This window comes from Leclercia sp. UBA7405, from assembly GCF_037152215.1.
GTDB lineage: Bacteria > Pseudomonadota > Gammaproteobacteria > Enterobacterales > Enterobacteriaceae > Enterobacter > Enterobacter pneumoniae.
Window position 1 is genome coordinate 1,142,419 of the sequence record NZ_JBBCMR010000001.1, and the last position, 55,639, is coordinate 1,198,057.

Sequence of the window (55,639 nt, forward strand, 5' to 3'; positions counted from 1 at the left end):
ATCTCGACGCGGCGTTTCGCAGCCATAGCACTCTCCTTTTGACATACGCTGTGTATCTCACTTGACATACATCGCGTATGTGATATCTATTTAACATACATAGCGTATGTTAAACCAACTGCAGCTCTCTTGCTTATCGAATTCTACCCTGGAACAAAAAGAGGAATCCCTGTGATCCAACGCGAACCTGTTTTTCCCCCAAACCGCCATGCGCTTTATGATGCGCACGGTTATTCTGCGGCAATTCGTTCAGGCGATTTGCTTTTTGTTTCAGGCCAGGTCGGAAGTCGCGATGATGGCACACCCGAACCGGATTTTGCCGCCCAGGTACAGTTAGCCTTCGATAACCTGGAAGCGACGCTTTCGGCGGCAGGCTGCACTTTTGATGATCTTATTGATGTCACGACCTTTCATACCGATCCAGAAAACCAGTTTCCTGTCATTATGCAGGTTAAAAACGCAATATTTCAGCAGCCCCCTTATCCAAACTGGACCGCAGTTGGCGTAACCTGGCTTGCTGGGTTTGATTTTGAAATTAAGGTTATTGCCCGTATCCCTGGCGCTACGCAATAACGCTGACTCTTTATCCACGCTGGCGGGTCGGTTGTGAGACTCGCTAGCGAAGCAGGCCAAAACGTTTATTCTCTGAAATAAAGGTTAACGATCCGCTTTAGCGCTGCTCTGTGGGCGATTCCCTGGCGATAAAACACCTCTGGATAGCACAACCAGGATTAATGTCAGGCTTATCGGCGTAAGAGCCTTCTCTTCCCTGCCGTATAAAGATGCGCTACTCTGATAAATGCGTTTGCACTCAATGCGATATGGAATCTGTGTACTTGCTTAATTCATCAAAGCAGGTGGGCTGACATTTATAGGTAATTGTCATCAAAGGTTAGAGAATGAAAAAAATAACGCCTGGATATACGCCTGTCGATTTATCTCGTTGGCCCAGAAAAGAGCACTTTGAGGTATTTCAGTCCTTTGCGCAAAGTACAATCAACCAGACCGTAGAACTGGATATTACCGCGCTGCACAAACATATCAAAAACGTTGGCTGGAAGTTTTACCCGACGATAATTTTTCTTATTTCAAAAATCGTTAATAGCCATGCGGAGTTCCGCATGGCTATAAAAGATAACGAGCTTGTCATCTGGGATGAAATACATCCGCAATACACTATTTTCCATAATGAAACGGAGACCTTTTCATCATTATGGAGCCATTACGATGGCAATATTCACCATTTTCAGCAGGTCTATTCAGAAGATGTGGCACGCTATGGGGATAATTTAGCCTATTGGCCTAAAGAACAGTCGCTGGAAAATGTCTTTTTCGTCTCGGCTATTCCCTGGGTCACCTTTACCAGTTTCAATGTCAACGTTGCGAACATGAAGAACTTTTTTTCTCCGATGTTCACTCTTGGTAAATATCATCAAAAAGAGGAAAAAGTGGTCTTGCCGCTCGCCGTACAGGTGCACCATTCCGTGTGCGATGGCTTCCATCTGGCAAGGCTGTACAACGAGTTGCAAGCGCTGTGTAATAACATCGAGAGCCTGGCTGATGCCCAGCAAGCGTAAAAGGGCACTTGCCGATCAATAAACCTGCGCGCTGCGATTCGGTGACGTTGAAATTTCAGCGAGCACAGCAACACCTGAATAAAAACAGGGGCGCATTGCCCCTGCCGTTTACTGGACGGGAATAGGGTTATCTACGATGGACTGGTTGAACCGGTTCACCAGAGTATGTTCATTGGCGCCGGGGTTATCCCGTACCGGCAGGACGCGATCGACAATGGCTTCGATGGTCCCCGTTCCCAGCTTGTCGAACGTCTCCTGGATAAAGTCATTGAGCGGCATCGCGCGCGCATCGCCACTTTTGTAGATCAGGTCGGTATCTACCCAGGGAGGGGAGATCTCAATAACCTGAACGCCGGTATCGCGCAGCAAGAAACGTTGGGACAGGGTGTAAGAGTGGATAGCCGCTTTGGTGGCGAAGTAGAGCGCGTTGGTTGCCAGCGGCAGGAACGCCAATACCGAACTGTTATTGATCAGTACCGCATCCTTCAGATAATGGAAAGTTACGGGTCTTAACAGCTCAATGCGTCAGTGAAGAGAGATAGCGCTCTGCCGGTATGTCATTGCCCAGATGTGGCATCATCGCCTGACGCGCCTGCTCGTAGTGGTTCCACAGGGTGTCGTCATGAAGCGACGGGATAGTCACCCTTTCGCCGCGCGCAAAGCCGGTCAGATCGGCGGCCACCACCTCTACGCTGCGTCCGCTGTCGGTAGTAAAGTGCGTGGCCAGTTGATTAAGACGATTGTGGTCGCGGGCAACGATTATCAGGTCATAACCCATACCGGTTGACGCGCCGGTAATAACGGCCGTGCCGCGTTGGATTGTGTTGTGCTGCGTCATTCTGTTCACCTTTGTTTTATTGATTTGGTGAATTCAGAATACGCACTTTGCCGATGTCCTGAATGACACCGAAGGTTGTGATTCAGGACATTATCAAGGAGAGCCGTCGGGGAGGGGGATAAGCGTAATTAAGCCTTGCCGGTGCGCAGAGACTGAGGCGGAATACCGTAGCCGCGAATAAATACCTCTCGCATATGCCGTCGGTCGCGAAATCCTGACTCTCTGGCGATAACCTCCATCGACAGGCGACTCTGCTCAATAAGCAGTCTGGCATTTTCCAGCCGTAATCCTTCTATCGCTTTGGCCGGCGTTTTACCCGTCTCTGAGCGGAAGAGACGGCTCAATTGACGCGCGCTGATATGCACGGCATCGGCCATATCTTCGATAGTGAGAGGCTGCCGTAGATTTTTGCGTGCATACTCTAGCGCCGTTTGCAGCCTGTCGCTGCGCGGAGAGAGCATCAGCATTTCAGAGTGTTGCGTCTGGCCGCCGGAACGCCGATGGTGCATTACCAAAAGATGCGCAACAGATCGTGCCACCTCGGCACCCAAATCCTTTTCGACCATCCCCAACGCCATATCCAGACCCGCGGTCAAACCCGCTGATGTCCAGATAAAATCATCGATAATATAGATGCGATCCTCTTCCACGCGGGTGGTGGGATGCAGGGTTTGCAGATATTGCGCATGAGCCCAGTGGGTAGTTGCCCGGCGGCTGGATAAAAGCCCGGCCTGGCCGAGGACAAAGGCACCGGTACAGATCCCCGCAACCCGTCGGGCTTTTGCCGCATGAGTTTGTAGAAAAGTGACTATTCCGGGCGTTGCGGGGTGCTCTGCTGGCGTGAGGACCCCCGCCACCAGCCAGGTATCGATTTGCGCTTCGCCGTCAAGCGCTTTACTCTCCACGCCAAAGCCATAAGAGGATCTTACTGCGCCGCCGTGCTCAGAGTAGACCGTGCAGTGATAGAAAGGCTCTCCCGCTACCTGATTGGCAAACTCGAAAATACTCAGGGTGGACAGACCCATTACCTGAAAGTGATCTGAAATCAATAATCCGACCTGGTGCATCTTCTGCTCCTCGTAACCTGACGCAGAGTCATGCGGCGACAAAAGCCGCACGCGTTTTAAGCAATGTGGTAATGGCTTTAAGCTGCTCTTGTAACAGGGCATGCAGCTCGCGGATCGCTGGCGAAAACTGCTTAGGGTGGGGACAGACAAGGTTCAGCGGCACCGCTTCCCCTGGCTGATCCGCCGACAGCACCCCCAGTCGCCCGGCCAGTACATCGGCACTGACATCGATCCACGATTTATAAGCTATTCCTATACCCGCCCCAGCGTCACTACCTCCAGATCGGCTTTATCCTCAATGGCTCGGCTTAACGCCTGAAATGGCTCAGCCTGGGAGTGCTGCGCCAGCATGGCTTCGGATTGCCAACGCTCAATCATCACAAACTGATGGTCGTTATCGCGACTGACGTACAGCTGATACTGTTCGCAACCCGGTTCCTGCTGAACCTCACGCTCAACTTTTCTTAATGCCTGTTCCACTTCGGCGCGGTATCCGCTGCGGGCAGTGATTGTGGCGACAACGGTAATTTCAGTAGACATATTCAGCTTCCTTTTTAGCCTGATGTAGAGAAGATACGCGGAAAAAGTAGCTGCAAAAAAGCAGGTGGAGGCCTCACCCCGTACCTGCTATTTGCTGCAACATCCTCAGCTTACTTTTGGAAAATCGACAACCGTATCGTTTACGCGGTTGACCATGTTGGTAAAGAGAATCGCGCTCACGGCACCGAGGGTGTCGATCACCTGCTGGTCAGTGAATCCGGCACGGCGAAAAGCATCTACCTGTTCGGCGGGCAGGGTGCCACGAGAAGAGACCAGATATTGTACGAACTGTACCAGGGCGTTAATGCGTCCATCATCCGGGTAGTGCGCGTCCCGCAGTTCACGGGTCTGCGCTTCAGAATAGCCCGCTTTTTTTGCCATCAACGTATGCGCCGCCAGGCAGTAATCGCACCCTGACTCCTCGCTTACGGCCAGGTTAATGGCTTCCAGCTCCCGGTCGCTGAGGCTGCTTTTGTGCAGGGTGGCGTTCAGCTGTAACATCTGGCCAAGGATGTCCGGAGAATGGGTGCCGATCGTTAAGTATGCGTTCGGGACTTTACCCAGACTGTTTTTGATGGCGCTAAACAACTGCGCAGTTTTGCCGGTGGCTTCACTTTCACTGATTGTCGGTAAACGACTCATGGTTAGCTCCTGTTTTCTCGATGATTTCGACAACGCTGTGGCACTGTCGCGTTGAATTCAGGAACACGTTAAGACGAAGGCGGCGGAGGAAAAAGAGGGCTTTTCAGGTAGGTGTTTCTCTCTGAAAGAGAAAATGCCAGCCAAATGAGGGCGCGACCGCGTTGCCGGGATCGCGCCCATTCGTCAGGATTTAAACAGGTTTTTCAGCGTATGGGGCTGGCAACGCAGATACTGATCCGGGGCATGCACCTGGGCTCCCAGCGCAGCGGCGGCGTGCCATGGCCAGCGCGGGTTATACAGCGCGCCACGGGCAATGCCGATGAAATCGGCGTCGCCGCTGGCCACGATCGATTCTGCATGTTCAGGCTCGGTGATGAGTCCTACCGCCACCACCGGAATGTTAACGACCGCTTTCACCGCTCTGGCCAGTGGAACCTGATAGCCGGGATAGACCTCAATCTTTTGATCCGGATGCAGGCCGCCGCTGGAGACGTGAATCACATCCACCCCACGCGCTTCCAGCATTTTAGAAAAGGCGACGGCCTCTTCCAGGTCAAAGCCGCCTTCCACCCAGTCCGTTGCCGAAATGCGCACGCTGATCGCTCTCTCTGCCGGGAAGGCTTCGCGTACCACGTCGAAAATTTCCAGCGGGAATCGGGCACGGTTTTCCAGGGCACCGCCGTATTCATCCGTGCGCTGGTTAGAAAGTGGAGAGAGGAACTGATGCAGCAAATAGCCATGTGCGGCATGGATCTGGATCAGGTCAATTCCCAACCGGGCGGCGCGTTTCGCGGCGCTGGCGAACTGCTCGCGGATTTCGGCTAGACCCTCCCGGTCAAGGGCGGTGGGTACGGTATAGCCTTCGCTGTAGGGGAGTGGAGAGGGGGCCAGCGTCTGCCAGCCACCCTGCTGGTCGGGTGCGATTTGTCCCGGCTTCTCCCAGGGTCTGTGGGTGGAGGCTTTACGGCCTGCATGCGCCAGCTGAATGGCAACGGGGATAGGGGACCACTTGCGAATGGTTTCCAGCACCCGGCCCATTGCCGCTTCGGTTTTATCATCATAAAGCCCAACGTCCGCCCAGGTGATCCTCCCTTCCGGGGAGACGGACGCCGCCTCAATCGTCAGCAAGCCAGCACCGGAGAGGGCCAGCTGCCCCAGATGGAGCGTGTGCCAGTCAGTCATGCAGCCTTCTTCGGCGGAATACTGACACATCGGGGCGATGACGATACGGTTTTCAATTTCCAGATTACGAATACGTAACGGTGTAAACAATTTCGGTTTAGACATGCTTATCGCTCCAGCTTTAACGTAAAGATTCTCTACCTTACTGATACTTATTTCTAATCCGGTTACGCATTTGTGCCTTAAAGGCGCGGTGACTGGCAATGCAGGTCAGGGGGCTTGCTGCACGATTTTACAGTAGAGCGCTCCCAGTAGAGCCAGATCGACCAGCAGGGCGACCGCAGGGGTTACGCCCAGCAGCGCAGAGACGTTCAGGATCAGCAGGCTGCTCAGGATGACAAAGAGTACAATGACAAGGCGCAGTAAACGTCCGGGACGTTCGCCCTGCCACTGGCATTGCACTGCTCTGCTCGCTACTCCCTGCCCAGCCCCAACGCAGACCATGCCGGCAAGCTGCCCATATTCCTGAAGGTAATGATGCGTAGCAAAGCGTATCAGTATCAGTCCGCCAGCAGTGGCGACAAATCCATAGCATAGACGACGTAACGTCGGCAGGGGGGACATCATGCCTCTCTTTGTCAGCCGGTAGCTGCAAAAGAAGGCCATCAGCCAGACTGCGGCATCTATCAGGCTGAGACTGGTTTCAGCCGTGAAAAACAGCGTCAGCTCAGCGCCCAGCAGACTGAATAGCATACAGGAGGCGATGTTTCGCGCCTCTGCCGGGAGGCGACCTGCGTTGTGTAAAGTGGACAGTGACATAAAAACCTCAGGGTAAGCGAAAATAAAATTCATCCATTAAGAGATGTGTAATAAGCTTATTGCCTGCGTTATCAGTGAATCAAAGTCATTGTTTTCAGCCATAGATGAGATTAATTCATCATGAAATTATCCCGTTTACCGCCCCTCGGCGCGCTACGCGCTTTTCATGCCGTTGCCACCGCGCTGAGCTTTAAAGAGGCTGCAAAGCAGCTTAACGTGAGTGCGACCGCTGTCAGCCATCAGATCCGGCTCATCGAATCGACGCTGGCGTGCCGGGTATTCGAACGTAATGCCCAGGGGGTAAAGATGACCCAGGCCGGGGAGCTGCTTTATGCGGGAACCTCCAGCGCGTTTACCGCGTTAGCCTCGGCGGTTAAGCAGATAGAGCGGGCCAGACACCCGCCTGCGCTGACGATCACTACCACCTCCAATTTTTTAACGAACTGGCTGGTGCCGCGTCTGGCGGATTTCAAGGCGCAATTTCCGCAGATAGATTTGCACCTGCACACCAGCGTTGAAAAAGTGGATTTAACACAACGTACCGTTGATGTGGCGATCCGCTATCGTGAAACCCCTGAGGAGGGGCTGCACAACACGCTGCTGTATGAGGACAAGTTTGTCGTGGCGGCCAGCCCGTCGCTCAGGCTGCAAAACCGGGAGGATCTGCTTAACGCCACGCTTTTCCATGTGGAGAACCGGCACGTACCGGCTGAATCCCCGGACTGGCAGCACTGGAAAAGGCGCTACGGGCCGGAAACGCTCAATGCCAGTAAGGGGCTCTATTTTAGCGATGAAACACACGCGCTGCAGGCAGCCGTGGCGGGACAGGGGGTCGTCATTGCCAGCAGTCTGTTGGCGGAAGATCTGATTACGCGCAACATGCTGACGACGCCGTTTAATTGCTCGTTACCGGGTGCCAATTATTATCTGGTGACGATGAACGAGAGTGCCGTGCGGCCGGAGGTGGTGCTGCTTCGGGAGTGGATAATTCAGGAGATGCAACGCTCGACCGCCTCTTTACACGCGGACACGTAAAACGTAGCCATAAAAAAAGGGGCCCTCGGGCCCCTTGCTGTTGACTGGCGCTTTACTCAGGCAGCGCGTAAACCACTACCTGGTCGCCCACCTGATCCTTCAGGATGGTGTTCCCCCCGGCAACGAACGCCACGTACTGGCGGCCTTTGTACTCATACACGGAGGGGTTGGCCACCGCAGGCGCTTCAACCTGATCGGACCATAGCTCATCGCCACTCTCCACCGAGTAGGCGCGCACTTTGGCATCCATTGAGGCACCGATGAAGACCACGCCTCCCGCTGTTACAGCCGGCCCGCCAATGGTCGGTGAGCCCCAGCTTTCCGGCATAAAGAAGCCATACTGCTGCGATGCGCCAACCGGACGACGCCATTTGACATCCCCGGTGTGCATATCCAGCGCGACGATCTCGCCGAATGGCGGTTCCCAGCACGGCATGCCCAGCCAGTTATTGGCGACCATCAGACGCAGGCCGTAAGGTGCTCCTTCCTGTGGCGCAAAGCCGCTCTCATTGCCTGCACTTTTGTCCGCCTTATCGTAATCTTCGCGGCTATAAAGCTTCACGTACTGCACGATATGTGAGGTGTTAACGATAGCAATCTGCTTATGCGGATCAAAGGCCACGCCGCCCCACTGAACGCCACCGGCGCTGTCCGGATAGGTTAATGCACCTTCACCTTTCGTGGTGGGCGGGGTATACATCCCCTCGTAGGTCAAATTGTCCCACAGGCGGCTACACTGCCCGGCGCCGACAATATCCGCCAGTTTCCAGATAGCGGGCTTTTTCGACTGGTCGAGCAGCGGCGCGGGTTTGGTCGGGAACGGCTGCGTAGGCGAGAGGACTTCCCCCTGCACCGAGCCATCACCCTGTGGTACCGGACGCTCTTCGATAGGCCAGACATCTTCCCCGGTCAGGCGGTTAACCACAAACAGGAAGCCCTGTTTAGTGGCCTGAATCAGCGCCGGGATCTGCTTGCCGTCGACGGTGATATCCATCAGGGTTGGCGCAGAGTTGATATCGTAATCCCACACGTCATGGTGCACCCACTGACGGGACCAGACCACTTTACCGGTGTTGATATCCAGCGCGGTGGTGGAGGTGCCAAGAGGGATAGGCTTGGTGCGGTTACCGCCCCAGTAGTTAGGTGACGGGGAGGAGACCGGCAGATAGACCAGGCCATGAGCCTCGTCGGCAGACATATGCGTCCAGACGTTGGCCGTACCGGTGCGTTTGCGGATGTCGGCCGGTATTGCATCAAAGGTCCACTCGCGCTCGCCAGTACGTGCATTAATTGAGAACACGCTGCCCGGAGGCGCTTCCGCATAGGCCCAGTCCTTACCGGCCCAGCCTACGATCAGGTGATCACCCACCACGGTTGGCGGCTGCAGGATAGAGAGCGGGAATTTGGCATTCACCGTATTCCACTGGTTAACGTCCAGCATGCCGTTATCTGCAAAGTCGCTGCATGGCTTGCCGGAGTCAGCGTCTATCGCGTAGAGCTTGCCATCCACCGTGCCCATATAGACGATCTTCTGGCAGGCTTCGCCGGCAACCGGATTTTTGGCCTGCCAGTAAGAGACGCCGCGGTTCTTCAGCACCGGCTGGGTCAACGCCTTGCGCGGTGATTTGGTGTCATAGTGCCACTTCTCTTTGCCGGTACCCGGATCCAGCGCAATCAGGCGATCGAAGGGGGTACCAATATAAAGGGTGTCATTGGCAAAAATAGGCGTTGCTGACCAGACGGTAGCGGGTGTGTCGCCTTTACCATCCGACACGTCGCCCGTATGAAACTCCCATACCTTGGTTAACTTGCCCACGTTCTCTGCCGTGATCTGCTTCAGCGGACTGTATTTCTGCGCGTTTAGCTGCCCGTGGAAGCTGTCCCAGGTGGCCGTAGAGGGCACAAGCGGCGTGGCCGGCTGGTTGGCTGAGGCAACTTTTTGCCCCTCACTTTTGCCGGTGGAGGCTTCATTGGTAGTTTTAGTGGTGCCCGGCTGTTGTTGATCGGCCGCGTCCACGTTGAGCTCTTCCTGGGTCCCCTGGGAGGCCTCAGCGGCTTTATCCTGCGCCTGCAGCGAGAGCGGAGCAACCAGCAGCGCTATCGCCGTCAGGCTGACCTTCATGAAGGGATGGTGTTTATCGTTATGCACGGGTGGCTCCTCAGACGTTGACGTGGTGATTGTGACGAACGGAATTGCTGCTCAACGCAATCAGACCAATCAGGCCGACCACCATCGCTGCCGTGATGATGTACTGATGCAGCAGCGCGGCCGCAAAGCCAATACCCACCAGTACCACAAGAGTGATAATAATCAGGAAAATGCGGGAACCGCGACGGGAGGCGGCCCGTAACATCAGGGTAAGTACCGCCAGCACCACGCAGGCGATAGCCACGCCCAGCGCGCCGATAGTGCCGGTGACGCCGGTTAGCGGCGTCAGCCAGGCGTATAACGCCACGGCGAAGCCAATGACCGCGGCCAGCAGCAGCAACAGGCTGCCGACGCGCGAAGGTTGAGATTGCAACATACCAGGAACTCCCCCTATCAAAAAAAAGAACAAATCATCACTATGTTGTTATCGGAAACACTGCGGCCGGGACCCTGAAAGCAACCATAAATAAATCAAGGTGCTGGGAATAACGACCACAGAATTCTCTGAACGTAAATGAGTATAGAAGAGGATTTTTTTAAGGGGAGAGGAAACCTGGCGCAAAATGATGCTTTGCGTCCAGGTGATGGGTTTTACATCTCCCAGGCATGGGGTGCAAAGAGATAGCCTTTGTTGCGCACGGTTTTAATACGGAACGGCTCGGTGGCATTATCGAGCAGCTTCTTACGCAGGCGCGAAATAGCCACGTCAACGCTGCGATCCAGACCGTCATAACTGACGCCGCGCAGGTTTTTCAGTAACGCATCCCGATCCATTATCTGCCCCGCGTGGGTGGCCAGCTCCCATAACAGATCAAAATCGGCAGTTGAGAGCGCTACCTCGTCGCCCGAGAGCATCACCTGGCGATTAACCGGGTCGATGGAAAGCGTACCGAAGCGCAGCATTTTATGGGGCGTTAGAGCCGGGGCATCCGCCGGGGCACCCACGCGCTGGCGTAAATGCAGACGCAACCGCGCTAACAAGACGGCGGGCGGTGTCGTTTTCAGAATGTAGTCATTTGCCCCCATCTCCAGCGACAAAATGTGGTTCATGTCGCTATCAAGTGATGTGAGTAAAACGATGGGGCCGCTATATTGTGAACGCAGATCCCGGCACAAGGTCATGCCGTCTTTGCCGGGCAACATGATGTCCAGCAGCACCAGATCAGGTTTTTGCTGGGCCACCACCTCCTCGGCGCGATCGCCGCGAGGTTCAACGATGACCTCGATATCATGTTTTCCCAGGTAGGCTGCAATCAGCTGGCCCACTTCCGGTTCATCTTCTACATATACAATCTTATTCATACAACGTCTGAGATGGCGAAAAAAGCCAACATACACCGCACTCCCTTAACCTTCCATTAATCTTTCGCAAATTGCAGCCGTTCCGTTATGCTGCTCATTATTGTGAATAAATTGTTGCAGGGAAGAGCGATGGGATTGCTCATTAAAGCCGCGCTGGGTGCGTTGGTTGTCGTACTGATAGGGGTATTGGCCAAAACCAAAAATTACTATATCGCGGGACTCATTCCGCTCTTTCCGACCTTCGCCCTGATTGCCCACTATATCGTTGCGTCAGAACGGGGAATCGAAGCCTTACGGGCAACGATTGTCTTTGGCATGTGGTCGATCATTCCCTATTTTCTTTATCTGCTCTCGTTGTGGTACTTCACCGGTTTTCTGCGTTTGCCCCTGGCGCTGGGCGGGGCCGTGGTCTGCTGGAGCCTCAGCGCCTGGGTACTCATCTTCTTCTGGAGCCGTTTCCACTAACGCAGCGGGCGTCCGCCGTCGACGCCAAACGTGCGACCCGTAACGTAGCAGCTGGTAAAGATATAATCGATAAGATCGATCACCTCTTTCTCGCCCGGCGCGATCTTCATCAGCGATTTATTCAGCGCCTCACGACGGTAATCCGCGTCGTCGTGGTCGTTAAACAGAATGAGAGAGGGGGCGATGGCGTTCACTTTCACTTCCGGTGCCAGCTTGCGCGCAAATGAACGCGTCATATTATCCAGCGCCGCTTTACTGGCAGCATAAGCGATGTGCTTATCGCTGCCGCGCTCCACGACGTAATCGGTGAAATGAATAATATCGCTCGCTGCATGCCCGTGCCCGCGCAGCAGATCCTGTAAAGCATGGTTAAGAAGATAGGGGGCGTGAACGTGGATCTGCAGCATGCAGGAGAGCGTCTCGCTCAGCGAAGTGCCCGGCTTTTCAGCGCGCCAGTCGCTGGCATTATGAATAATTCCGCGCAGGCCGCGATTATCGGCTTTCACTTTGTCGGCAAAGGCCAGAATACCCTCGTCGGTGGAGAAGTCGGCCTGAACGCAGACCGCGCCAGCCTTGCGCAGGGTATCAATGGTGGGATATTCCGTACGATAACTGACGATTACGGGCTGGCGTAGATTTAAAAAATGGTGAGCCAGAGCGAGGCCGATACGACGGCCTCCACCGGTGATCAGAATCGGGAGCGGTTGCGCGTTTCCCATCGTTTTCTCCTTAACCGTAAGACGATGGGTAACGGCAAGTTAGCCCATCAGCATCCACGTTGCCGGCACAGCGGCAACCAGTAACAAACCTATTAACCATAGTTCTTTGCGCTGCAGCGAACTTTCAATCTCATGTGTTCTGCGGGCGTAGATAAACACCAGCAGGCCAGGGGCATAGAGCACCACAGAGAGCAGCAGGTGCATCGGACCGGAGGCATACAGCAGCCATAGCCCGTAAAGGCAGGCGCCGATCCCCACTGCCTGATGCAGGGGTCTGGTGGCTATTTTTAACAGATATGCGCCTACCAGGAAATACGGTACCAGAATCATCTCTGAGGCGATGGTTAACAAGGTGTTATAGTCAGAACCTGTGAGCCAGATCAGTACCAGACACGCTTGTACGCTGATATTGGTCAGCCACAGCGAGGCCGCCGGGGCATTATTTTTATTCTGGCGGGCAAACAGGCGGGGGAACGCTTTATGCGTTGCGGCCAGGAAGGGCACTTCCGCCGCCATAATTGTCCAGCTCAGGTAGGCTCCGCATACCGAGATAATCAGCCCTGCGGCAATCACCACTTCGCCCCAGCTGCCCATCATTTTGACCATCAGACCGGCCATCGACGGGTTACGCATACCAGCCAGCTCAGGACGGGCTACCACCCCCAGCGACAGCAGAGTGACCAGCAGGTAGACCCCCAGCGCCGCCAGCACGGCGAGCAACGTGGCGCGGCCGACGTCACGCTTGTTACGGGCACGGGCAGAAACCACCACTGCCCCCTCTACGCCAATAAACACCCACAAGGTGATGAGCATGGTGTTTTTGACCTGCTCCCAGACGGGCACGCCCAGCGCCAGGCCGGAAAAATCCATACTGAAGACATCGAGGCGAAAGCCAATAAAGGCCAGCACAATAAACAGACCCAGCGGCACCAGCTTCGCCAGCGTAGCGACCAGGTTGATGCTGGCCGCCGTCTGCACGCCACGCAGCACTAACCAGTGGACAAACCACAGCAGGACCGAGGATCCCACAATAGACTGCCAGGTGTTGCCGTCGCCAAAGAGTTTCAGCTCCGGCGTATCGGTGAAGAAACTGAGGGCAGAGAAGACGATGACCAGATAGGAGACATTGGCGATCACCGCACACAGCCAGTACCCCCACGCCGAGCAGAAGCCAATGAGCTCGCCAAAGCCTTCACGGGCGTAGGTGAAAATGCCGCCGTCAAGATCCGGGCGAAGCCGCGTGAGCAACAACATGGCGAAGGCCAGCAGCAGAATACCCGCACCGGTTATGCCCCAGCCAATCAGCAGGGCGGCAGGGCTGGCGACGGCGGCCATGTTTTGCGGCAGGCTGAATACGCCTGCCCCGAGCATGGAGCTTAATACGAGCGCAGTTAATGCACTCAGGCCAAGTTTCTTTTCCATTGGCTTCCTGTTAAAAAACGGACCGAATCCAGAATAATTATTTCGCTATGGCGCATAAAAATGGTGGATCACACTAAGGCGCGGGATTTTACGGAGTGTCAGGAAGTCATGCAATGCGCAACGCTCTAAAAGTGCATAAAAAGCATAAAAAAAGGCGGCTACGCGCCGCCTTAATCAACCTGGATAATTACTTATACAGGTCAGCACTGATGGTCATGTTATTACCACGCTCCTGCCACTGGCGGGTGATATGGTAATACTTAGCCCCTTTTTTGGCTGCACGCTTCGCGACCTGGTAGGAGATCTCGGTCATGTTCGGGTAGTTACCCGTGAACTTAATGCTGTCGAACGGAACCATCTGCGCTGCGGTGGCGTTGTTCAGCTCTTCTACTTTCGTCCCATCCGGCAGCGTGACGCTGTAACGGCCACCTTTGGTGGTCTGGGTTTCGAAGAAACGGCCAACGTCAGAACTTGGGGTCGCAGTCGTCGCGACGCCCGGAATTTCAACGTTTTTCGCCGCAGCGCCGCCTGCAGCGATCGCCGCACGGCCTGCGTCAGAATCTGCCGGAATCACGTCAGGACTCTGCAGTACGCGTTTCTTCGCATCTTTTTTGTAGATGAAAGCGGTAATACGCTGGTTACCACCCGAGTTGGCATCGATCTGACGCACAATGTAGAAAGAGTCCGCGCCTTTGTTTTTGGCCGCTTTGGTAATGGCGTCGTTCACGTCAGGCTGGCTACGGTAGAAGCCCTGAACGGTCACGGTGTCGTACGGCTCCAGTAAGATGGCCTGATCTTTTGGCAATTCCATTACGCCATTAATGACGCGATTGCCTTTGGTTTCAGCTTTTGGCGCATCTTCTTTATAGAGATCGGCAATAACGCGCTGGTTGCCGCTGTTGCCATAATCTGCGGAGTCCACTACATAAAATGATGCGGCACCTTCTTTATCCGCGCGGCGGGAAGCGGCGTCTACCCCATCGCCGATGGAATTAAAACGTCCTACGATAGTAATACGATCAAAGGGTTTTAACGCTGCCGCTTGCTCCGGCGTTAACTCTGTCGCGGCATTCGCGGACAGGGCGGTCGCAGAAAGGAGTGCGGACGCCAGGAGAGTGTTCTTAAGCTTCATAAAAATAATCCTTCGCCTTACGCAAACCAGGTACTGGTGTTGTTGTTAATTTGAAAACGTTGATGATTATTGCATTTAATCCCAGTCGCTGTCTGCGCCATTTTTCACAGCGGGTGCTACCCTGCAATCCAGTTTCTATAACATTTAGTGATATGTTGAAAAAACAGGCGTTAGACCAGCAAAACTGATGAAGCCTATAACTTTCACAAGTAAAATTAATGTTAATAAGTTGATCTACGCTGGGGCTATATCGTGTTTTTCCCGCTTCGCCTGAGTATTTATCGGCTCTCGAGAAGAATTTAAGGCAAATATCTCTGTCAGCGGCCCGGATCACCTATTTTTGACCGATATAAAAAGAAATACTCTTTTCTGACGGTGGATCGCAGGCGTTATTTTCAGTAGGTTATAGAAAGTTTGTTACTGTTTAATTTTCTGCGGGTAATTTGTGGTTACCGCTGAGCGCTCTCAGTGGCGATGGCGCCCGTAGAAGCGACCAACAAACCATCATCACAAACCGATGGAAGGGAAAACTATGCGTATTGGGGTACCAAAAGAACGGTCGGCCAATGAAACCCGCGTTGCAGCAACACCGAAAACGGTGGAACAACTGCTTAAACTGGGTTTTACCGTCGCGATTGAAAGCGGCGCCGGCAAGCTGGCTAGCTTCGACGATGAAGCGTTTATTCAGGCTGGTGCAGAAATTGTAGACGGCGCGGAAGTGTGGCAGTCACCCGTCATTCTGAAGGTTAACGCACCGGAAGAGAGTGAAATCGGCCTGCTGAACGCGGGTACGACGCTGGTGAGCTTTGTCTGGCCAGCGCAAAACCCGGAGCTGATGGAAAAACTCGCTGCGCGCGGCGTTACCGTGATGGCGATGGACTCCGTGCCGCGCATCTCGCGCGCCCAGTCTCTGGATGCGCTGAGCTCAATGGCGAACATCGCCGGTTACCGCGCCATTGTCGAAGCGGCCCACGAGTTTGGCCGTTTCTTCACCGGACAGATCACCGCAGCCGGTAAAGTGCCGCCTGCCAAGGTGATGGTCATTGGTGCAGGTGTCGCCGGTCTCGCTGCGATTGGTGCGGCTAACAGTCTGGGCGCTATTGTCCGTGCTTTTGATACCCGTCCGGAAGTGAAAGAGCAGGTGCAGAGTATGGGCGCCGAGTTCCTGGAGCTGGACTTCAAAGAAGAAGCGGGCAGCGGCGATGGCTATGCGAAGGTGATGTCAGAGGCCTTTATTAAAGCCGAGATGGCGCTGTTCGCGGCGCAGGCGAAAGAGGTGGACATTATCGTCACCACCGCGCTGATCCCAGGCAAACCTGCACCGAAGCTGATCACCCGCGAAATGGTCGACGCCATGAAACCCGGCAGCGTCATCGTTGACCTGGCGTCTCAAAACGGCGGCAACTGTGAATACACGGTGCCTGGCGTGGTGACCACCACCGATAACGGCGTCAAGGTCATCGGCTATACCGATCTGCCGGGTCGTCTGCCAACGCAGTCTTCTCAGTTGTATGGCACCAACCTCGTTAACCTGCTGAAACTGCTCTGCAAAGAGAAAGATGGCAACATCACCGTCGATTTTGAAGATGTTGTGGTGCGTGGCGTGACCGTCGTACGCGAGGGTGAAATCACCTGGCCGGCCCCGCCAATTCAGGTGTCCGCTCAGCCTCAGGCGGCGGCGAAAGCTGCACCGGAGCCGAAAGAGCCTGAAAAACCGGCATCGCCATGGCGCAAATACGCCTTTATGGCGCTGGGTATCATTCTGTTTGGCTGGCTGGCCGACGTGGCGCCAAAAGAGTTCCTCGGACATTTCACCGTCTTCGCGCTCTCCTGCGTGGTGGGCTACTACGTCGTCTGGAACGTTTCTCACGCGTTGCACACGCCGCTGATGTCGGTAACCAACGCCATCTCCGGGATCATCGTCGTCGGTGCACTGCTGCAGATTGGCCACGGCGGCTGGGTCAGCTTCCTGAGCTTTATCGCGGTGCTGATCGCCAGTATCAATATCTTCGGTGGTTTCACCGTGACTCAGCGCATGCTGAAAATGTTTCGTAAAGGCTAAGGGGTAGCATATGTCTGGAGGATTAGTGACAGCCGCATACATTGTTGCTGCGATCCTGTTTATTTTCAGCCTGGCGGGGCTCTCAAAGCACGAGACCTCCCAGCAGGGTAACAATTTTGGTATCGCCGGGATGGCGATTGCGCTGATTGCCACCATCTTTGGGCCGGATACCGGCAACGTGGCGTGGATTCTGGTGGCAATGATCATCGGTGGTGCAATCGGGATTCGTCTGGCGAAGCGCGTTGAGATGACCGAAATGCCGGAGCTGGTAGCGATTTTGCACAGCTTTGTCGGACTGGCGGCGGTGCTGGTAGGCTTCAATAGCTACCTGTATCACGAGCCTGGCATGGAGCCGATTCTGGTGAATATTCACCTGACGGAAGTGTTCCTGGGCATCTTTATCGGTGCGGTGACCTTCACCGGTTCAATCGTGGCCTTCGGCAAACTGCGCGGCAAAATTTCGTCAAAACCGCTGATGCTGCCTAATCGCCACAAGCTGAACCTGGCGGCGCTGGTGGTATCCTTTGTACTGCTGTTGATCTTCGTGCGTACCGAAAGCGTAGGGATGCAGGTACTGGCGCTGCTGGTGATGACCATGATCGCGCTGGCGTTTGGCTGGCATCTGGTGGCTTCCATCGGCGGGGCAGATATGCCGGTCGTGGTCTCAATGCTGAACTCCTACTCGGGCTGGGCAGCGGCGGCAGCGGGCTTTATGCTGAGCAACGACCTGCTGATCGTCACCGGTGCGCTGGTGGGCTCTTCCGGTGCGATCCTCTCCTACATCATGTGTAAAGCGATGAACCGCTCGTTTATCAGCGTCATCGCCGGCGGCTTCGGTACCGACGGTTCTTCTACGGGGTCTGAAGACGAAGTGGGCGAGCACCGCGAGATTTCCGCCGAGGAGACCGCAGAAATGCTGAAAAATGCCCATTCGGTGATCATCACTCCGGGCTACGGCATGGCGGTTGCGCAGGCGCAATATCCGGTGGCGGAAATTACCGAGAAGCTGCGGGCGCGTGGCATCAAGGTGCGCTTCGGTATTCACCCGGTTGCCGGGCGTCTTCCTGGGCACATGAACGTGCTGCTGGCAGAGGCGAAAGTCCCTTACGATATCGTGCTGGAGATGGATGAGATCAACGATGATTTCGCCGATACCGACACCGTGCTGGTTATCGGCGCGAACGATACCGTCAACCCGGCGGCGCAGGACGATCCAAAGAGTCCTATCGCCGGCATGCCGGTGCTTGAAGTATGGAAAGCGCAGAATGTTATCGTCTTCAAACGCTCTATGAATACGGGCTATGCAGGCGTTCAGAATCCATTGTTCTTCAAAGAGAACACCCACATGCTGTTTGGTGACGCCAAAGCCAGCGTGGACGCGATTCTGAAAGCGTTGTAACGCAACCATTGGCCGTAATGACAAACCGCTCTTCGGGGCGGTTTTCTTATTTCTGCGGTCAGCCTTTCTCGTCTGTCTATACTTTTAGCTTTGCGCAAGACGAGGAGGTGTAATGCAATTTCTGTCCCGCTTCGACATCATTGACCTGATGATGAGACCCACTTTCTGGATTGGCGTCGCCACCGTTATCATCGTGACGCTGTTGGTCTACTGGCTGCTCACGCGCCTGATAGGGTTCATCAAAAAAGGGATCACCACCTGGGGCGACAAGCATCCCACCACAAACCGGATGCGCTTTGTGCTGATGGAGATGCTGAACAGAACCAGCCGTTTCCTGCTGTTTGTGGTGGCGCTGCTGGTCAGTCTACGATTTGTTGATTTGCCGTCCCATCTCTCCGGGACGCTTAGCCATGCCTGGTTCCTGGTCTTTGCCATTCAGGTGGCCTTGTGGCTGGATCAGGGAGTGGTCTCCTGGCTGCGTCACATCATGCTGGCGCCGGGAAGCCACAAGAACCCTGTTACCCTGGTGATCACCGGGTTGATTCTGCGGGCGGTGGTCTGGTCGGTCATGCTGCTCTCTATTCTTGCCAATGCGGGCGTCAATATCACTGCGCTGGTGGCCAGCCTGGGGGTAGGGGGGATCGCCATTGCGCTGGCGGTGCAAACGATTCTTAGCGATGTCTTTGCGTCGCTCTCCATTGGTTTTGATAAACCCTTTGAAATCGGCGATTTCGTGGTGTTTAACGATGTCGCCGGGACGGTGGAACATATTGGCCTGAAAACGACCCGTATTCGTAGCCTGAGCGGCGAACAGATCGTTTGCGGGAACGCGATTCTGCTCCAGCAAACGCTGCATAACTATAAGCGCATGCAGACTCGCCGTATCGTCTTTACGTTTGGGGTGGCCAGCGACACGCCGCCGGAAAAATTACGCGTGATTGGCGATAACGTGAAAAACATCATCACCGATGTCGGTGAAACCCGGTTTGACCGTGCCCATCTGCTGGGATTTGATACTGACAGGCTCACCTTTGAGGTGGTGCATATCGTGAACACGGCGGATTACAACAAGTACATGGATATTCAGCAGGAGATCAATATCCGGATTCTTGAAAGCCTGAATGAAGCCGGCGTTAAGCTTGCTCTGCCCAGTATGGTGCTGCACGCCCCCTGGATGCAGAAAGGCGAGAACAGACAACAAACTGCGCCTCAGCAGAGGGCAGCAGAAAGCTAAAAAAAAGCCCGCCATTGCGGCGGGCTTTTTCATCTCTAGTCGTCCTCTTCGTCATCCAGCTCAACCGGCGTCTGATACTGATCCGGTTTAATGACCAACAGGTCGCAGCGCAGATGGTCAATTACCTGTTCCGCCGTGTTACCGAGGAAGGCTGCGGAGATACCGGTGCGACCCACGGTACCTAAGACCACAATCCCCGCCTGGAGATGTTCCGCCAGATCCGGTATCACCTCTTCCGGCAATCCTTTCTCTACATGGGTGAGCTTTTCATCAATACCAAATTTCTGCCGTAGGGCCTTCATGGCCAGCAAGTGCTGTCCACGAATGGCATCGTTATAAACGCTGGGATCAAATTCCGGTAATTCGATGGCGATATTGATAGGAGTAACGGGATAAGCACCGACCAGATGCACTTCGGTATGGTTAACCTGCTCGGCGAGTTGGATGGTCTCTTTAAGCAGTTTCTCGTTCAGAGAGTTGTGGTAGTCCTCTTCACTGGCGAGATTCACGGCGACTACGGCTTTGCCGCCTTCTGGCCACGGCTGATCTTTTACCATCCAGACCGGGCAAGGGCATTTACGCAACAAGTGCCAGTCGGTCGGGGTGAAGATCACGGCTTCAAGTTTGTCATGCTGGTGGGCCATTTTCAGCAGTAAATCATGCTCGCCCGCGATGACTTCCTGAATAATGGCCTCGAATGGACGGTTATGCCAGACCACTTTGATATCGATAGGCACGCCGGCTTCAAGATAATATTTTGCCTGCTCGCGGATCCACGCGGTTCGCTGACTGATCACTCCCTGACGCATAGCGGTGCGCTCGTCAGGCGACAGAAGGGTGGTCATTTCGTAAGAGAAGTCATAGATCGGCAAAAACGCTTTGATTTTGCCACCAATCCGTTGATGTAAATAGACAGCTCTTCGTAACGCTGGTTGATCGTCCTGATTAGGATCGATGGCCACCAGCATGTTTTGATACTTTGCCATACAGGTCTCCTTACAACTGTCACCACAGTCTGTAATTCAAAGAGTAACCCATATATGTGGAATGAAACAGGGGGGAAGTTTTCGTCAGATCAATAAATCAGGAAATTTTACTTCCACGCCGGTTTCCCTGTGATATCACGGGTTTTAATGGTTTTAGCCGTTCACCCAAAAGAGAAAAAGCCCACTGGATGGGGCTTTTTGCCGTTTTTATTTTCAGGCGTTTTTCCTGGGTTCCTAGATATCATCGCGGGTATACCCGACAACGATTTCAAGCGTATTACGAATGATATCGCAGGCTTCAGGATCCGTGGTCACATCAAGCGCATGTATCAGTTGCAAGATTAGCTCTTTATTAGACAGGCTCTCTCCACACACCATCATGCAGCGAATGGCGGCACCAAGAACCGCAGCTTCATCCTGCAGTGACCCCTCCGCCGTACTAAAATGTTGAGCCAGTCCGCGGTCATGCAGAGCATCAAAAAGGTAAGTGTGCTGAGTGCTGACATTATTCATGGAATTCTCTCTTAACGATCAAAAAACAGGGCGATGAGACTGTTGTAATGCGCGATTTCATCTTCATCAGTCGCCATCTCAATTTTGCCAAGCAGCTTCGAGCAAATAGTCATACGACTAAGTTGTACACGTTCTTTTAAAATCTCACTGACGATCGCACCCAGCGTCTCTTCCGGCGTTGGGAGCATTTTTTTATTGAAATAGACTACCAGAGCAGCTTCAGCTGCTGATCTTGCGCGATTGTGACGCATTTAATCCGCCAGTTAGTTATTAGCCCAGAGTTGGAATGACCTAAATCTAAACTAGTCGCACAAATCTGTACAGTGGTGTTGTACAACTTTTTTCGTCTTTAGCTGGTTTTGTGATGTCCATAGCTCGTTCGGGTATTCATATATGGCACATGAGAAGAGTGAAAAATAAAAAAAGTGTAAACGGTAATATGAGGGAATTATTGCAAAGGGAATGTTTATATATCTTTAAACGCTACAATTTCAATAAGATGGAATTAAGTGGCTGCCGATTCGCTCGAATATATAGTAAGCAGAACTTATACTTTCAATGCAGCACAAGCTGTAGACCCTACTGGAGTTTCAAATGAAATCCATACTCTCTAGCGTAAATAAAGAGCAGCCTAAACAGCCGCAAAAGATGCCTGATGATAAACAGGGCAACAAACAACAACCGAGCAAAAGTAAATAGCTCAAGCTATCCTGTCTGACGGAGGCGTAATGGCTGATCGTCCTGATTTAATTGATCCTTTACCAGAAGATGACACCGTTCCTGGTGATGATGTGCCTGATGTGCCAGATGTGAATGACCCGCTGGCGCCTGAAGATCCGGATGGTGTGAACAAACCACTCTGATCGGCTCGCATCTAAACCGCCTTCGGGCGGTTTTTTGCTGGGTAAAGAAAAGAGGAGGGGGGAGTACAAGGAGAACCCGACCGATAATATCGCATTACCGATCGGATATAACGTTTAAACAGGCGTTACGCGACGTTACGCGTATGGCCGGCCAGGACCGCCAGCGCTTCACCGTTTTCGATGGTGATATATTTACCTTTCACCGCCAGCATGCCGCTTTTCTGGAAACGACCCAGCAGACGGGAGATAGTCTCTACGGTGAGTCCCAGATAGTTACCGATATCGCCACGCGTCATGGTCAGACGGAACTCGCGTGGTGAGAATCCTCGCTCGGCAAAACGGCGAGAGAGGTTATAGATAAAGGCCGCCAGGCGCTCTTCGGCATTCTTCTTGGACAGCAGCAGGATCATATCCTGATCGCCTTTGATTTCGCCGCTCATCAAACGCATCATTTGCTGACGCAGGCTCGGCATTTTGCCTGACAGGTCATCCAGAGTCTCGAACGGGATTTCACACACCATTGAGGTTTCCAGCGCCTGCGCAAAGCTTGGGTGATGGCCCGTACCGATAGCATCAAATCCAACCAAATCGCCGGCCAAGTGGAAGCCAGTGATCTGCTCGTCGCCCTGTTCGGTAATGGTGTAGCTCTTGATAGTGCCAGAGCGGATAGCGTAGAGGGATTTGAGTTCGTCGCCGGCTTTGAACAGCGTCTGACCTTTCTGAATCGGCTTTTTACGCTCGATAATATTATCAAGCTGGTCGAGTTCATGCTCATTCAGCGTAAAAGGGATACAGAGCTGGCTGATGCTGCAATCCTGACAGTGAATAGCACAACCGCCAGACTGAATGCGTCGAATAATTCGCTTTTCCGGGATCATAGGTATGCTCAAGCCTTAATTGATATTGGTCAATTTTAACATCTTTTTGGGGCTGGCGTAAGCCTGGTAAACCATCAATAAAGGCAAGAAAAGGGCATGCAGAGGCATCTTCTTGAAATTCCACAGAATGATTGAGGAGATGCCCCCTAAGACGAGGAAATTTAAGCACTAAAAGCCTGGTATTTACAGCAGCAAGTAACCCTCGTGGCGCAATAACCACTCCTTACGTTGCACCCCGCCAGCATAGCCAGTCAGGGTGCCGTTACGCCCAATAACGCGATGACACGGCACCACAATACTGACCGGGTTTGAACCGTTGGCCGCGCCAACCGCACGGGCGGCGCCTGGGCGTCCAAGCAGCGCAGCAAGCTGACCATAATGCATTACCTGGCCACAGGGGATCTGCCGTAGCGCTTTCCAGACTTCGCGCTGGAACGGCGTACCCGCAGTGGCGGTAGGCAGGTCATCAATGATGCTGAGCTCACCCTCAAACCAGGCGGTGAGCTTATCGCTCAGGCCGCCCGGATTGCTGGCGCCGATACGCTCGTAGCCTTGCGAGCGATAGTGGATATTGAGCAGTTCGACCATGCGGTCGCTGTGTTCTTCCCACTCTACGGCGCGAAGACAACCCTGCTCGTCCGCCAGAATCCACAGAGGCCCCAGCGGGGTCGCAATTTTGTCTTCGAGTAATCTTAGCATCCTGTTTTCCTTAGTTCAGACGTGGGTAAACCCCCGGCCCAATGGGCAGGCCGACAAGATACCATGCCACCAGCATCAGCAACCATACCCCTAAAAAGATAAGCGGATAGGGTAATACCAGCGAATAGTAGGTACCCAATTTCGCCTCAGGTTTATACCGTTGCAGGAAGCCTAAAAACAGCGGCACGAAGGGTGAAACAGGCGCCAGCGGGATCACCGACGAATCTGCCACGCGGAAGAGAATCTGCGCAAACGCCGGATGGAAGCCCAGCAGCATAAACATCGGGACAAAAATCGGTGCCAGAATCGACCAGATTGCCGAACCGCTGGCGATAAACATGCAGAGCAGAGAGGATAAAAGCGCCAGCCCGACAAAGGCAGGGACGCCGCTCAGACCGGCGGATTCAAGAATATCGGTCAGGCCTACCGCCATAAATTTGCCCATGTTGCTCCAGTTGAACATGGCAACGAACTGGGCCAGCGGGAAGACCATCACGATAAAACCGGCCATCTCTTTCATGGGCTCGATCATCAACTGCGGCAGGTCGGCCTGACGGCGGATTTTGCCCACCGCAATGCCATACGCCAGCGAGACCACAAAGAAGAAGAGAATGATCAGCGGCACGATGCCCTTAATGAAGGGTGAGGGCAGGACGGTATGCTGTACCGGGTCACGCAGAATGCCGTTTTCGGGTACCACCATCAGGGCAATCAGGCCAATAAACAGCAGTGAGACTACGCCAGCCACCCGCAGACCAAAACGCTGCGCGGGCGATAAGGTATCGAGTTTCTCCTCGCTGCTGCCTTGCCACTCACCGAGGCGCGGCTCCACAATTTTATCGGTGATCAGCCCACCCACGAGGGTAAGGAGGATGACGGAGCTGGCCATAAAGTACCAGTTGTCGATCACGCTGACGTGGAGTGATGCGTCCAGGGTTTTGGCCGCTTCAGTACTGATGCCCGAGAGCAGGACGTCGGTGGTCACGATCAAGAGATTAGCCGTAAAGCCACAGCCCACGCCGGCGATAGCCGCCAGCAACCCCGCCACCGGATGACGGCCGACGGCCAGGAAGATCAGCGCCCCCATCGGCGGCATGATTACCAGCGCGGCATCCGAGGAAATATGGCTAAAGAAGGCGATAAACAACACCATATAGCTGGCGTAACGTGCACTGACGTGCGACGCCATTTTTACCATCAGCGCTGGCAGCAGCCCCGATCGCTCTGCCAGCCCGGCCCCCAGTACCAGCGCCAGAATCGCCCCCAGCGGGGCAAAGCCGCTGAAGTTTTTAATCACATTGGGCAAAAACCAGTGCAGACCCTCTACGCTCAGCAGGTTTTTTACGGCCACCATGCTGCCATCGGCCGGGTTGCGGGCACTGACGCCAAAGGCGGAGAGTGCGGCAGTGGCCACCATCAAAATCACAATCAAGTAGATGAACAGCAGGAAAGGGTGCGGCACTTTGTTGCCGACTCTTTCGACCCAACCATAGAGCTTACCGGATGGGGAATGCGAAGGTATGGAAGACATACTCATGGGCGTTCCTCGAACGTATTGGATGTTGTGTTGTGTTGTGTTTATTATTTTAAAGGTGACGGTGTCACGCCGTGTGGGATCGGGCAGACATACGGTGTGTCGGCCACCATTTTTTCGAACTCCTCACGGCACGCCTGCAGCAGGGAACGATCCTGCAACAGGGAGAGCGCGGTCGCACCCATGACTTTCGCAGCCAGCAGCATCCCCTTATGTGCAATAGAGGTGCGCCCCTGGGCCACCAGCTGCCAGGTGTGCAACGGGGTGCCTACGGTAAAGCAGGGGCTGAAGCACTGCGCCACCGGCATCTTCCAGCTCACGTCGCCCACATCGGTCGAGCCCGCCAGAACGTTGTCGGTGACGGCATAGGGGGCCACCTCGTCTACCAGCAGGGTCTGCTGCTGTCGACGGGCAAAGGTTTTACCGGCCTCACCCCCGGTGGCGGCTATATTTTTCAGACTGTTGTGCAGATCGTTATCGGTAAGGGTGGCGCGGATCTCCGCTGCGAAGGCCCGCTCTTCATCACTCCACTGGGGCGTACCGTAATGGGTGAGAGCAGAATACATCGCGGCCTCCAGCGTGCGATTAGGCAAGTAGCTGGAGCAGGCTTTGTCGAAGCGCTGCTCGACGGTGGTTTCGGTCATTAGCGCCGCGCCTTGCGCAATCTTCTCGATACGCTGGTAGATCTGCTGCGCATCGGCCATCTCCGGCGCGCGAATGAGATAGAGCACTTCGGCCTGCGCCTGTACCACGTTCGGCGAGATACCCCCGGTATCGGTAATAGCGTAATGGACGCGGGCTTTTTCGATAATGTGTTCATTAAGGAAGTTTGTGCCGGTGGTCATCAGCGTCACGGCATCAAGGGCGCTGCGACCCAGATGAGGCGAGTTGGCGGCATGCGCCGCTGTACCCTGGAAGCGCCAGGCGGCCTGGATATTTGCCAGGGTACTGACGTTGAACATGCCAGCAAAAGCCTCCGGATGCCAGGTGACGGCGGCATCCACATCATCGAACAGCCCTTCGCGTACCATAAAGGTTTTGCCGGAGCCACCCTCTTCGCCAGGGCAGCCGTAGAAGCGCACGGTACCGCTGCCGCCGTGTTGCTCGAGCCAGCTTTTCACCGCAACGGCACCCGCCAGGGCGGCAGTGCCGAGCAAATTATGGCCGCACCCGTGGCCGTTCGCGCCGGGGGTGTCACTCTGCTGAGTGGCACAACCCGCACGCTGGCTAAGGCCTGCCAGCGCATCATACTCCCCCAGCAGCGCGATAACCGGTTTACCGCTGCCGAAGCTGGCAATAAAGGCATTGGGAATATCGCCGGGGGTGCGGGTTACGCTAAACCCCGCCTCCTGCAGCGCCGTGGCCAGCCGTTCGGCCGACCAGAACTCTTCAAAACGCGTTTCCGGATGATCCCAGATATCGTCAGCCATGTCGGTAAATTGCTGAGCCCGTGTTTCGATCGCATCGTTGATAAAGCGGTAAATCGCCTCCATCACACACCTCGCGCCCACGGAAAATTGAGCGCAGTACGCGCCAGGGTTTCGACCGCGATCTGCATGATCTGCTCATCGAAATCGAATTTTTCGTTGTGATGTCCGGCGCTGAGGGAGGTGCCAAAGACCATATAAGATGCCAGACCGCCGTTCTGCTGCACCCGGGCCATCATCAGGGTGGCATCTTCTGAGCCCGCCGGCGCAGCCACCTTATCAAGCACCTGTTCAACGCCAGCTACCTGTGAGGTTTGCTCTCGCAGGTAGTCGACCCATGCGGGGGATGGCGAACTGGAGGTGGCGGCGCCCATCAGGCGCATCTCGCTCTGTACGCCATACATCGCCGTTGCGCCGTCGATAACTGACTTTGCCCGTTCAAAAACATACTGGTTAATGGCCTCGGTCTCGCCGCGGGTCTCCACCTTTAGCAGGGCGGTGGCGGGCACCACGTTGCGACCGGTACCTGTCTGCATCACGCCAACATTCACCCGGGAAGCCCCTTCGCTGTGCGGCGCGATAGCGTGCAGACCCAGGGCGGCCTGCGCGGCGGCGAGCAGGGCATTGCGACCCTCTTCCGGTTTGCCGCCGGCGTGCGCCGCCACACCGGTAAAGCGTACGTCGAATTTGGTGGTGGCCATAAAGTTATCGCTACCGCAAATCACCGTGCCCGCCGGCACGCCCGTGCCGATATGGATGGCGGTAAAGTAATCCACACCGTCCAGCGCGCCGGCGGCAACCATCGCCCGGGCCCCGCGTGTACCTTCTTCAGCAGGCTGGAAGATCAGCTTAATGGTGCCGTTAAGCTGCGCCTCGTTCTCTTTCAGGAGATGGGCCAGACCGAGACCGATAGTGGTGTGGCCGTCGTGTCCGCAGGCGTGCATCATGCCCGCGTTACAAGAGGCAAAACCTTCCCGGTAAGGGCGGTGTTCCTCATGCAGGGCTTCGTCGAGATCCAGCGCATCCATATCTACCCGGTAGGCAAGCGTCGGGCCAGGACGTCCGGTATGGAGGGTAGCCACGATTCCGGTAAAACCGCCTTCGAAAGCGCTCAGCCATTTTTCCGGCGCCCCCTGCGCACGGGCGCGCGCAAATTCACGGGCAAGGGTTGCTTCATCTGGTAGGCCCATCCGGCTGTCGGCGTCCACAACGTCACGGCCCAGGGCCAGTTCATATCCCAGCCGATCAAGAATTTCAGCCACTTTTGCGGCGGTACGAAACTCCACCCAGCCGGATTCGGCATAGTGGTGGAAATCGCGCCGCCATGCGGTAAGTTGCGGAGATAACGTCTCAAGGTAGTGCGCTAATGCCTGCATCGTGTTTCCTGTCATCATTAGATTATGTGAACTCCCTCACGGTGTGATAGTTTTTACTTATCACTCACCGCTATTTCACAGATTTAACCTTTCGGGAATTACCCTGACACAATCATTTCCATTAAAGTAGATGACAGTTTCTTTTCTCTGATAAACAACGGTTATCGGTGCAGCTATGACATTCCAGGTAAAATTTCATCAAATTCGGGCTTTTGTGGAAGTGGCGCGTCAGGGGAGCATTCGCGGTGCCAGCCGGGTATTGAATCTGTCGCAACCGGCGCTGACGAAATCAATCAAAGAGCTTGAAGAGGGGATTGCCGCCCAGCTTTTTATCCGCCGCAGTAAAGGGGTGGCGCTGACCGAATGTGGCGAGAGCTTTTATCACCATGCCAGTCTCATTCTGGAGGAGTTGCGTTCGGCGCAAGAGGACATTTTGCAACGTCAGGGGAAACTCGCGGGGCAGATTAACATCGGCATGGGGGCCAGCGTGGCACGTCTGCTGATGCCAGGGGTAATTAGTCGCTTTCATCAGCAACACCCGCAGGTGAAGGTGCGCATCATGGAAGGCCAACTGGTGTCGATGATCAATGAATTAAGGCAGGGTGAACTGGATTTTACTATCAATACCTATTACCGGGGGCCTTACGATCACGAATTTAGTTTTGAAAAACTTTTTGAGAAGCCTTTTGCAATATTCTGCCGGGCGGGGCATCCGGCGTTGGGCGCAACATCGATAAGCGAATTGTTAAAATACAGCTGGACGATGCCCACACCGCGGGGTAGTTATTATAAACAGTTAGAAGAAGTTTTTATTAATCGAGAACAATTCCCAAATATCGGCGTTGTATGCGAAACATTCTCATCCAGTATTAGTCTGGTGGCGCAAAGTGATTTTTTGAGCATATTACCGCAGGAGTTGGGGTGTGACCCGCTGCTGGCAAACCGGCTGGTGATGCTCCCGGTCAAAGAGACGCTGCCGAAGGCGACCTACTACCTCATCCAGCGCCGTGACACGCGCCAGACGCCGCTGACGACATCGTTGATCACGCAGTTCCGCCGGCATGCGAGGCAGATAAATAGTATGGCGGATGAAGGATAAAAAAATAGAGCCTGTCGACATCCAACAGACTCTACAGTACCCACAGCAATGCTCCACATGCATACACTGCTTAATCATTCCTTGTGCAGATGGATGCATTTATAACTGTTATCCTGGAATAAATAAAGGAAATAACGCATTCAGTGTCACAATTTTTATATTGGGGCTCGGTATTAACTATTATTAAATTTGACTTAAGTGGCGATTAAGGGGTCGGTTAATTTACTTATTTAACTTTTATTTTTATTTCACGGCAGCGTTATATTCGGCTTACCCCTGCCCATTGAGCCATCTATACTACCCAGGTATAGTAAGGGGTCAGTAGAAGCAGGAGGATTGCCATGAAACCCGATGATAGATCGCTTTTCCTTGATGCGATGCAGGATGTCCAGCCTCTGAAACGCTGCACTGATATCCACTGGCAGCCCGCCCCAAAAGCGCGTGACAAACAGTCGCTCGATCTGGAACAGCTCGATAACTTTTTGACCACCGGCTATCTCGATATTCTTCCGCTTGCAGAGCCGCTGGCCTATCAGCGCGAAGGTATCCAGCAGGGCGTAGTCGAGAAGCTACGTCTGGGGAAATATCCGCGCCAGGCCAGCCTTTCGCTGTTGCGCACCCCTGTAGAGCAGTGCCGTCAACGGCTGTTTAGCTTCATCTGTCAGGCCGAGCGGGAGGGGCTTCGTAACCTTATCATCGTGCACGGTAAAGGCCGTGAGGCGGATTCTCACGCCAACATCGTGCGCAGCTATCTGGCTCGCTGGCTGACGGAATTCGAGGCGGTTCAGGCTTTCTGCCCCGCGCAGCCTCATCATGGCGGCAGCGGAGCCTGCTATGTCGCATTGCGCAAGTCCAGCGAAGCCAAACTCGACACCCGCGAACGCCATGCCAAACGGAGCCGCTAAAGCACATTGAACGCGGCCTGACTGTTTAGCGCCAGGCCTGAAAGGGCCACGCCCGTTAAAAACAGCGCCGTCAGCCGATTCACCACCGGGAGGGAGCGGGCAGGTAAACAGCGGCGGACGCTCAGGATCCAGAGCGACAGAATCAGCAGATCCAGAATCATCCAGCCCAGCGTAAGCAGGGTTACACTCAGCGCAAAATCGGGTGTTACGCGAATAAACTGTGGGAAAAAGGCGGCAAAGAAGAGGATGTCTTTGGGATTGGCGATGGCGGTGAAAAACCCCACCCCCAATCCCCCGCGGCAAGGCTCGTCATGGGCCTCTGTACCACCTTGCCGCCACAGATCCGCCGCCAGCCAACCGAGATAGAGAGAACCCGCCACGCCCGCCAGCGGAAGCGAGAGGGGATGAATGCGCACCGCTCCGCTCAGCATCACTACCGCCCCGACAATCAACATGAGCGACGCAAGATTACTCCCCGCAACGGTGATAAAAGCCGGGCGGTACCCCTGACGAAGCGCCGTATGGGTGACAAGCGCCACGACCGGACCCGGCGTAATCAATAACAGCACCACCGAAAAGAGATACGTCGCAAACAAGCTGATAACCATCACTGCCTCCGGGTAAACAAAGTGAGTGGGGAGTGTCGGCAAAAGCTGGGGAATTGAAAAACGGAAAATCCTGCGATTAAATGTGAGTAAAACTCATCATGGAAGATCGCGATGTCCTCACCCCTTCCGCCCTTATATGCGCTGCGCGCCTTTGATATCGCCGCGCTGCATGGCTCTTACACCCGTGCCGCCGAGGCGTTGCACGTTACCCCTGGCGCCATCAGTCGCCACATCCGCACCCTGGAGGCGCATTTCCATTGCCAGCTATTCCTGCGTAAAGGGCCCCGCGTCGAGTTAACCGATGCGGGACGAACGCTGGCCAGCCAGTTGCGTACCGGATTTGTCGCGCTTGAAAGCGCTTGTGACGCCTTTCGTACTCCCCCTCAGTTCCTGCGCCTGAAGGCACCCACCACCCTGACGGTTAACTGGTTGCTTCAGGCGCTGAAAGGCTTTCATGAACGCCATAGCGTACCGGAGGTACAGGTCTCCAGCGTCTGGATGGATGTAGACCGGATCGATTTTCATCGTGAGGCTTTCGATTGCGCCATTCTGCTGGGGAACGGGCAGTTCGGCGAGCAGACCCACGCCCTGCGGCTGTTTGCGGAGCGTCTTGCCCCTGTCTGCGCACCCTCGCTGGTGGCGCAGGCGCAGCGCAATCTTCCGGGTTGCGATCTAATACATCCCTCGGCAGACCGCCGGGACTGGCGTCGTTGGCTGAAAGACACCCCGCTGGAACAGCAGGTGGATATCAGCCGCGGCCATCTCTTCGATACGCTGGAGCAGGGGAACCAGGCCGCCATCGCCGGGCATGGCGTGTCGGTGGCCGACCTGACCTTGAGTCGCCACGCGCTGGAGAAGGGGGTGCTGGCGCTGCCGTTTTCCCGCCAGGTGGTGACGGGCGATGGCTACTATCTGGTGTGGCCTGTAGACAGTCCGCGACAGAAAGAGATCGCGACGCTGCGTCACTATCTTCTGACCTGCGTACCGGAGTGCTGCGATGAACAATAACGCGTTAACCTATCAGCGTTTTGGCGAACCCGATGCCGTGCTCAGGCTGCAGAGCGAAAATAAAGGGGCGCGTGCGGCAGATGCACTTCGGTTAGAGATGCTCTACGCCCCGGTGAACGCATCCGATTTAATTCCCATTACGGGAGCCTATCGCCATCGAATCTCCCTGCCTGCCGTGGCGGGCTATGAAGGAGTGGGCAGGGTAATAGACGCGCCGGCTGCTTTTGGTCATCTGCTGGGGCGCCGCGTGCTGCCTCTGCGGGGAGAGGGCACCTGGCAGCAGCGAGTGGACTGCCCGGCTGCGCTGGCGATCCCGGTGCCGGATGAGGTCGGTGATACGCTGGCCGCACGAGCGTTTATCAATCCGCTGGCGGCACAATTGATGCTGAAACTTTATCCTGTAACGGGCAAACAGGTGCTGCTCACCGCCGCGGGATCAGATTGTGCCCTGTTACTGGGCCAGTGGGCGCTGGGTAGCGGCGCCCGGGCTGTCTATGGCATCCACCGTTCGCCAGCACATGCCGAACGACTCGCCGCACTGGGCATCATTCCTGTGGCGCAGGAGGATGCCGGGGCGGTTTGCCACGTCGCCGCCACTAGCGAGGGGGTATTCGATGCGACAGGAGGCGCACTGGCGCAAAGGTTGCTGGAACGAATGCCGAAAAAGGGAACCTTTGTGAGCTATGGCCTGCTCAGCGGACAGCCCTTTACCCTGAGACACCACTATCCGCAGGTGCACTGGTTTCATGTGCGCAATACCTTTGCCACCCTGACTACCGAGCAGTGGCAGGCCGAATTTCAGGCCCTGTGGCCACGGTTGATCTCCAGCCACTATAGCGACGCGGTGGTCTGGCCCTTTGCCGACTGGCATGATGCGCTGACGCATTATCGCCAGCCGGGGAGAGTGGGGAAACCGCTACTTAAGCTGACGGGCGCGTAAAGGTTAGCGCGATGGCTGCACATCGCTGAGCAGCACCGCAATGCTCTGCCCCCCTGCGGTCTGCTCAAGGGCGATCTTGACCATAATCGTCAACGGTACAGAGAGCAGCATGCCCACCGGCCCCAGCAGCCAGCCCCAGAAAATCAGTGATAAAAAGACCACCAGCGTAGAAAGTCCCAGCCCGCGTCCCATCATGCGCGGCTCAAGGATATTGCCAAACACGAGGTTAATCAGCAGATAGCTCGACAGCACAATCAGCGCATCGTAAAAACCGCTAAACGCCAGCACCTGAACAATGGGGGGAATAGCGGCCAATACCGAGCCGATATTAGGGATGTAGTTCAACGCAAAGGCCAACAATCCCCAGACGAACGCGAAGCGGACCTCCAGCAGGGTGAGCATGCCCCAGACCACCAGCCCGGTCACGACGCTGATCGCCGTTTTCAGCACCAGGTAGTGGGTCACGCTGTCGAGTGCACGCTGGATAGCGCCCATCCCTTCAGCGGGACGTGCCATGAGCGGCTGAAGTTTCGCCGGTAGTTGCGGCACTTCAATCAACATAAACACTACCGTCAGAAGCAGCAGGAAAATCGAGGTCATAGCATTCGAAAGCTGCGTCAGCAGGTTGGTCACCAGGGTCATGGCGGCGTTGGGATCGATAAATGTTTGTAATTGTTCGATCGACACATCGATACCCACGCGGTGGAGCCAGGGATCGAGCCGTTGTAACGGCGCCAGCAACGAATCGCGGTAAACGGGCAGGGTGCGCGCCAGCTCGTTCAGTGAACTGCCCAGATATGCCAGCAGCAGGACCATGCCAAGAATAATCACGCCAATCAGGAGCGAGATAGCCAGCACGCGCGGCACGCGCAGGCGCACCATCCGCTGCACCAGCGGATTGAGTACCACGGCAATAAACAGCGCCAGAATAAAGGGAACGATAATATCGGCAGCAAAACGGATCCCGGCCAGCACGATGACCAGCATGCCCAGCATGATGACTATTTTTAATCCGTTGAGCGTGATGATAGGTTTTGCCATACGAGCTCCTGCGTTTTTTGTTAATAATAATCGCGAGGCGCAGGGAAATAAATTAACCAATATCAAACGACAAGGGTAAAGAATTGAAAAGGTATTGAGTAAATATTTGCCCTGTGATAAAAATCAGTTGTGTTTAACTACCGGAGACAATTTTCATCTGCAATGACGAGAAGCAACACCGCAGATAATTGTAATTTTATGGACAATCTGTTCAGGACGTATTTCACAGCATTTACATTTGGTTTCTCCCCCTCTTTCTCTCCGCTTGCTGGTGAGCAACACTGGCGCAACGCGCTATAGATCCCTCTCTCTGCCTGAGCTGACGCTACGCGTTTAGCTTTCTATTGCTATTTCTTTTTTTAGGTTTGCTGTTCACAGCGAGCCGCGAAGGACTCTATTCTCAAGCAGGAGAAAACCATGTTTTACTGGATCTTATTAGCTCTGGCCATTATCGCTGAAATAACCGGCACACTGTCGATGAAATGGGCAGCAACCAGTGGTGGACATGCCGGATTTATTTTAATGCTGGCGATGATTACGCTCTCTTATATATTTCTCTCATTTGCGGTAAAAAAAATCGCGCTGGGTGTCGCATACGCACTCTGGGAAGGAATAGGTATTTTAATAATTACCCTTTTCAGCGTGATGCTGTTTGACGAAACCCTTTCAACGATGAAAATCGCCGGTCTGACGACCCTGGTCGCAGGCATTGTGTTGATTAAATCGGGCACCCGTAAAAGCAAAAAACAGAAAAACGAGGTGACCCATGCAGCAGTTTGAATGGATCCACGCCGCCTGGCTGGCGCTCGCCATTGTGCTGGAGATCGTCGCGAATATTTTCCTGAAATTCTCTGACGGTTTTCGCCGCAAACTTCAGGGCCTCCTCTCTATCGCCGCCGTGCTGGGGGCCTTTAGCGCCTTGTCTCAGGCGGTCAAGGGGATCGATCTGTCGGTGGCCTATGCTCTGTGGGGCGGTTTCGGCATCGCAGCGACCTTAGCCGCGGGCTGGATCCTATTTGGTCAGCGCCTCAATCCTAAAGGCTGGGTCGGATTAGTGTTACTGATTGCCGGAATGGTGATGATAAAACTGGCCTGACTGTTCTGCTGCCTGCGAGAGCGGGCAGCGAAATTTGCCACCTGTGTTTGCTGAAAATTAGGTGTTCAAGAGGGGCATTGAATGGCTAACTTAGCCAGCCGCGCTGGCCGATGCCTGTTGAAGACAACAGGCAGTAAAACATGTTGCAGCTGGGGTGCATTACTCTTGCGCCAGAGCCTGTAATTTGTCGCGAAAGCCGGTGACGGAGAGCGCGCGGTTATCTGCCCGCCAGCGATCTTTCGCCGCCGGCGCCGAGCTTTGTACCCCAATCAACTGCCAGCCGCTGGCGGTTTTCAACATCAGAGGTGAACCGCTGTCACCCGGCAGGGTGTCGCACTGGTGAGAAAGAACGCTGTTTTGCGCCCACCCGGTGACGACGCAGTCCTGGTGCGTAAAGAGCCTGTCAAGATGATCTTCCGGGTAACCTGCCTGCGTCACTTTGCGATCGGCTGCTTTCAACGCGGCGGTGAGCGCGTCCTTATCGCCGCTAAACAGTGGTAGGGGGGTGATCCCGGACGGCGGATAACGCAACACCACCAGCCCAAAGTCCCAAGAAGCCGCGGCAGGGGGAACAATCCAGCCGTCGCCATCGGCCTTCAGTCGTTTGCCTAGAGAGGCATCCACCCGCCCTTCGATACCGTGTATTTCATAACGCCATAACCCTTTTTGCGACACAAAGCGCAGGGCGAGCGCTTTATCTTCTTTCCCTTTTGGCGGGGTAAGCAGGCAGTGCCCGGCGGTCAGAGCCAGGCGTGGGGTAATGAGGGTGGCGGTGCAGAGGTTACCGCTGGCGGTTTCAAGCTGTCCGATCGCATCCCAGGGGGCCTGGGTGGGATCGCTGACGCGCGTACGGTCATCATGACCAAAGAACAGCGTCTGAATTTCATCGGCATTCGCCGCGTCATCGCTGCCGTCGTCGGCATAAGAAAAACCTGATAAGAGACTTAACGTTCCCAGTAAAATCGCTGCAGATCTATGCATAGCTCACTCTGAAAGGGGTAATTATGATTATTAAAGTAAACCCTGTTAAATAACTATAGACGGGACCGCAAGAAAGTGGGAGCAAAATCAGCGTGCTACATTCAGGAAAGGAAAAAACTACCGGAAATCAGCGCGCACAAAATTAGGGTGATAAGAATCAGCTCAAACCGATAGCGACGCAGCATAACGCCCTCCGGAAATAAAAACGGTGCCGGAACAGATTGCGCTCCGGCACCGGGATACTGATGTGCCCTCAGGCACGCATGACCTTATGCAGCGGGCTGAGCAGCCGGTTTAGCCGCGTCGTGTTTTACCGCTTTCTTGTGATGTTTTTTCGCAGCCTGGGCTTTCTGTGCAACCGGCGCAGCTTCCTGTTTTTTCACCGCTTTTTTATGGTGTTTTTTCGCAGCCTGCGCTTTCTGCACTGCGGCTTTCTTGTGTTTTTTATGGTGCACAGTTTTTGCCGCTGGCGCCGCGCTGGTGGTTGCAGTGGCGGCAGGTGCCGCGGTGGTGGCAGCATCTGCAGCGAACGCAGCAGAAGAGAGACCCATAGCAGCGGCAACAACCAGAGCTAATACTTTTTTCATCGTTCTGTCCTCGAATTGGTTTTTCATTTAACCCCACTGCGGGGCCGTTGAATAGACTATATCCCTGTAAATCCGAGGCTTCCGTGAGTGATTGGTATCGGCGTGTAACGATATGTACAACCTGTGCGAGTAGCGGTTTATTCAGCGACCAGCCACATATCGGCCTCATCAAACATCTCTTCCAGCATGCGGTTCAGTTTTTCACGATCGCTTTTGCTGGCATCGCTGTTGAGACTGTTGGCCTGCATCGGCTTTACCTTAACTACCGCTTCCGGGAAGATGCGGTTAACCCGGCGGGTTAATTCATTAAGAATGATCTCTTGTGCGCCAGGCAGACCCGCCACATTGCGCTTGTCGTAAATGAGTTCCACAAACATCGGTTAATCCTTGCACTGTTTTTATATCCAGTATTTAAACTGGCGCAGTCAAAAATAGCAAGCGGGAAATCGCCGGGCGGAGCGCCCGGCGCGAGAGGTCAGAGGTAACGTGAGGTGAGGTGCTGGCGGAAGTACGCACTATTCAGATCTTCGCCGGTGGCCTGCTGAATGAGCTGCGAGGTGCTGAAGCGACTCCCGTGCTGCCAAATATTTTGGCGTAGCCAGTCGAACAGGGCGCTGAAATCGCCTTCGGCGATGGCGCTGTCCAATCCCGGCAGCGCGTTTCTGGCCGCATGGAAGAGCTGTGCGGCATACATCGCGCCCAGCGTATAAGACGGGAAGTAGCCAAAACCACCGTCGGTCCAGTGAATATCCTGTATACAGCCGTTACGGTAGTTATCTTTCGTCGATAATCCGAGCCAGGCCTGCATTTTTTCATCCCACAGGGCTGGAATATCGTCCACTTCGATATCGCCGTTAATCAGCGCACGCTCGATTTCGTAGCGCAGAACCACGTGTGCCGGGTAGCTCACTTCGTCCGCATCTACGCGGATATACCCCGGCTTAACGCGCTGGTTCCAGGCGATAAAGTTCTCTTCAGAAAACGCCGCCTGGCTACCGAAACGTTGATGAACGGCAGGAAGCAGCTTTTTCAGAAAGGCGTTGCTGCGCCCGAGCTGCATCTCAAAAAACAGGCTTTGAGATTCATGAATGGCCGTCGAGCGCGCCAGCGCAACCGGCTGACCTTGCCAGGTGCGCGGCAGGTTCTGCTCGTAACGCGCGTGGCCGGTTTCATGCACCACGCCAAACAGGGCGCTGAGCAGATCTTCTTCGTCGTAACGGGTCGTGATTCGCACATCTTCCGGTACGCCGCCGCAGAAGGGGTGCGCGCTCACGTCCAGGCGTCCGCCGTTAAAATCAAAGCCGAGCATCGTCATCGTCTCAAGCCCCAGCTCACGCTGAGTGGCAATCGGGAACGGCCCCTGAGGCGGCACGAACGACTGCTGGGCCTGCTTTTCGACAACCTGCGCCAGCAGTTGCGGCAGCCAGGATTTCAAATCAGCAAAGAGTACATCCAGCCGGGCGCTGGTCATGTCCGGTTCGAAAATATCCAGCAGCGCATCGTACGGGGTGCAGCCTTTCGCCTCCGCACGCAGGCGGGCCTCTTCACGGCTGAGTTTGACCACCTCTTTCAGGTTGGCCGAAAAGCCTTGCCAGTCATTTGCAGGGCGCTGGGTACGCCAGGCATGTTCACATTTGCTGCCCGCCAGCGATTTCGCTTCGACCAGGGCTTCAGGCAGGAGAGACGCCTGTTGATAATGTCGCTGCATTTCTCGCAGGTTGGCCTGTTCGACGTCGTTCAAATTCTCACTCTGAGCCGCATCCAGCCATTCGCCCACTTTTTTATCGGTGAGGATCTGGTGTTGCAACACGCTCAGCTCTGCCAGGGCTTCGCCACGTGCCGCACTCCCGCCTGGCGGCATCATGGTAAACATGTCCCAGCTGGCGATGGAGGAGAGGTGAGAGAAGCGGGAGAGACGCTGGAAAGTGCGGGTGAGTTGTTGGTAGTTATTGTTTTCCATTAAGACCTCGTGTCTGAACAAGCCAATGCCCCACGTTAGCATCAGGCTGGCGTAAACACGAGGCCGGGTTTTGTTAATGCAGCCGTTTATGCAGGCTGGCCCCCACCAACAACGCGGCACAGAGCATCATCGCGATAAAAGCCCCCACGCCGTTCCAGCCGTAGTAGTGCCAGAACACGCCCCCCAGCGTCCCGGCAAGACTGGATCCGAGATAGTAGCTGAAAAGGTAGAGAGAAGAGGCCTGGCCTTTTGCGCGGCGCGCACGGGGGCCAATCCAGCTACTGGCCACCGAATGGGCAGCAAAGAAGCCCGCCGAGAAGAGCAGCATCCCGGCAAAAATCACCCATAGTGGAGAGAATAGTGTCAGCAGAAGTCCGCTCAACATTATTCCCGTCGAGGCCACCATGACCGGGCCGCGGCCATAGCGGGCCGTCATGGCGCCCGCTTTCGGCGAACTCCAGGTGCCGGTCAGGTAAGCCACCGACAGCAGGCCCACCAGCGCCTGGCTCAGATGCCAGGGGGAGAGCATCAACCGGTAACCGATGTAGTTAAAGAGGGTCACAAAGGCGCCCATCAGCAAAAAGCCCATCAGGAACAGGCGCGGGAGCCCTTTATCCCGCCAGTGGAGGCGAAAGTTGATAAACAGCGTTTTCGGACGCAGCGAAGTGGGGCGGAAATGGCGTGATGCCGGCAATATACGCCAGAACATCAGCGCTGCGGCCAGCGCAAAACAGCCAATGGCCGCCAGCGCGATCCGCCAGCTAAAGAAGTCGGTAAACACGCCGCTTAGCAGGCGTCCGCTCATGCCGCCAATCGAGTTTCCACTGATGTAGAGCCCCATCGAAAATGCAACAAAACTGGGGTGGATCTCCTCGCTAAGATAGGTCATTCCTACTGCCGCTACGCCGCTCAGCGATAAGCCTATCAGCGCGCGCATCAGCAAAATACCGTGCCAGCTGGTCATCAAAGTCGATAGCAGGGTACAGATCGAAGCCAACAGCAGGGCGGTAACCATCACCGGTTTACGTCCTATGGCATCGGAGAGCGGGCCGGTAAAGAGCAGTCCAATAGCCAGCATGCCGGTGGAAATCGAAAGGGAGATACTGCTGCTGGCTGGTGAAACGCCAAACTCGCTGGAGAGTACCGGCAATATCGGCTGTACGCAGTAGAGCAGGGCAAAGGTCGCCAGTCCGGCGGAAAAGAGCGCGAGGGTGACGCGCATAAATTGCGGCGTACCGCGCTTTATGAATTGTACCGGCAGCGGTCGGGCGGGTTTGTCGTCGATCTCGCTTGCTGGCGCGATATCGGCGGTAGTTGTACGGCTCACTCTGTTTCCTTGGTTTAGGTTTCCGTGACGATGGGTAATGGGTATGACCACAATGATCAGGGTAGGAAATTGTAAATATTCTGTCTAATATATTAATAATCTCAAATGATACTTTAAATATATGAATATTGAACTGCGACATTTGCGCTACTTTATTGCCGTAGCTGAAGAGCTGCACTTTGGCCGCGCGGCGGCCAGGCTCAACATCTCGCAACCCCCGCTGAGTCAACAAATTCAAATACTCGAGCAGCAGGTCGGGGCGCGTCTGCTGGCGCGAACCAACCGAAGCGTTGCGCTTACGGCGGCGGGTAAACAGTTTCTTGCCGACAGCCGCCAGATCCTCGGTACCGTAGACGAGGCCGCCGCCCGTGCGGCACGGCTTCACCTGGGTGAAACCGGAGAGTTGCGCATCGGTTTTACCTCTTCCGCTCCCTTTATCACGGCCGTCTCGACGACGTTGTCATCGTTTCGCCGTCACTATCCCGACGTGCATATTCAGACGCGAGAGATTAACACCCGTGAGCAGATCGTTCCCCTGAACGAAGGGTCGCTGGATCTGGGGTTAATGCGCAACACCCAACTCCCGGAAAGCCTGGACTGGCAACCTATTCTGCGAGAACCCCTGATGGCGATGATCCCCAAAGATCATCCGTTAGCGGCAAAGCCGACGGTGACGCTGGCCGAGCTGGCGCGAGAGCCGTTTGTCTTTTTTGATCCGCATGTGGGCACCGGGCTTTATGACGATATTCTCGGGATAATGCGCCGTTATGGGCTGGCGCCGGTGATGGCCCAGGAGGTGGGCGAGGCGATGACGATTATTGGTCTGGTAGCGGCCGGGCTGGGGGTATCTATTCTGCCCGCCTCGTTTAAGCGGGTGCAACTCAACGAAATGCGCTGGGTCCCCCTTGCCGAACCGGATGCCGTTTCCGAAATGTGGCTGGTCTGGCCCAGGCACCACGAACTGAGCGCAGCGGCACAGCGTTTCAAAACGCAACTGATTACTGCCGCGCCGGGGCGCTAAAATCGCCAAAACAGGGTTAAAAACGTGCGGTTAATCACAAGGCTACGTAAATATTTGACGACCGACAGTGAAGTGTTTCACCATAGCCGAAAGTTTATTTCGAAGCGCGAAAATAAGGGAGTACGTGGTGGTTGCTGATAGTCAGCCTGGGCATATTGATCAGATCAAACAGACCAATGCAGGAGCAGTATATCGCCTGATTGATCAGCTTGGTCCGGTTTCGCGTATTGACCTCTCCCGTCTTGCTCAACTGGCTCCCGCCAGTATTACAAAAATTGTCCGCGAAATGCTCGAAGCTCACCTGGTGCAAGAGACTGAGATTCAGGAGCCGGGCAGCCGTGGTCGTCCGGCAGTGGGGCTGGTGGTAGAAACCGAAGCCTGGCACTACCTGTCGCTGCGTATCAGCCGCGGTGAGATTATGCTCGCCCTGCGGGATCTCAGCAGCAAGTTAGTAGTAGAAGACCGCTTGCCGTTACCCCTCACGGCGGCGCAGCCGCTGCTGCAGCGCATTACTGCGCTTATCGATCAGTTCTTTATCAATCATCAGCAAAAACTGGAACGCCTGACCGCTATCGCTATCACGCTGCCAGGCATTATTGATACCGAAAACGGCGTGGTCCACCGCATGCCTTTTTACGAGGATGTGAAAGAGATGGCCCTGGGCGAAGTGCTGGAGAAGCATACCGGCGTGCCGGTGTACATCCAGCATGATATCAGCGCCTGGACCATGGCCGAAGCCCTGTTTGGTGCATCGCGCGGGGCGCGGGACGTTATTCAGGTGGTCATCGATCATAACGTCGGCGCCGGCGTCATTACCGATGGTCGTCTCCTGCATGCGGGCAGCAGCAGTCTGGTCGAGATTGGTCATACTCAGGTCGATCCCTATGGTAAACGCTGTTATTGCGGTAACCACGGCTGCCTGGAGACCATCGCCAGTATCGAAAGTATTATGGAGCTGGCCCAACTGCGCCTGAGCCAGTCAATGAGCTCAATGCTGCACGGCCAGCCACTCACCGTCGAGTCGCTCTGTGCCGCCGCGCAGCAGGGCGATTTGCTGGCGAAAGATATTATTACCGGGGTGGGTAATAACGTTGGGCGCATTCTCGCCATTATGGTTAACCTGTTCAACCCGCAAAAAATTCTGATTGGCTCCCCCCTGAGCCAGGCGCACGATGTCCTCTTCCCGGCTATTGCCGACTGCATCCGCCAGCAATCCTTGCCCGCCTACAGCAAACACATTGCCGTTGAAAGCACCCAGTTCACTAATCAGGGCACCATGGCCGGAGCGGCGCTGGTCAAAGATGCGATGTATAACGGCTCCTTACTGATTCGCTTACTCCAGGGTTAATTGATTTCCGATAGAGTTACCAAATATTGCGCTATCTCAAGCCGGTGATATCACGCATACCTTAGACTTCCTCCACTGAATTATTTCGTTGGTTTATATTTTCACGGCATAACGGTGGAGTAAGTGATGCTTAAGCGTTTCTTTGTTACGGGTACGGATACCTCTGTCGGCAAAACAGTGGTCTCCCGCGCCTTACTGCAGGCCCTGGCTGCGAGCGGTAAGTGCGTGGCAGGATACAAGCCAGTCGCAAAAGGCAGTAAAGAGACGCCAGAAGGATTGCGTAATAAAGACGCGCTGGTGCTGCAAAGCGTCTCTTCCCTGGCGCTGCCCTATGAGGCGATTAACCCTATTGCCCTCAGCGAAGATGAGAGCAGCGTAGCGCACAGCGGGCGTGTCGATTACACCTTGCTGTCGAACGGCCTGGCGAACTTAAGTGACAAGGTCGAGCACGTGGTGGTTGAAGGCACTGGCGGCTGGCGGAGTCTGATGAACGACCTGCGTCCGCTCTCTGAATGGGTGGTCCAGGAGCAACTGCCGGTACTGATGGTGGTGGGTATTCAGGAGGGTTGCATTAACCATGCCCTTCTTACCGCCCAGGCTATCGCCAACGACGGTCTGCCGCTGGTGGGCTGGGTGGCGAACCGCATCAATCCCGGGCTGGCCCACTACGCCGAAATCATCGAGGTGCTGAGCAAAAAACTGCCGGGCCCTCTGGTGGGCGAGTTGCCTTATCTGCCGCGGGCAGAGCAGCGAGAGCTGTCGCAGTATATCGATCTAACCATGTTCGGCCGCGCGCTGGCCGTAGATCGCGTTCTGGCGTAAGGTTCGCGACAGTACCGACGCCAGCACGCAGGCAATCAGTAAGCCGGGCAGCAGCGCATACTGCCCGGTCATTTCACAGACCATCAACGTCGCCATAATCGGCGCATGGGTGGTGGCCGCCAGCAGCGTGGCCATCCCCGTTAACCCCAACAATATCGCCATCTCCGGCTGGGGGATCGCTACGCCGGCTATCCGGGCGAAGACCATTCCCAGCGCCATACCGATAAACAGCGTCGGTGTAAATACTCCACCGGGGGCGCCTGAACCGCTACTGGCTAATACCGCCAGCAATTTGCAGATCAACACGCCGCCTACGACCGCAAGCAGCGGCGGGGCCAGCAGATCCGCCTGAACCACGCTATAGCCGTTGCCCCAGACCCGGGGCGTTAACAGCGACAGTAACCCGACAATCAATCCGCCCAGCGCCAGCTGCAGCGGGGGAGAGAGCTTTAGCCGCACGAAGAGGGCGTGGCTTTGGTCCATCAACCACATTAAGAGGGGGCCGCCAAGCCCTGCCAGCAGCCCCATGGCGATCATCAGCGCATAATCGACGCCGTTGGGTAAGCCGCTCAGGTGCACCTGATACAGCTGCGTCACGCCCGGGCTGAGAAGCTGAGTGGTCAGCAGCGCCACTACAGCGGCAACCACCACCGGGCCGAGCGAGGCGAGCATCAGGGTGCCAAACAGGATTTCGGCGATAAATAAACTGCCTGCCAGTGGAGCATGATAAGCGCTGGCCATACCGGCTGCCGCACCGCAGGCTATCCACAGTTTCCACTCGCGCTGTGGAGTAAAGCGCCTGGCAAACCACGAGGCCGCCAGCGCCGCCAGCAGGATCATTGCCCCTTCGCGGCCAATGGCGCTGCCGCTCGTCACCACCAGCAACGAGGCGAGGGATTTCACCAGACTGCCAGGATAATCGAACTGCCCGTCACCGGTTTCAATCGCCTCCATATAGTCGGTGGGGGCATGCGGGCGCTGGCACGTATAGCGTTGCCAGCCCCACAGCAGCAGACCCGCCGCCAGTCCCCCGAGCGCCGGGGTGATGGCGCGCAGCCAGGGGGCCAGACTGGCGGCCGCGTTCACCAGACTACCGCTGTCATTACTTAAAAATGCCACTTCGAGCAGGTACATCGCATGGCGGAAGACGGCCACGGCCAGTGCCGCCAGCACGCCCGTCAGGGTGGCAATCAGTAACCGACGAAACATCGCCCGGATATCGGGATAAGCATGAAGACGCTGCATAGCTCGGCAATAGAAGAGGAAGAGTGGAGTAATTGTGAGGGAAAATCGACGGTCAGGAAAGCCGTATTCGGCCCGACAGAAGCCGGGCCGGATGGGATTAAGTGTCGCTATGAATATTCAGCGCCCGGCGGGTACGACCGGAGCTGAGGTATTCGGCAATATAGTCCTGGGAAATTTCGCCGTTATAGCGTCCCTCTTCATCGACGATGGGCATCCAGCTGGTGTTGCTCTCGTAAAGGCGCGACAGCACAACGCGCAGGTTGTCCTCGGCTTTGCCGGTGATGCGGAACGGATGGATAATATCGCCGCAGGCCCCCGTAGCATTTCGGGCTTCCCGACGCTTAACAAATCCAAGCGGCTTGCCCTGACCATCGACCACGGTGACGGCGCGAATATCGTTATCGTCCATGAGCGCGAAGGCTTCCATTAAAGCCGTATCCGGGCGCACGGTAAGGGTCGGCTGCTGGTCGGTGACATCACCCGCTGATACCAGCAGCAGACGCTTCAGGGTGCGGTCCTGGCCGACAAAAGAGCCGACAAAGTCGTTCGCCGGTTTTGCCAACAGCTCGTCAGGGCTGGCGCACTGTACAATACGCCCCTGGCGGAAGACGGCAATACGATCCCCCAGCTTGAGCGCTTCGTCGATGTCGTGGCTCACCAGCATCACCGTCTTTTTCAGCTTACGCTGCATCTCCAGGAACTGATTCTGAATCACTTCGCGGTTGATGGGGTCGACGGCGCCGAAGGGCTCATCCATCAACAGTACCGGCGGATCCGCCGCCAGGGCGCGAATCACGCCGATACGCTGCTGCTGACCGCCGGACATTTCGCGCGGATAGCGGTTTAGGAACTTGTGCGGATCCATCGCCACCATGTCCATCAACTCTGTGGCGCGTTCTTTACAACGTTTCTTGTCCCAGCCCAGCATGCGGGGGACCACGGTGATGTTCTCTTCGATGGTCATATTCGGGAAAAGACCGATCTGCTGAATCACATACCCGATGCTACGACGCAGGGTTACGGTATCCATGCCGGTGGTATCTTCGCCGTTAATCAAAATTTTGCCGCTGCTGGGGGCAATCAGGCGGTTGATCATCTTCAGCGTAGTGGTTTTACCGCAGCCGGAAGGGCCCAGCAGCACACACATTTCGCCCTCGGGCACGTTCAGATTAACGTTATCTACCGCTTTCACGCCCTGACCATTTTTCTGGGCAAATTGTTTGGTGAGGTTTTCCAGTTTTATCATTATCGAATCCCCTTTGGAGTCAGAACGCGCTGCAAACGGTGCAGCAGCCAGTCCAGCACAATGGCTAACAGACAAATCATTACGGCGCCGGCAATCAGCATACGGATATCACTGCCGCCGATGCCGTTCAGTAACAGCAGCCCCAGACCGCCCGCGCCAATCACGGCGGCGATTGCCATCACCCCGATATTCATCACTACGGCGGTACGAATGCCGCCAAAGATGACTGGCAGTGCCATCGGGATCTCAACCCAGCGCAGGCGCTGCCAGAAGGTCATGCCGATACCGCGCCCCGCCTCCTGCAGACCGGACGGCAGACTGTCGAGGGCGGTATGGGTGTTACGTACAATGGGCAGCAGTGAGTAGAGAAACACGGCGGTGATGGCAGGCAGGGCGCCAATGCCATGACCGATCAGCGAAAAGAGCGGAATCATCAGCCCGAACAGCGCAATCGACGGTATGGTCAGCAGGATGGTGGTCAGGCCAAGTATCGGCGTGGCCAGCCATTTATGGCGGACAATCAGAATCCCGAGCGGAACGCCGATGATTATCGCCAGCCCTACCGCCAGCGCGACCAGCCACAGGTGCTGGAAGGTGAGGGTCATCAGATAACCCCAGTTGTCTATGATGTAGTGAATCGTCTCCATCTCTCCTCCTTACAGCAGTTTTTTGCTAAGCAGGAAGTCGCGAGCGACCTGCTGGGGTGACTGATGATCGATATCCACTTTTTTATTCAGCTCGGTGATCACCTCATTATTTAACTGGTCAGAGAGTGTGTTCAGCGCCTCCTCCAGTCCCGGGTTCGCTTTCAGCGTATCCTGGCGCACCACCGGCGTAACCGCATAGCTGGGGAAGAAACCTTTGTCATCTTCCAGCACCTTCAGGTCGAAGCCTTTTACCCGACCATCGGTGGTGTAGATCAGGCCGGCATCGACGAAACCGTCACGAATGGCGTTATAGACCAGACCCGGATCCATCTGGCGGATCTGTGGGCGGTCAAGCTCCAGCTGGTAGGCAGCCTGCAGGGGTTTCATGCCATCGCTGCGCCCGGAAAACTCCAGATCCAACCCCAGCAGCCAGTTATTGTCCGGATCGGTTTTACGGATTTTTTCAATTCTTTCCACCATCTCCGACATGGTATTAATGTGCTCCGCTTCGGCCCGCTTGCGCTGCATGGCGAAGGCGTAGGTATTGTTCATATCGGCCGGTTTAAGCCACACCAGACCGTGCTTCGCATCCAGGCGTTTTACCGTCTCGTAAGACTCTTCGGGCGACATGCGCTTATTGATATGGTTAAAGATAATCAGCGAGGTGCCTGTGTACTCCCAGGTCATGTCAATCTGCTTGTTGATCATGGCATTACGGGAGATCACCGTCGCGATGTTGGTCTTTGGCTGAACCTCAAAGCCTCTTTTCTGCAGATACTGCACAGTCATGGCAGAGAGGATATGTTGCTCGGTGAAGCTTTTGGTCGCCAGAATCAGTGGCGCGGCCTGAGCTTGCGCGACTAAGAGCGTGGCAGCACATAGCCCTGCCAGGCGGGAAAAGAGTGTCATGGTGGCTCCTTATTATAATTATCAGGCGGTGTGCGGGCTTAGCAGACGGCCCAGCACAGCCAGCAACGTATCCAGAATCAGGGCAAACAGCGCCGTGGCGGCAGCACCCAGAATCAGCGTCGGGAAGTCGTTCAGGTAGATGCCCGGGAAGATCAGCTCGCCATAGCTGCTGGCCCCGATCAGAAACGCCAGTGGCGCGGTGCCCACGTTAATGGCGGTTGCGATGCGGATCCCCGATAAGATTACCGGCCAGGCATTGGGCAGCTCGACCTGACGCAGGCGTTGCCATTTGGTCATGCCGATGCCATTTGCCGCCTCCAGTAAGGAAGAGGGGACTGAACAGAGCCCGGCGTAGGTGTTACGCACAATGGGCAGCAGCGAAGCAAGGAAAAGGGCGATGATGGCCGGGGTGTCACCGATGCCAATCACCACCATCGCCAGCGCCAGTACGGCCAGCGGTGGCAACGTATTGCCGACGTTAAAGATCTGCATTACATATTCGGCAATACCGCGTGCGGCGGGGCGGCTGAGGGCAATACCGCTGGGAATGCCAATCAACAAAGCAAAAAACATGGAGGAAAAGACCAGGATGAGATGCTGCTGGCCGAGATAGATCAGGTCAACCTGGCGCGCTTTTATCGTCTCGAGGCCAATTCCCCAGGTAAGCAACCCGAGTACCACGGCGATGGCGGCGATAAATAACAGTGCGCGTGTGAAAAACGATGCGTGCATTGCGGTGTGTCTCCCTGTTGTGCATGCGTTATAGCAACCTGTTGGTCGCCTGTTGTTATGCCATGTTCCGGCAGGGTCTTTTTCAGCTATAGCAACGAGCCGGCAAAGGTGCCAGTTAATGACAAAAAGTGTTGCGCAAGGTTTAGAGGGAAAACAGGGTGTTACGCCTTATGGCATAACGTATGGCACAGGGCCGAGCAGAATAGTCTTAAACCGCGATGCTACAAGTGACAACGTCACTATGGTGGCGGCTGTCAACCCTGAAAACGCGGGTCTGGCAGCCTGCTCTGTTCGCCTGTACTCTTCGCGTTACCGTTCAGCGTCTCTTACGTGGTGACCTGAGCCAGCATAAAAAGAACTATCACAAATTCTGCAGAGGGAAGTGAGTGTGTTGCAGGGAAAAACAGGGGTGACTGGCGCACCCACGACAGCGCTAAAAATTATTGCCACGGGCATTGCGTTACCGGGAGAAAAAATCGTATCCGCAACGCTGGACCGCCAGCTCGGTAAGCCCGAAGGCTATGTTGAGCGACGCTCAAATATTCTCTGGCGCTATCATGCCACGGCAGAGGCCAGCCAGGCGGCTCTGGCGGCAGAGGCGCTGCATAACGCACTGGCCTCGGCGTCGCTCGCCCCCTCGTCCATCGACCTGCTGATTTGCGCCTCGGCCATTGCCGTTCAGGCGCTACCCTGCAGCGCGATCCATATTTTGCAGGCGGCGAATATGCCCGCAGGCGTAGCCGGATTTGACATTAACAGCAGCTGCGTGAGCTTCATCTCGGCGCTGGAAGTGGCGGCCGGCCTGCTCAATAGCGGCGCTTATCGGCGTATTGCTATTGTCTCGGCGGATATCGCTTCGCGGGGTATCGACTGGGCGCATGAAGAGTCTTCGCTGATCTTTGGCGACGGCGCGGCCTGCGCTATCGTTGAACGAGGAGACGGGGCCAGCGGTATCGTCGCCAGTCTGATTGAAATGTATCCCGATGGCAGCGAACTGTGTGAAATCCGCGCCGGTGGCACGCGACGTAACCCGCGCGCGGGCATGACCGATAGCGATTTCCTGTTCCACATGCAGGGCAAACGCCTGTTCCGCTTCGCCGCATCGCTGATTGAGGACTATTTTGCACGTTTGCTGCAAAAAAGCGGTATTGCCCTTGATGAGATTGCTACCGTGGTGCCCCATCAGGCCAGCCATCTGTCGCTTGAACATATGCGTAAGCGCCTCAAGGTGCCGGAAGCGGTACTGGTCGATATCTATCGCTACTACGGTAATCAGGTGGCGGCCTCAATTCCGACTGCGTTACATGAAGCGGTCATCTCCGGGCGTTTCCAGCCGGGTAAACCCGTCATGCTGATTGGGACGGCAGCGGGGTTGACCCTTGCAGGAATGGTGCTGATCCCATGAAAATCCTGGTCACAGGCGCGACCAGCGGACTGGGTCGCAATGCGGTTTCGCAATTACTGGCGCAAGGGCATCAGGTGGTCGCCACCGGTCGCAATCGGTCGGAAGGCAACGCTTTAATGCAGGCGGGGGCGCACTTTATTCCGCTCGAGTTAACGACTGCCAGCGAGGCGGAGTGCCGCCAGTTAATGAACGGCTGCGACGCAGTATGGCACTGTGCCGCGAAATCGTCGCCCTGGGGCGGGCGCGCCGCCTTCTGGCAGGCCAATGTCGAGTCCACCCGCCGCCTGGCGCAGGCCGCAGGGGAGCTGGAAATCCCCCGCTTTATTCATATTTCGACTCCGGCCATCTATTTCGACTTTCAGCATCGCTACGATGTACAAGAGAGTGACCGGGCGCGCCATTTTTCCAGCCATTACGCCAGCAGCAAATACGCCGCTGAAGAGCGGATTCAGGCTGCGGTTGCGCGCTTCCCGGCCACCACCTTTGTGCTTCTGCGCCCGCGCGGCCTGTTCGGCCCTCACGACAGGGTGATCGTACCGCGGCTATTGCAGCAACTGCACCGCGACGGCGGTGTGCTGCGCTTGCCGCGTGGCGGAGAGGCGCTCCTCGATCTGACCTATGTCGAAAACGTGGTGCACGCCATGACCCTCGCCACCGGCGAGGCCGGGCTGCGCTCCGGCAGCGTCTATAACATCACTAACCATCAGCCGCAGCAGCTTAAAACGATGCTCAACGCGCTGCTGCACCAACAGCTTGGCCTGAACTATCGCATCCAGGCTCTGCCCTGGCCGCTAATGTCGCTGGTGGCTCGCGGTATGGAGCTGGTGGGCCATTGCACCGGCAAGGAACCACGCATTACCCGCTATAGTGCGGGCACGGTCTGTTTCGACATGACCCTAAGTCAACAAAGGGCCATTGATGAACTGGGGTATCACCCGGTGTTTACAATGGATGATGGCATCGCACGTACCGGGGAGTGGCTAAGAACGCATGGCAACGATTACCGCCTTTGAAGTGGGCTACTGTACCCATATTGGCTGCATGGCGCTGAAAGGCGCCGGCTTTCGCGTTTGCAAATTTCCATCCCGCGCGTGGCTGCTGGAGGCAGGGGGCAAGCGCTGGCTATGGGATACGGGTTATGCCTCGTGGTTTGAGCAATATACCCGCGAAGGCGTTTTTCGCATTTATCGCCAGATGACGCCCGTCTACTTTGACCCGCAGGCGTCGCTGGCCCAACAGCTGCTCGCGCGCGGCATCACCGGCGGGGATATCGACGGCATTATTCTGTCGCATTTCCACGCCGACCATGTTGCCGGGTTACGCGATTTTCCTGGCGTAGCCTGCTTCTGCTCGGGGGAAGGCTGGCAGCAGGTGAGACATTTGCGTGGCTTTGCCGCGCTGCGGCAGGCCTTTGTCCCTGGGCTATTTCCCGCTGAGTTTGAATCGTCACTCACTTTTTTTGAGCGCTTCGAATGCGTGGCGTTACCTGCGGCGCTGATGCCCTTTGATCGTGGGTATCTATTGCCCGGTAGCAATGACGAAATTCTGCTGGTGCCGTTGCCAGGCCATGCCGCAGGGCATTTTGGCGCCTTTGTGCTTACCGATGCGGGATGGACCCTACTGGCGGCAGATGCCGCCTGGTCTCCCACCAGTTACCGGGAGCTGAAAGGGCCGTCGCGCCTGGCGAACCTGGTAATGGCTGACCCGGCCACGTTTTATCGCACGCTGGAAAAGCTCAACCAGCTCTGGCAACAAGGGCAGGTGGATATCCGTCTTTGCCATGAGGGAGACTTATGATCCCGCTTCGGCTGTTATGGCGCTATTATCGCACCCGCCATCTGCGTTTTACCGACCGCGAGGCGCTGGAAGCGTGGCAGACCCGGCGCCTGGAAAGGTTTAAAAAACGGGTGCTGTCCCGAAGCCCATGGTTTCGCCGTTATCTCAGGTTACCGCTCAGCCAGTGGCCCACCATGGATAAGGCGCTGATGATGGAAAAGTTCGATGAAATGAACACCGCCGGGCTGAAGCGCGACGCGCTGATGGCCTGTGCGCTGCAGAGCGAGCAGAGTCGGGATTTTCGTCCAACGATAGGGCGCTATAGCGTGGGGCTCTCGTCGGGGACCTCCGGGCGACGCGGGTTGTTTGTGGTCAGCCCGTATGAGCAGCAGGTCTGGGCCGCCGGGGTACTGGCGAAAGCGTTGCCGGATGGCCTGTTCGCCGGCGAGCGCGTGGCGCTTTTTTTGCGTGCGGATAACAACCTCTATCAGAGCGTCAATAACCGCTGGCTGAGCCTCGAGTTTTACGATCTACTGGCACCGTTTTCTGCCGGGCTTGCCCGTCTTGCACAACAATCTCCGACCCTGATCGTTGCCCCGGCGCAGGTGCTGCGCGCCCTGGCGCTGGCGGTACAGGCCGGCGAGCTGAGCTTATCGGTGAAAAAGGTCATCTCGGTAGCAGAGGTGCTGGACGAACAGGACAAAGCCTTGCTCAAACAGACTTTTGGTTCAGTGGGGGAAATCTATCAGGCAACGGAAGGTTTTCTGGCGTCAACCTGCGCTCATGGCACGCTGCATCTTAATGAAGAGTTTGTACATATTGAGCCCCAGTGGCTGGACGATCGCCGCTTTATTCCGTTGATTACCGATTTTACGCGCACCACTCAGCCCATTGTGCGCTATCGGCTTGACGATGTGCTGGTTGCGCGCACGACACCATGCCCCTGCGGCAACGCCGCCCGCGCCATCGAGCGCATCGAAGGGCGCCGGGACGATCAACTGCAACTTCCCGATCGGGCGGGTAAGCCACAGGTGGTGTTTGCTGATGCCTGTAGCCGCGTGCTGGCCCAGACATTGCCTCTGACGGCGGACTACCGTCTGGAGCAGAACGGAGCGGCGAGCCTGACATTAATAGCGGATTGCGACAAGGCGATCCTTGAGCAGTGTCGCTCGGCTCTCAGCGAGCTCTTCACCCGCCAGGGGATCGTTCCAGAGTCGCTGGACTGGACCTTAATTTCCCGGCCGTTACCGGCGCACTTTGCCCATAAAAGACGGCGTATCGTCCGTCGCCAGGGGGAAGCATGAATGCGATAAAACCCCGTCTGTGGCACATGCTTCTCGGCTGGGGGGCGGTGGGGGTGGCCTACGCACTCAGCGATCGTCTGCAGGGGAAGGGATATCATCTGACACCGATGGCTATCGATTCCAGTATTCCTTTCTCGCCCTCGGCAATCTGGCTCTATTTGTCGTTTTTCCTGCTGGTGCCGCTTGGGTATTTGCTGGTTCCGCGCGATCGCTTGCGCTGGCTGACATGCGCCATGCAGCTGTCGGCGCTGGGTGCAGGCGTGATTTACCTGCTCTGGCCGACCACGCTTCATTATCCCACTTATTCTTCCGACGGCAGCGCGTCGCAACTTCTGACCTGGCTTATTAGCGTCGATTCACCACAAAACTGTTTTCCATCGCTGCATGCGGCGTTAACCCTGCTTTCCGTCTGGGCTATTGCCGCCAGACGGCAGGGCGTATTGACGGTGGCAAGCCTGGTCTGGGCGCTTGCCATTGGATATTCGATCCTGCAGCTGCGCAGGCATCTGTTTATCGATCTGCTGGGCGGCGGCATGCTGGCCTGGGGATGCGGCTGGCTGGCGTTACGCCTGGAGAGGCGTCGGACATTACACAGGGAGCGTATTAATGAGTGATTTACTGGTTCCGATTATTGTTATGCTGGTTCTGGTGTTTGGCGAAGCGGGCATTTTACATCTGACCGGGCGACAAAAAATCGACTGGCACGATGTCGTCTTTAACATCAACTCCGGCCATATCGTCCTGTGGTTGTTCAGATGCACCGAGGTGCTCTGTTACGGGCTGGTCTTCAGCCGCTTCAGTTTGCACCTTTTTGATGGCGTGTCACCGGTCTGGCTGTGGTTGTTCACCCTTCTGGCGTGGGATTTCGGTTTTTATTGGCTCCATCGCCTTCACCACACGCTGCGCCCTCTTTGGGCGGTACATGTGGTGCACCATCAGGGCGAGCATTTCAATCTTTCGCTGGGGGTGAGGAACTCATGGTACTCCTCATTAACAGGGATCCCGTTCTTTCTGGTGTTAGCGGTGCTCGGCGTCCCGTTAAGCGTTTTTTTAGTCGTCTCCGTGCTGCATTACAGCGTGCAGTTCTTTAACCACAATGCCTTAACACCAAAGTTGGGTTGGCTAGAATATCTGTTTGTTACACCGTCACATCATCGGGTACACCATTACAAGGCGCGCCGCTTTGCCGATTCCAATTACGGCGGTACCTTTATCTTTTGGGACAAGTTATTTGGTACTTTTTGTCGCGTCACGCCACCCGTCGAGCCCGGTTACGGTGTGCAGGGTGAACGTCCTTCCTCTAATCCTCTGCGGGAGAGCAATCTGCCTTTCCTGCGCATGCTTGGGGTGCGAAAAACGCGTGCTCAACCGCCCCGGCGGTTTAACGCCTCAGCTACGATCGTGATCGCCGGCGCGCTCTTACTGTTTGGCCTGGTGCTGGGTTATATCCAGCTTTACGGCTACGACATTGAGCGGGTCACCATGCAGCAGACCGCGCTGTTTTTATTACTGGCCGCAGGGTCTATCGCGCTGGGCGGGATCAGCGATGGGCAGCGGTGGGGAGTGGTGCTCTGGCTGCTGGTGACCTTGGGGTTGCCTCTGCTGTTTATCGGCATCTGGGACTGGCGCCAGCCTTACTGGCTGGGGGTGATGGCCGGGCTCGTTGTGCACGCCCTTGCGCTGTTGGCGGGTCAAGGGCGCAGGGTGAACGAGGCACAGCATGAACCTGTTTAATCCGCAAAAATCGATTCGTTTTCCTGCAGACGATCCACGCCTGGTCAGGGCGTTACAGCGTGAGTCACGGGCGTTATTGGCAAAAAATAATGATCACCGCTACGCAGATGCGCACACTGTCGGTAAAGCGCTGGCTCTGCTGGCGCTGTGTCTGCTCTGTTATGGCGTGGCGCTCATCCAGCAGCACCTGTTGTCCTTTTTTGTCTGGTATCTGCTGATGATAGTCTGCGCAATGTTGCTGGCGGTGAATGTTATGCATGACGCCTCCCACAATGCCTTTCTGCGCGGCCGGAGTGCGAACCGGTGGCTAAACCGGCTCATCACGGTACCGCTGGGCATGGATCCGGACTGCTGGCGGGTGCGCCACGTACGTTTTCACCACAGTTATACCCATATCGAATGCTACGATCCTGATACCGCCGAAAACGGCCTGCTGCGTCAGAGCCCCTGGCAGCGCTGGCGGCCCATGATGCAGGCGCAACGCTACTACTGGCCGCTGGTGGCCGCATTGACCTTTCCCTGGTATATCTGGGTGATGGACTGGCTCGACAGAGGCGGGCTGACGCCGGTCACTCCCCACCTCGAGAAGCGTGGATTCGACGGCTGGTGGGTTTTTCTCTGCGGTAAGGGGGCACACATCGCGTTCTCGCTGCTGTTACCTTGCTGGGTGATGGCAGACAGTTTTAGCGCCGGAACAGTAGCGGGTGTCTATCTGGCGAGCCAGATGACCTCGTCGCTCTTCTTCGTGATGCTGGTCATCGGTACCCACTGGGCGAAAGGCCATGCGCAGTTACCTCCTGAAAACGGCAAGATGAGTGAGGGCAGGCTGGCCCATGTCTTCACTACCACCTTTGACTGGTCTACCCGTCCGGCATGGCTGGGCTACTGGCTGGGCGGGCTGAATCTTCATCTGACCCATCATCTCTTTCCGCACTGGAATCATCGTCATTATCACGATTTAAGTCAGGTGATTGAGGCCATAGCGCGTGATGAAGGGCTGGATTACCAGCGCCTGTCGCTGCGCGATCTGCTGAAGCTCCAGCAGCAATTTTTAACACGGATGGGTGAAAAGCCAGAGGCGTAAACCTGCCCCGAAGGGCAGGTTTATCAACGATAGAGCGGTTTTTTCGCGACCGGGACGGGCAGCGCCGTTCGCCACGACTCCAGCGTCAGTCGGGCCAGTTGGGCGAGCGCGCTATAGAATGGATGCTTTGCCTCCTGTTCCAGCACGGAGAGAAAACGCTGACTCCAGGGCAGCAGATGTTGCGCCAGTAGCGCATCGCGGGCATCGTCACGTCCGTTTTCACTCAGCCACGCGGCGAGCATCAACAGGGTACCGAAATGATCTTCGGGCTCATTTTGCTGAGCCTCAAAGGTTATGGCGTTATCACGCATCCACTGGCGCAGCGCGAGAGTCGAGTCACCAAATAGCACCGATTCACGATCCAGCCAAACCGAACCCCATGGCGGAGCCGGTAGCGCATAGGGGCCGATAAAGAGCCGCTGCCAGGCTTCAGGTAACGGTTCATCGGCCGGCGCTTGCAGGATCTCAACCACAGGTTGCAGCTGTTCCGATGAAAGAGGCCAGTCGGCGGCCCAGTCCGTAGTGGAGAGGGCCGTTACCAGCGGTGCCGCCTCGGCGCTATCCGGTGCGTACCAGAACAGGGCGCCCAGAACCCGGGCGCTAAAAGCGAAAGATTCGCGATGTAAAACAGAATTCATGCCAACATCCCTTGCAGTGGCGCGGGGCAAACCCGCGCCGGTTTATCCGGCGATAGCCACGCCGGTTGTCATATGCAGACCATAAAAAAGGCCACGGCCGATTAACTCACCCACGACGACCAGAACAAGCCCCGCAGCAAGCCCCCAGGTTTTCGGCGACTGGCGTCGCAGCAGTGGGCACAGCCAGCATCCCAGCCCGGCAGCAAGCAGTATGATACGCCACACCTGCAGCGAACCATACTCCGGTAGCAGGGTACTGGCCTGCTGCACGGAGCTGTGAACAGTGGCGAGCATGTTGCTTTGCAGCACCACCACTGCCACAGCGACCAGCAGCGCCAGGACGCTTAATGCCGCTGCCTGGCTATGGACCTTCACT

General features: G+C 55.7%; 60 protein-coding genes and 2 pseudogenes (2 of these 62 running past the window's edge). 25 read left to right on the forward strand and 37 right to left on the reverse strand.

The annotated features are described in order from the left end of the window. Positions 1-26, reverse strand: partial view of a TetR/AcrR family transcriptional regulator gene (locus WFN75_RS05515; RefSeq protein ID WP_207293655.1) — the start only. Its footprint begins 580 nt before the window's first position; 26 of the gene's 606 nt are visible here — the first part of the coding sequence; its start codon is at positions 24-26; its stop codon lies beyond the left edge, outside the window. A 145-nt stretch (positions 27-171) separates the two neighbouring features. Between WFN75_RS05515 and WFN75_RS05520 the strand changes: the two genes are divergently transcribed. After that, complete coding sequence (locus WFN75_RS05520; RefSeq protein WP_336995739.1) at positions 172-573, forward strand: RidA family protein; 402 nt, start codon at positions 172-174, stop codon at positions 571-573. A gap of 326 nt (positions 574-899) precedes the next feature. Then, entirely contained in the window at positions 900-1,577 is a 678-nt protein-coding gene (gene catA, locus WFN75_RS05525) for a type A chloramphenicol O-acetyltransferase (protein ID WP_336995740.1), read from the forward strand. Between the two features lie 108 nt (positions 1,578-1,685). Here catA and WFN75_RS05530 read toward each other — a convergent pair. From WFN75_RS05530 to WFN75_RS05565, 8 genes and pseudogenes are all read right to left on the reverse strand, one after another. Beyond that, positions 1,686-2,060 (reverse strand): annotated as a pseudogene (locus WFN75_RS05530) (SDR family NAD(P)-dependent oxidoreductase); the annotation flags it as partial. A gap of 184 nt (positions 2,061-2,244) precedes the next feature. Further along, positions 2,245-2,415, reverse strand: a pseudogene (locus tag WFN75_RS22635) (SDR family NAD(P)-dependent oxidoreductase); the annotation flags it as partial. A gap of 128 nt (positions 2,416-2,543) precedes the next feature. Continuing rightward, a complete protein-coding gene (locus WFN75_RS05540; RefSeq protein WP_263616271.1) occupies positions 2,544-3,482 on the reverse strand; it encodes a GlxA family transcriptional regulator in 939 nt (312 codons plus the stop codon). A 28-nt stretch (positions 3,483-3,510) separates the two neighbouring features. Further along, complete coding sequence (locus tag WFN75_RS05545; RefSeq protein ID WP_336995742.1) at positions 3,511-3,645, reverse strand: hypothetical protein; 135 nt, start codon at positions 3,643-3,645, stop codon at positions 3,511-3,513. Between the two features lie 89 nt (positions 3,646-3,734). After that, a complete protein-coding gene (locus WFN75_RS05550) occupies positions 3,735-4,022 on the reverse strand; it encodes a putative quinol monooxygenase (RefSeq protein ID WP_249220419.1) in 288 nt (95 codons plus the stop codon). 105 nt (positions 4,023-4,127) lie between these two features. Beyond that, entirely contained in the window at positions 4,128-4,664 is a 537-nt protein-coding gene (locus WFN75_RS05555) for a carboxymuconolactone decarboxylase family protein (RefSeq protein ID WP_336995743.1), read from the reverse strand. A 183-nt stretch (positions 4,665-4,847) separates the two neighbouring features. Continuing rightward, positions 4,848-5,951 (reverse strand): NADH:flavin oxidoreductase/NADH oxidase, encoded by a 1,104-nt coding sequence (locus tag WFN75_RS05560; RefSeq protein WP_336995744.1) that lies wholly within the window; start codon positions 5,949-5,951, stop codon positions 4,848-4,850. A gap of 105 nt (positions 5,952-6,056) precedes the next feature. Then, positions 6,057-6,605 (reverse strand): hypothetical protein, encoded by a 549-nt coding sequence (locus WFN75_RS05565; RefSeq protein WP_263616274.1) that lies wholly within the window; start codon positions 6,603-6,605, stop codon positions 6,057-6,059. 120 nt (positions 6,606-6,725) lie between these two features. Here WFN75_RS05565 and WFN75_RS05570 point away from each other — a divergent pair, with 120 nt between their 5' ends. Further along, on the forward strand, positions 6,726-7,640 hold the full coding sequence (locus WFN75_RS05570; RefSeq protein WP_336995745.1) for a LysR substrate-binding domain-containing protein: 915 nt from the start codon (positions 6,726-6,728) through the stop codon (positions 7,638-7,640). A gap of 52 nt (positions 7,641-7,692) precedes the next feature. On the opposite strand, the gene WFN75_RS05575 is transcribed toward WFN75_RS05570, so the two are convergent. From WFN75_RS05575 to rstA, 3 genes are all read right to left on the reverse strand, one after another. Continuing rightward, on the reverse strand, positions 7,693-9,789 hold the full coding sequence (locus WFN75_RS05575; RefSeq protein WP_336995746.1) for a pyrroloquinoline quinone-dependent dehydrogenase: 2,097 nt from the start codon (positions 9,787-9,789) through the stop codon (positions 7,693-7,695). A 10-nt stretch (positions 9,790-9,799) separates the two neighbouring features. Next, positions 9,800-10,165, reverse strand: coding sequence for a hypothetical protein (locus WFN75_RS05580; RefSeq protein ID WP_046887235.1), 366 nt, complete (start codon positions 10,163-10,165; stop codon positions 9,800-9,802). A 215-nt stretch (positions 10,166-10,380) separates the two neighbouring features. Next, complete coding sequence (rstA, locus tag WFN75_RS05585) at positions 10,381-11,091, reverse strand: two-component system response regulator RstA (RefSeq protein ID WP_212478019.1); 711 nt, start codon at positions 11,089-11,091, stop codon at positions 10,381-10,383. A 129-nt stretch (positions 11,092-11,220) separates the two neighbouring features. Here rstA and WFN75_RS05590 point away from each other — a divergent pair, with 129 nt between their 5' ends. Further along, positions 11,221-11,556, forward strand: coding sequence for a GlpM family protein (locus tag WFN75_RS05590; protein ID WP_040075852.1), 336 nt, complete (start codon positions 11,221-11,223; stop codon positions 11,554-11,556). Here WFN75_RS05590 and folM read toward each other — a convergent pair. The 3 genes from folM to ydgH all read right to left on the reverse strand — a co-directional run bounded on the left by folM (position 11,553) and on the right by ydgH (position 14,829). Then, positions 11,553-12,275 carry a dihydromonapterin reductase gene (folM, locus tag WFN75_RS05595; RefSeq protein ID WP_040075851.1) on the reverse strand — a complete coding sequence of 241 codons (723 nt, stop codon included), beginning with the start codon at positions 12,273-12,275 and terminating at the stop codon, positions 11,553-11,555. The genes WFN75_RS05590 and folM overlap by 4 nt on opposite strands. Before the next feature lie 39 nt (positions 12,276-12,314). Continuing rightward, positions 12,315-13,697 carry an amino acid permease gene (locus tag WFN75_RS05600; RefSeq protein ID WP_336995747.1) on the reverse strand — a complete coding sequence of 461 codons (1,383 nt, stop codon included), beginning with the start codon at positions 13,695-13,697 and terminating at the stop codon, positions 12,315-12,317. Positions 13,698-13,884: 187 nt separating this feature from the next. Then, the gene (gene ydgH, locus WFN75_RS05605) at positions 13,885-14,829 is read right to left on the reverse strand and encodes a DUF1471 family protein YdgH (protein ID WP_046887238.1); all 945 of its coding nucleotides are present in this window, start codon (positions 14,827-14,829) and stop codon (positions 13,885-13,887) included. Positions 14,830-15,361: 532 nt separating this feature from the next. Here ydgH and pntA point away from each other — a divergent pair. The 3 genes from pntA to WFN75_RS05620 all read left to right on the forward strand — a co-directional run bounded on the left by pntA (position 15,362) and on the right by WFN75_RS05620 (position 19,524). Beyond that, the gene (pntA, locus tag WFN75_RS05610) at positions 15,362-16,891 is read left to right on the forward strand and encodes a Re/Si-specific NAD(P)(+) transhydrogenase subunit alpha (protein WP_040075847.1); all 1,530 of its coding nucleotides are present in this window, start codon (positions 15,362-15,364) and stop codon (positions 16,889-16,891) included. Between the two features lie 10 nt (positions 16,892-16,901). Further along, positions 16,902-18,290: a Re/Si-specific NAD(P)(+) transhydrogenase subunit beta gene (gene pntB, locus WFN75_RS05615; protein ID WP_040075846.1), complete on the forward strand. Its 1,389-nt coding sequence runs from the start codon at positions 16,902-16,904 to the stop codon at positions 18,288-18,290. 112 nt (positions 18,291-18,402) lie between these two features. Next, positions 18,403-19,524, forward strand: a complete 1,122-nt coding sequence (locus tag WFN75_RS05620; RefSeq protein ID WP_046887240.1) for a mechanosensitive ion channel family protein — start codon at positions 18,403-18,405, stop codon at positions 19,522-19,524. Between the two features lie 35 nt (positions 19,525-19,559). Here the strand turns inward: WFN75_RS05620 and uspE are convergent, their stop codons facing one another. The 3 genes from uspE to WFN75_RS05635 all read right to left on the reverse strand — a co-directional run bounded on the left by uspE (position 19,560) and on the right by WFN75_RS05635 (position 21,274). Continuing rightward, positions 19,560-20,510 carry a universal stress protein UspE gene (gene uspE, locus WFN75_RS05625; protein WP_040075844.1) on the reverse strand — a complete coding sequence of 317 codons (951 nt, stop codon included), beginning with the start codon at positions 20,508-20,510 and terminating at the stop codon, positions 19,560-19,562. Positions 20,511-20,744: 234 nt separating this feature from the next. After that, complete coding sequence (locus tag WFN75_RS05630) at positions 20,745-21,023, reverse strand: biofilm development regulator YmgB/AriR family protein (protein WP_336995748.1); 279 nt, start codon at positions 21,021-21,023, stop codon at positions 20,745-20,747. 11 nt (positions 21,024-21,034) lie between these two features. After that, the gene (locus WFN75_RS05635) at positions 21,035-21,274 is read right to left on the reverse strand and encodes a hypothetical protein (RefSeq protein ID WP_046887242.1); all 240 of its coding nucleotides are present in this window, start codon (positions 21,272-21,274) and stop codon (positions 21,035-21,037) included. A gap of 477 nt (positions 21,275-21,751) precedes the next feature. On the opposite strand from WFN75_RS05635, the gene WFN75_RS05640 reads away from it, so the two are divergent. Beyond that, entirely contained in the window at positions 21,752-21,886 is a 135-nt protein-coding gene (locus WFN75_RS05640; RefSeq protein WP_233804409.1) for a hypothetical protein, read from the forward strand. Positions 21,887-22,011: 125 nt separating this feature from the next. Here the strand turns inward: WFN75_RS05640 and fnr are convergent, their stop codons facing one another. From fnr to WFN75_RS05665, 5 genes are all read right to left on the reverse strand, one after another. Beyond that, positions 22,012-22,764, reverse strand: a complete 753-nt coding sequence (fnr, locus tag WFN75_RS05645) for a fumarate/nitrate reduction transcriptional regulator Fnr (protein ID WP_040075840.1) — start codon at positions 22,762-22,764, stop codon at positions 22,012-22,014. Between the two features lie 183 nt (positions 22,765-22,947). Then, positions 22,948-23,463: a methylated-DNA--[protein]-cysteine S-methyltransferase gene (gene ogt, locus WFN75_RS05650; RefSeq protein ID WP_212478022.1), complete on the reverse strand. Its 516-nt coding sequence runs from the start codon at positions 23,461-23,463 to the stop codon at positions 22,948-22,950. Between the two features lie 10 nt (positions 23,464-23,473). Then, the gene (abgT, locus tag WFN75_RS05655; protein ID WP_046887244.1) at positions 23,474-25,000 is read right to left on the reverse strand and encodes a p-aminobenzoyl-glutamate transporter; all 1,527 of its coding nucleotides are present in this window, start codon (positions 24,998-25,000) and stop codon (positions 23,474-23,476) included. A 44-nt stretch (positions 25,001-25,044) separates the two neighbouring features. Next, positions 25,045-26,490, reverse strand: a complete 1,446-nt coding sequence (locus WFN75_RS05660) for a M20 family metallopeptidase (RefSeq protein ID WP_336995749.1) — start codon at positions 26,488-26,490, stop codon at positions 25,045-25,047. Beyond that, positions 26,490-27,800 (reverse strand): M20 family metallo-hydrolase, encoded by a 1,311-nt coding sequence (locus WFN75_RS05665; protein WP_336995750.1) that lies wholly within the window; start codon positions 27,798-27,800, stop codon positions 26,490-26,492. The genes WFN75_RS05660 and WFN75_RS05665 overlap by 1 nt, the downstream gene beginning before the upstream one ends. A 175-nt stretch (positions 27,801-27,975) precedes the next feature. Between WFN75_RS05665 and WFN75_RS05670 the strand changes: the two genes are divergently transcribed. After that, positions 27,976-28,899: a LysR family transcriptional regulator gene (locus tag WFN75_RS05670; protein ID WP_046887247.1), complete on the forward strand. Its 924-nt coding sequence runs from the start codon at positions 27,976-27,978 to the stop codon at positions 28,897-28,899. 341 nt (positions 28,900-29,240) lie between these two features. After that, entirely contained in the window at positions 29,241-29,804 is a 564-nt protein-coding gene (gene smrA / locus WFN75_RS05675; protein ID WP_207293668.1) for a DNA endonuclease SmrA, read from the forward strand. Here smrA and WFN75_RS05680 read toward each other — a convergent pair. Continuing rightward, a complete protein-coding gene (locus WFN75_RS05680) occupies positions 29,801-30,412 on the reverse strand; it encodes a LysE family translocator (RefSeq protein WP_336995751.1) in 612 nt (203 codons plus the stop codon). The genes smrA and WFN75_RS05680 overlap by 4 nt on opposite strands. Positions 30,413-30,523: 111 nt before the next feature. On the opposite strand from WFN75_RS05680, the gene WFN75_RS05685 reads away from it, so the two are divergent. After that, the gene (locus tag WFN75_RS05685) at positions 30,524-31,420 is read left to right on the forward strand and encodes a LysR substrate-binding domain-containing protein (RefSeq protein ID WP_336995752.1); all 897 of its coding nucleotides are present in this window, start codon (positions 30,524-30,526) and stop codon (positions 31,418-31,420) included. Continuing rightward, complete coding sequence (locus WFN75_RS05690; protein ID WP_336995753.1) at positions 31,410-32,360, forward strand: zinc-dependent alcohol dehydrogenase family protein; 951 nt, start codon at positions 31,410-31,412, stop codon at positions 32,358-32,360. The genes WFN75_RS05685 and WFN75_RS05690 overlap by 11 nt, the downstream gene beginning before the upstream one ends. Before the next feature lie 3 nt (positions 32,361-32,363). Here WFN75_RS05690 and WFN75_RS05695 read toward each other — a convergent pair whose 3' ends face one another. Next, positions 32,364-33,401: an AI-2E family transporter gene (locus WFN75_RS05695; protein WP_336995754.1), complete on the reverse strand. Its 1,038-nt coding sequence runs from the start codon at positions 33,399-33,401 to the stop codon at positions 32,364-32,366. Between the two features lie 129 nt (positions 33,402-33,530). On the opposite strand from WFN75_RS05695, the gene WFN75_RS22640 reads away from it, so the two are divergent. From WFN75_RS22640 to mdtI, 3 genes are all read left to right on the forward strand, one after another. Further along, on the forward strand, positions 33,531-33,701 hold the full coding sequence (locus tag WFN75_RS22640) for a protein YdgV (RefSeq protein WP_425352478.1): 171 nt from the start codon (positions 33,531-33,533) through the stop codon (positions 33,699-33,701). A 117-nt stretch (positions 33,702-33,818) separates the two neighbouring features. Then, positions 33,819-34,181 (forward strand): multidrug/spermidine efflux SMR transporter subunit MdtJ, encoded by a 363-nt coding sequence (gene mdtJ / locus WFN75_RS05700; RefSeq protein WP_040075826.1) that lies wholly within the window; start codon positions 33,819-33,821, stop codon positions 34,179-34,181. After that, positions 34,168-34,497: a multidrug/spermidine efflux SMR transporter subunit MdtI gene (gene mdtI, locus WFN75_RS05705; protein ID WP_040075825.1), complete on the forward strand. Its 330-nt coding sequence runs from the start codon at positions 34,168-34,170 to the stop codon at positions 34,495-34,497. The genes mdtJ and mdtI overlap by 14 nt, the downstream gene beginning before the upstream one ends. A gap of 159 nt (positions 34,498-34,656) precedes the next feature. On the opposite strand, the gene WFN75_RS05710 is transcribed toward mdtI, so the two are convergent. The 5 genes from WFN75_RS05710 to WFN75_RS05730 all read right to left on the reverse strand — a co-directional run bounded on the left by WFN75_RS05710 (position 34,657) and on the right by WFN75_RS05730 (position 39,352). Continuing rightward, entirely contained in the window at positions 34,657-35,478 is an 822-nt protein-coding gene (locus tag WFN75_RS05710) for a trypsin-like serine peptidase (RefSeq protein ID WP_046887254.1), read from the reverse strand. Between the two features lie 269 nt (positions 35,479-35,747). Then, a complete protein-coding gene (gene asr, locus WFN75_RS05715; protein ID WP_046887255.1) occupies positions 35,748-36,065 on the reverse strand; it encodes an acid resistance repetitive basic protein Asr in 318 nt (105 codons plus the stop codon). A gap of 137 nt (positions 36,066-36,202) precedes the next feature. Continuing rightward, complete coding sequence (locus tag WFN75_RS05720) at positions 36,203-36,442, reverse strand: DinI family protein (protein WP_040075822.1); 240 nt, start codon at positions 36,440-36,442, stop codon at positions 36,203-36,205. Between the two features lie 98 nt (positions 36,443-36,540). After that, entirely contained in the window at positions 36,541-38,025 is a 1,485-nt protein-coding gene (locus tag WFN75_RS05725) for a carboxypeptidase M32 (protein WP_336995755.1), read from the reverse strand. Positions 38,026-38,098: 73 nt separating this feature from the next. Continuing rightward, positions 38,099-39,352 carry an MFS transporter gene (locus tag WFN75_RS05730; RefSeq protein ID WP_336995756.1) on the reverse strand — a complete coding sequence of 418 codons (1,254 nt, stop codon included), beginning with the start codon at positions 39,350-39,352 and terminating at the stop codon, positions 38,099-38,101. 121 nt (positions 39,353-39,473) lie between these two features. Here WFN75_RS05730 and WFN75_RS05735 point away from each other — a divergent pair, with 121 nt between their 5' ends. The 3 genes from WFN75_RS05735 (at position 39,474) to bioD (ending at position 42,543) form a co-directional block, all read left to right on the forward strand. Beyond that, the gene (locus WFN75_RS05735; RefSeq protein ID WP_336995757.1) at positions 39,474-40,373 is read left to right on the forward strand and encodes a LysR family transcriptional regulator; all 900 of its coding nucleotides are present in this window, start codon (positions 39,474-39,476) and stop codon (positions 40,371-40,373) included. A gap of 127 nt (positions 40,374-40,500) precedes the next feature. Beyond that, positions 40,501-41,721: a sugar metabolism global transcriptional regulator Mlc gene (mlc, locus tag WFN75_RS05740; protein WP_040078502.1), complete on the forward strand. Its 1,221-nt coding sequence runs from the start codon at positions 40,501-40,503 to the stop codon at positions 41,719-41,721. Between the two features lie 126 nt (positions 41,722-41,847). Beyond that, a complete protein-coding gene (gene bioD / locus WFN75_RS05745) occupies positions 41,848-42,543 on the forward strand; it encodes a dethiobiotin synthase (protein ID WP_212478033.1) in 696 nt (231 codons plus the stop codon). Here bioD and clcB read toward each other — a convergent pair. The 5 genes from clcB to osmY all read right to left on the reverse strand — a co-directional run bounded on the left by clcB (position 42,496) and on the right by osmY (position 47,322). Beyond that, positions 42,496-43,788 carry a voltage-gated ClC-type chloride channel ClcB gene (gene clcB, locus WFN75_RS05750; protein ID WP_336995758.1) on the reverse strand — a complete coding sequence of 431 codons (1,293 nt, stop codon included), beginning with the start codon at positions 43,786-43,788 and terminating at the stop codon, positions 42,496-42,498. The two genes, bioD and clcB, sit on opposite strands and share 48 nt — an antisense overlap. 97 nt (positions 43,789-43,885) lie before the next feature. Beyond that, positions 43,886-45,034: an osmoprotectant ABC transporter ATP-binding protein OsmV gene (osmV, locus tag WFN75_RS05755; RefSeq protein ID WP_046887260.1), complete on the reverse strand. Its 1,149-nt coding sequence runs from the start codon at positions 45,032-45,034 to the stop codon at positions 43,886-43,888. Further along, positions 45,034-45,681 carry an osmoprotectant ABC transporter permease OsmW gene (gene osmW / locus WFN75_RS05760; protein WP_040075814.1) on the reverse strand — a complete coding sequence of 216 codons (648 nt, stop codon included), beginning with the start codon at positions 45,679-45,681 and terminating at the stop codon, positions 45,034-45,036. Before osmW ends, osmV begins: the two co-directional genes overlap by 1 nt. A gap of 9 nt (positions 45,682-45,690) precedes the next feature. Next, entirely contained in the window at positions 45,691-46,590 is a 900-nt protein-coding gene (locus WFN75_RS05765) for a glycine betaine ABC transporter substrate-binding protein (RefSeq protein ID WP_263617739.1), read from the reverse strand. Positions 46,591-46,611: 21 nt separating this feature from the next. Beyond that, on the reverse strand, positions 46,612-47,322 hold the full coding sequence (gene osmY, locus WFN75_RS05770) for an ABC transporter permease (protein ID WP_207293679.1): 711 nt from the start codon (positions 47,320-47,322) through the stop codon (positions 46,612-46,614). Between the two features lie 388 nt (positions 47,323-47,710). Between osmY and WFN75_RS05775 the strand changes: the two genes are divergently transcribed. From WFN75_RS05775 to WFN75_RS05805, 7 genes are read left to right on the forward strand one after another with little or no spacing between them, the layout of a single operon-like run. After that, positions 47,711-48,727 carry a 3-oxoacyl-[acyl-carrier-protein] synthase III C-terminal domain-containing protein gene (locus tag WFN75_RS05775; protein ID WP_233804445.1) on the forward strand — a complete coding sequence of 339 codons (1,017 nt, stop codon included), beginning with the start codon at positions 47,711-47,713 and terminating at the stop codon, positions 48,725-48,727. Beyond that, positions 48,724-49,740, forward strand: coding sequence for an NAD-dependent epimerase/dehydratase family protein (locus WFN75_RS05780; RefSeq protein WP_336995759.1), 1,017 nt, complete (start codon positions 48,724-48,726; stop codon positions 49,738-49,740). The genes WFN75_RS05775 and WFN75_RS05780 overlap by 4 nt, the downstream gene beginning before the upstream one ends. Beyond that, positions 49,718-50,524: an MBL fold metallo-hydrolase gene (locus tag WFN75_RS05785; protein ID WP_336995760.1), complete on the forward strand. Its 807-nt coding sequence runs from the start codon at positions 49,718-49,720 to the stop codon at positions 50,522-50,524. The genes WFN75_RS05780 and WFN75_RS05785 overlap by 23 nt, the downstream gene beginning before the upstream one ends. Beyond that, positions 50,521-51,807 (forward strand): F390 synthetase-related protein, encoded by a 1,287-nt coding sequence (locus WFN75_RS05790; RefSeq protein WP_336995761.1) that lies wholly within the window; start codon positions 50,521-50,523, stop codon positions 51,805-51,807. Before WFN75_RS05785 ends, WFN75_RS05790 begins: the two co-directional genes overlap by 4 nt. Next, positions 51,804-52,421 (forward strand): phosphatase PAP2 family protein, encoded by a 618-nt coding sequence (locus WFN75_RS05795; RefSeq protein ID WP_286808874.1) that lies wholly within the window; start codon positions 51,804-51,806, stop codon positions 52,419-52,421. The genes WFN75_RS05790 and WFN75_RS05795 overlap by 4 nt, the downstream gene beginning before the upstream one ends. Then, positions 52,414-53,541, forward strand: a complete 1,128-nt coding sequence (locus WFN75_RS05800; protein ID WP_336995762.1) for a sterol desaturase family protein — start codon at positions 52,414-52,416, stop codon at positions 53,539-53,541. Before WFN75_RS05795 ends, WFN75_RS05800 begins: the two co-directional genes overlap by 8 nt. Continuing rightward, positions 53,528-54,625: a fatty acid desaturase family protein gene (locus WFN75_RS05805; RefSeq protein ID WP_336995763.1), complete on the forward strand. Its 1,098-nt coding sequence runs from the start codon at positions 53,528-53,530 to the stop codon at positions 54,623-54,625. The genes WFN75_RS05800 and WFN75_RS05805 overlap by 14 nt, the downstream gene beginning before the upstream one ends. A 23-nt stretch (positions 54,626-54,648) precedes the next feature. On the opposite strand, the gene dmsD is transcribed toward WFN75_RS05805, so the two are convergent. Together dmsD and WFN75_RS05815 are read right to left on the reverse strand one after the other, a co-directional pair. Then, complete coding sequence (gene dmsD / locus WFN75_RS05810; protein ID WP_212478042.1) at positions 54,649-55,263, reverse strand: Tat proofreading chaperone DmsD; 615 nt, start codon at positions 55,261-55,263, stop codon at positions 54,649-54,651. Positions 55,264-55,305: 42 nt separating this feature from the next. Continuing rightward, positions 55,306-55,639, reverse strand: partial view of a dimethyl sulfoxide reductase anchor subunit family protein gene (locus WFN75_RS05815; protein WP_336995764.1) — the final stretch only. It continues 518 nt past the right edge of the window; the window shows 334 of its 852 coding nt (coding positions 519-852); the start codon falls outside the window, past its right edge; it ends in the stop codon at positions 55,306-55,308.

Bases quoted from the DNA above. Each gene is read 5' to 3' on its own strand.
- WFN75_RS05620 (WP_046887240.1), top strand. From the start codon at position 18,403: ATGCAATTTCTGTCCCGCTTCGACATCATTGACCTGATGATGAGACCC.
- WFN75_RS05795 (WP_286808874.1), top strand. From the start codon at position 51,804: ATGAATGCGATAAAACCCCGTCTGTGGCACATGCTTCTCGGCTGGGGG.
- WFN75_RS05640 (WP_233804409.1), top strand. From the start codon at position 21,752: ATGGCTGATCGTCCTGATTTAATTGATCCTTTACCAGAAGATGACACC.
- WFN75_RS05560 (WP_336995744.1), bottom strand. From the start codon at position 5,951: ATGTCTAAACCGAAATTGTTTACACCGTTACGTATTCGTAATCTGGAA.
- asr (WP_046887255.1), bottom strand. From the start codon at position 36,065: ATGAAAAAAGTATTAGCTCTGGTTGTTGCCGCTGCTATGGGTCTCTCT.
- mdtJ (WP_040075826.1), top strand. From the start codon at position 33,819: ATGTTTTACTGGATCTTATTAGCTCTGGCCATTATCGCTGAAATAACC.
- pntA (WP_040075847.1), top strand. From the start codon at position 15,362: ATGCGTATTGGGGTACCAAAAGAACGGTCGGCCAATGAAACCCGCGTT.
- ogt (WP_212478022.1), bottom strand. From the start codon at position 23,463: ATGCTAAGATTACTCGAAGACAAAATTGCGACCCCGCTGGGGCCTCTG.
- WFN75_RS05665 (WP_336995750.1), bottom strand. From the start codon at position 27,800: ATGCAGGCATTAGCGCACTACCTTGAGACGTTATCTCCGCAACTTACC.
- catA (WP_336995740.1), top strand. From the start codon at position 900: ATGAAAAAAATAACGCCTGGATATACGCCTGTCGATTTATCTCGTTGG.
- WFN75_RS05725 (WP_336995755.1), bottom strand. From the start codon at position 38,025: ATGGAAAACAATAACTACCAACAACTCACCCGCACTTTCCAGCGTCTC.
- WFN75_RS05780 (WP_336995759.1), top strand. From the start codon at position 48,724: ATGAAAATCCTGGTCACAGGCGCGACCAGCGGACTGGGTCGCAATGCG.
- WFN75_RS05590 (WP_040075852.1), top strand. From the start codon at position 11,221: ATGGGATTGCTCATTAAAGCCGCGCTGGGTGCGTTGGTTGTCGTACTG.
- WFN75_RS05670 (WP_046887247.1), top strand. From the start codon at position 27,976: ATGACATTCCAGGTAAAATTTCATCAAATTCGGGCTTTTGTGGAAGTG.
- fnr (WP_040075840.1), bottom strand. From the start codon at position 22,764: ATGATCCCGGAAAAGCGAATTATTCGACGCATTCAGTCTGGCGGTTGT.
- WFN75_RS05660 (WP_336995749.1), bottom strand. From the start codon at position 26,490: ATGGAGGCGATTTACCGCTTTATCAACGATGCGATCGAAACACGGGCT.
- bioD (WP_212478033.1), top strand. From the start codon at position 41,848: ATGCTTAAGCGTTTCTTTGTTACGGGTACGGATACCTCTGTCGGCAAA.
- WFN75_RS05630 (WP_336995748.1), bottom strand. From the start codon at position 21,023: ATGAATAATGTCAGCACTCAGCACACTTACCTTTTTGATGCTCTGCAT.
- folM (WP_040075851.1), bottom strand. From the start codon at position 12,275: ATGGGAAACGCGCAACCGCTCCCGATTCTGATCACCGGTGGAGGCCGT.
- WFN75_RS05720 (WP_040075822.1), bottom strand. From the start codon at position 36,442: ATGTTTGTGGAACTCATTTACGACAAGCGCAATGTGGCGGGTCTGCCT.
- WFN75_RS05550 (WP_249220419.1), bottom strand. From the start codon at position 4,022: ATGTCTACTGAAATTACCGTTGTCGCCACAATCACTGCCCGCAGCGGA.
- osmY (WP_207293679.1), bottom strand. From the start codon at position 47,322: ATGCACGCATCGTTTTTCACACGCGCACTGTTATTTATCGCCGCCATC.
- mdtI (WP_040075825.1), top strand. From the start codon at position 34,168: ATGCAGCAGTTTGAATGGATCCACGCCGCCTGGCTGGCGCTCGCCATT.
- clcB (WP_336995758.1), bottom strand. From the start codon at position 43,788: ATGCAGCGTCTTCATGCTTATCCCGATATCCGGGCGATGTTTCGTCGG.
- WFN75_RS05805 (WP_336995763.1), top strand. From the start codon at position 53,528: ATGAACCTGTTTAATCCGCAAAAATCGATTCGTTTTCCTGCAGACGAT.
- WFN75_RS05635 (WP_046887242.1), bottom strand. From the start codon at position 21,274: ATGCGTCACAATCGCGCAAGATCAGCAGCTGAAGCTGCTCTGGTAGTC.
- WFN75_RS05580 (WP_046887235.1), bottom strand. From the start codon at position 10,165: ATGTTGCAATCTCAACCTTCGCGCGTCGGCAGCCTGTTGCTGCTGCTG.
- WFN75_RS05685 (WP_336995752.1), top strand. From the start codon at position 30,524: ATGTCCTCACCCCTTCCGCCCTTATATGCGCTGCGCGCCTTTGATATC.
- ydgH (WP_046887238.1), bottom strand. From the start codon at position 14,829: ATGAAGCTTAAGAACACTCTCCTGGCGTCCGCACTCCTTTCTGCGACC.
- WFN75_RS05555 (WP_336995743.1), bottom strand. From the start codon at position 4,664: ATGAGTCGTTTACCGACAATCAGTGAAAGTGAAGCCACCGGCAAAACT.
- WFN75_RS05790 (WP_336995761.1), top strand. From the start codon at position 50,521: ATGATCCCGCTTCGGCTGTTATGGCGCTATTATCGCACCCGCCATCTG.
- uspE (WP_040075844.1), bottom strand. From the start codon at position 20,510: ATGGCAAAGTATCAAAACATGCTGGTGGCCATCGATCCTAATCAGGAC.
- WFN75_RS05600 (WP_336995747.1), bottom strand. From the start codon at position 13,697: ATGGAAAAGAAACTTGGCCTGAGTGCATTAACTGCGCTCGTATTAAGC.
- WFN75_RS05695 (WP_336995754.1), bottom strand. From the start codon at position 33,401: ATGGCAAAACCTATCATCACGCTCAACGGATTAAAAATAGTCATCATG.
- osmW (WP_040075814.1), bottom strand. From the start codon at position 45,681: ATGGAGACGATTCACTACATCATAGACAACTGGGGTTATCTGATGACC.
- WFN75_RS05785 (WP_336995760.1), top strand. From the start codon at position 49,718: ATGGCAACGATTACCGCCTTTGAAGTGGGCTACTGTACCCATATTGGC.
- WFN75_RS05765 (WP_263617739.1), bottom strand. From the start codon at position 46,590: ATGACACTCTTTTCCCGCCTGGCAGGGCTATGTGCTGCCACGCTCTTA.
- rstA (WP_212478019.1), bottom strand. From the start codon at position 11,091: ATGAATAAGATTGTATATGTAGAAGATGAACCGGAAGTGGGCCAGCTG.
- osmV (WP_046887260.1), bottom strand. From the start codon at position 45,034: ATGATAAAACTGGAAAACCTCACCAAACAATTTGCCCAGAAAAATGGT.
- WFN75_RS05540 (WP_263616271.1), bottom strand. From the start codon at position 3,482: ATGCACCAGGTCGGATTATTGATTTCAGATCACTTTCAGGTAATGGGT.
- dmsD (WP_212478042.1), bottom strand. From the start codon at position 55,263: ATGAATTCTGTTTTACATCGCGAATCTTTCGCTTTTAGCGCCCGGGTT.
- WFN75_RS05680 (WP_336995751.1), bottom strand. From the start codon at position 30,412: ATGGTTATCAGCTTGTTTGCGACGTATCTCTTTTCGGTGGTGCTGTTA.
- abgT (WP_046887244.1), bottom strand. From the start codon at position 25,000: ATGAGTATGTCTTCCATACCTTCGCATTCCCCATCCGGTAAGCTCTAT.
- smrA (WP_207293668.1), top strand. From the start codon at position 29,241: ATGAAACCCGATGATAGATCGCTTTTCCTTGATGCGATGCAGGATGTC.
- WFN75_RS05690 (WP_336995753.1), top strand. From the start codon at position 31,410: ATGAACAATAACGCGTTAACCTATCAGCGTTTTGGCGAACCCGATGCC.
- WFN75_RS05570 (WP_336995745.1), top strand. From the start codon at position 6,726: ATGAAATTATCCCGTTTACCGCCCCTCGGCGCGCTACGCGCTTTTCAT.
- WFN75_RS05710 (WP_046887254.1), bottom strand. From the start codon at position 35,478: ATGCATAGATCTGCAGCGATTTTACTGGGAACGTTAAGTCTCTTATCA.
- WFN75_RS05565 (WP_263616274.1), bottom strand. From the start codon at position 6,605: ATGTCACTGTCCACTTTACACAACGCAGGTCGCCTCCCGGCAGAGGCG.
- pntB (WP_040075846.1), top strand. From the start codon at position 16,902: ATGTCTGGAGGATTAGTGACAGCCGCATACATTGTTGCTGCGATCCTG.
- WFN75_RS05735 (WP_336995757.1), top strand. From the start codon at position 39,474: ATGAATATTGAACTGCGACATTTGCGCTACTTTATTGCCGTAGCTGAA.
- WFN75_RS05800 (WP_336995762.1), top strand. From the start codon at position 52,414: ATGAGTGATTTACTGGTTCCGATTATTGTTATGCTGGTTCTGGTGTTT.